Here is a 56,429-nt window from a genome sequence, read left to right on the forward strand (position 1 = left end):
CGGGGCCGTGGAGGCGCTCGGCCGCAAGGGAGCCAAGGCGGTGATCGTGATCTCCGCCGGCCTCGGCCGCGGGCCTGGATCCCTCGGCGACGAGGCGGTTCGGATCGCCTGCGCCCACGGCATGCGGCTGATCGGCCCCAACTGCATCGGCGTGCTGGCGCCGCCCGCCGGCCTCAACGCCAGCTTCGCCCAGCGCCAGGGCCGGAAGGGCGACCTCGCCCTCATCAGCCAGTCGGGCGCCATCCTGACCTCCGTGCTCGACTGGGCGGAGCGCAACGAGGTGGGCTTCTCCGGCCTCGCCTCCATCGGTGACGCCCTGGACGTGGGCTTCGCCGAACTCATCGACCACTTCGCCCTCGACCATTCCACCCGCGCCATCCTCCTCTATGTGGAGGCGGTCCGCGACGCCCGCGCCTTCATGTCGGCGGCCCGGGCGGCGGCACGCATGAAACCGGTGGTGGTGATCAAGTCCGGCCGGCACGCGGCGGGCGCCAAGGCCGCCGCCTCCCACACCGGCGCGCTCGCCGGCGTGGACGCGGTCTACGACGCGGCCTTCCGGCGCGCCGGTCTTCTGCGCGTCGACGACCTCGGCCAGCTGTTCGCGGCGGCGGAGACCCTCAGCCACGTGCCGCGCATCAACGGCCGGCGCATCGCCATCGTGACCAACGGCGGCGGCGCGGGCGTGCTGGCGGTGGATCGGCTGATCGACCTCGGCGGGTCGCTCGCCGCCCTCTCGCCGGAGACGCTGGCGGGGCTCGATGCCGTGCTGCCGGCCGGTTGGTCTGGCGGCAACCCGATCGACATCATCGGCGACGCGCCGCCGGAGCGCTATGCCGCCGCCCTGGCGGCCGTGCTGGAGGACCCGTCGAACGACGCGGTGCTGGTGATGAACTGCCCGACCGCGCTCGCGTCGTCGCGGGCGGCGGCGGTGGCGATCGTGGAGGCGGTGAAGGCCTACAAGCGCACCCACTTTCGCGGCAAGCCGGTGATCGCCGCCTGGCTCGGGGCGGACGACGGCTCCGAGGCGGTGTTCGCGGACGCCAAGATCCCGGTGTTGAACACCCCGAACCGGGCCGTCGAGGGCCTGATGCAGCTGGTTCGCCACGCCGACGCGCAAGCGGCGCTGACGGCCGCGCCGCCGGACCTCCTCGCCGGCTTCACGCCGGACCGGGCCCGCGCCCGCGCGGCCATCGACAAGGCGCTGGCGGACGGCCGCACCTGGCTGACCGCCACCGAGGTGGCCGACGTGCTGGCCGCCTACGAGATCCAGGCCGTGCCGGCGGTGGCCGCCCGCACGCCCGACGAGGCGGCGGAAAAGGCCGAGGCGCTTCTGGCCGACTACAACGCGGTGGTGGCCAAGATCGCCTCCCCGGACATCATCCACAAGTCGGACGTCGGCGGTGTGGAGCTGGAGCTGACCAGCGGCAGCGCGGTGAAGCGCGCCGTGGAACGCATCCTCGCTCGCGCCCGCGCGGCCCGGCCGGACGCCCGCATCGAGGGCGTGACGCTCCATCCCATGATCGTCGCCTCGAAGGCGGTGGAGCTCATCGCCGGCGTCGCCGACGACCCGGTGTTCGGGCCGGTGATCGTGTTCGGCCGGGGCGGCACGGCTGTGGAGGTGATCAACGACAAGGCGCTGGCCCTGCCGCCCCTCGACGTCAACCTCGCCCTCGACCTCATCGACCGCACGCGCGTCGCCCGCCAGATCGCCGGCTACCGGGACCGCAAGCCGGTGGACAAGGAGCGGCTCGCCCTCGGGCTGGTGAAGCTGTCGCTGCTCGTCTCGGAGGAGCCGCGGATCCGCGAGATCGACCTCAACCCGATCATCGCGGACGACCAGCGCGTGATCACCGTGGACGCCCGCATCTCCGTGAAGGCCGACACGGCGCCGGAGATCGCCCGGGTGGTGCCGTCCGTCGGCCACCCGCGCCTTGCGATCCGGCCCTATCCGGTGGAATGGGAACAGGTGATCACCCTGCGGGATGACGACCGGGTGGTCGTCCGGCCGATCCGGCCCGAGGACGAACGGCTCTACCCGCCCTTCTTCGCCCGGATGCACGACGAGGACATGCGCCTGCGCTTCTTCGCGAGGGTTCGGGAGCTCGGCCATGCCTTCATCGCCCGCCTGACCCAGATCGACTATGCGCGCGCCATGGCGTTCATCGCCATCGAGGAAGCGACCGGCGACATGCTGGGCGCGGTGCGCCTCCACGGCGACGCGGCGCACCAGCACGGCGAATACGCCATCGCGGTCCGCTCCGACCTGAAGGGCAAGGGGCTCGGCTGGGAGCTGATGCGGCTGATCATCCGCTTCGCCCACCAGGAGGGCTACGAGGAGATCCGGGGCGAGGTGCTGCGCGAGAACACCACCATGCTGGACATGTGCAACGCCCTCGGGTTCGACGCCCGGCCGGAGCGGGACAGCCCGGAGATCATGGCCGTGCGCCTGTCCGTGCCCGAGGCCGTCTCCCGAGACCCGGCGCTCGCCCGGCCGCCGGGGCGGTGACCGGCCCGCGCGGGCGAGGCGCCGGAGGCGGGAGCTTCAAGGGCGGGCGACCGTGACCAGGAACTCGGCGACGCCCCGGTTCAGCCGTTCGGCGCGGTCAGCGACCGAGACCGCGGCGGCGCGCATGTCGAGGACCGTCTGACACGCCGCGACCACCTGGTCGGCGGCGTCCGCCACCGCCCGCTTCGTCCTGTCGGTGCTGTAGGCGGCCGCCTCCACGGTGCTGTCGATGACCTCGGTGACGATGCCCTGCTGGTCCAGTGCGGCGCCGATCACCGAGACCCGCTCGCCGACGTCCTCGATCGTGTCCGCGATGGCGCGCACGCTCTCCAGGGTGGAGCCGGCAACACCCCGGATACCGCTCGCCTGGGCGGCGATCTCCTGGGTGGCCCGCGCGGTCTGGGCCGCGAGGGTCTTCACCTCCTCCGCCATGGCGGCGAAGCCGTCGGCCGACTCGCCGGCCTCGGCGACTTTCAGGGTGGCCTCCAGGGCAAGGACGTTGGTTCGCGCGGACAGGATCTGGACGAGGTCGACCACCTCGCCGATGCGCTCCGCCGCCCGAGCCAGCCCGGCGATGTGGTCGCCGGTCTCGCGGGTGTTCGCCGCCGCCGCGCCGATCACCGCGGCCGAATGCTCCACCTCTCCGGCGATCCCGGCGATGGAGGCGTTCAGCCGGTGCGTGGCGGCCGCCAGGACGGCGACCCGTTCGGCCGCGAGGTCGACCACGTCCGCGGAACCCACGACGATGAGGTCCGTCCGCTCCACCACGCGGTCGACGCCGTCCGCGAGTTCGGTGCAGCGGCTGAGGTCGTCCGTCATCTGGTCCATCAGGGTCGCCGAGGTCCGCCGGAAGTCCTCCAGAAGCGCGCCTACCCGTTCGTCGGCCCGAGCTTTCGCCTCGAACTCCTGGCGGGCCGCGATCTGCTGATCGAGTTCGCGGATCACCGCGGCGCAGAAGGCCGAGACCCGCTTGGCGAGATCGCCGAACTCGTCCTCCCGGTCGAGACAGGGAAGGTCGACCGGGCGTCCGCGGGCGAGCGCCTTCATGGCGGTGTTCAGCTGGCCGAGCGGCCGGGTCATCGACCGCATCACCAGGCCGCCGAGGACCATCGCGGCGAGCGTCACGACGGCTACGATCCCGACGGTCCGGGCCACGTTCCGCCTGTCCGCCGCCAGGATGTCGTCCACGTCGACGCCGGTGCCGACGATCCAGCCCCATCCGTCGAAGCGCTGCACGTAGGAGAGCTTCGGCACCGGCTGGTCGGTGCCGCTCCGGGGCCACAGGAAGCTCACGAAGCCGCCGCCCGCCTCGGCCACCGCCACCGTGTCCCGGAACACGGCCTTGCCGTTCAGATCCCGGATCCCCGACACGGGCCGGCCCTCCAGTTCCGGGCGCTCCGGATTCAGGATCATCCGGGGCTCGTGGTCGACGATCCAGACCGGCTCGTCGTCGCCGTACCGAAGGCCGCGGACGAAGGCGAGCGCGCGGTCCTGCGCTTCCGCCACCGTCAGCCGCTCCTCGTCGGCGTCGGCCTCGAAACGGGCGATGGTGGCGATCACGCTCTCGACGCGGGCGCGCAGCACGTCCTCCCGCGCCGCGGTGTGGTCCCGGCGCTCCTCCACGATCTGGAGCGTGGCGAACAGCGCCGCGACCGCGACCACGATCAGACCGAGGAGCACGAACCGCGCTCCGACTGTGACCGCCTCCATCGTGCCTCCGTGCGTGATGCGCGACCCGACGGGTGTCGGACCCGCGCGCTCTCACGACCACAATGGCATCGTACTTTTAACAATGGTTTTTAACGGTATGATGTTTTTGCGGATCACCGTGATTTGGAGATGTCGCGGACGGGGAGCGGCGCCCCCGCCGCCATCCTATTGGGCGAAACCGGAGCGGTGGGCCCAGCCGGTCATGCGCTTCTCCACCCAGGCCATCAGCGCGTAGGCGACGATGCCCTCCACCGCCAGGGTGACAAGGCCGGCGAAGACCAGTGGCACCTGGAAGTTGCTCTGGGCCGTCAGCATCATGTGCCCGACGCCGCTGTTGGCCGCCACCGTCTCGGCGATGACGGAGCCCACGAAGGCGAGCGTGATGGCGACCTTCAACGAACCGAAGAAGTAGGGCAGCGCGCGCGGGATGCCGACCTTCAGCATGATGTCCATCTTGGAGGCGCCGAGGGCCTTCAGCACGTCCTCGGTCTCCGGCTCGATGGTGGCGAGGCCGGTCGCCACGTTCACCACCACCGGGAAGAAGGAGATCAGGAAGGCCGTGATGATGGCAGGCACGGTGCCGATGCCGAACCAGAGCACCAGGATGGGCACCACCGCCACCTTCGGGATGGAGTTGAAGCCGATCATCAGCGGATAGAGGCCCGCGTAGACCGTCCGCGACCAGCCGACCAGGAGTCCGAGGGCGAGCCCGCCCACCACGGCGGCGGCGAAGCCGGCGAGCGTGGTGAAGAGCGTCTGCAGGCCGTTCTTCCAGATGGCCGGCCAGAATTCCACCATGGCGGCCACGATGGTGGTGGGTGCCGGCAGGATGAAGGGCGGCAGGCCGAGCACCAGCACGCAAGCCTCCCAGAGCACGAAGAGGCCGATGGTGTAGAGCCAGGGCGACAGCCGGATCCAGTCGATCCGGGAAACGGCGGTGGTCATGCGGCGGCCCTCGCCTCGCTGATGTGGGCGCGCAGCTCCTGCACCACGGCCATGAACTCGGGCGTGTAGGTGACGGAAAGGTCGCGCGGACGCGGGAAGCTCACGGTGCGCTCGGCGATGATGCGGCCGGGCCTTCCGCTCATCACGAAGATGCGGTCGGCGAGGAAGACCGCCTCGCGCAGATCGTGGGTGACGAGCACAACCGTGAATTTGCGCGCCTCCTGGAGGTCGCGGATCACGCACCAGAGCTCCTCGCGGGTGAAGGCGTCGAGGGCGCCGAACGGCTCGTCGAGCATCAGGAGCTCGGGCTCGTGGATCAGCGCCCGGCAGAGGCTGGCGCGCTGCTGCATGCCGCCGGACAGCTGCCAGGGAAACTTCTGGCCGAAGCCCTCGAGGCCGACGACCGACAGGAGGTCCTCCGCCTTGGCCTCGAAGATCGCCCGGTCGGCGCGGAAGCGCTGGCGGTGCGGCCGCACGATCTCCAGCGGCAGCAGCACGTTCCGAAGCGTCGTCCGCCAGGGCAGCATGGTGGGGTTCTGGAAGGCCATGCCCGCCATGGTGACGGGCTTCGTCACCCGCTCGCCGGCCACGGTGACCGTGCCCTTGAACGGGAACTGTAGGCCGGTGGCGAGCTTCATCAGCGTGGACTTGCCGCAACCGGACGGCCCCACCACGGCGGCGAACTCGCCGGGGCGGACCGTCAGCGAGCAGCCGTCGAGGGCGAGGGTTCCGGTCGCGCCGCCGTAGCGGTGCGAGACGTCCGACAGGGTGATCGGGACCGACATGGGCGGGGTGCGTCCGGCGCGTTCGAAAGGAGCGGACCGGTCCGGCGGGCGGACCGAGCGGGCCGGTCCGGTAGGCGGACCGAGCGGACCGGTCCGGCGGGCGGACCGGCAGGCGGGAGCGCTGGGGCCCGCCGATCAGGCGGGCCGCGGCGGCGAGAACAGGCGGGCGGGGCGGTCCGGACCCGCGGCGAGGCCGCGACGCGGGTCGCGCCCGGCCATCCTTCAGGGAAGCATCCGCTCTTCCTTCGGCGGCAGATAGCTGGCGTCGAACACGTCCTCCGCCTTCACGGCCGTCTTGAACTCGTAGGCGTAGCCGAGCTGCTCGATCGACTTGGCGAAGCGCGCCATGTCGACCCCGCCGAAGCCCTCGGCCATGACGGCGTCGGTCTTGATGTTGTCCGCGATGGCGAGCTTCAGGCGGGCGAGTTCCACCTCCTTCTTGGCCACGTCGTTGCGGGCGAGCACCGTCTCGACGGCCGTCTCCGGGTCCTTCACCGTGTCGATCACGCCCTTGATGGTGGCGCGCACGAAGCCCTTCACGAGCTCCGGGTTGGCCTTGGCGAACTCCGGGTTCACCAGCACGGCGTTGCCGTAGAGGTCGAGCCCGTTCTTGGACATGAGGATGACCGAGATGTCGTCCTCCGGCACCCCGGCGGCCTTCAGGTTGAGGACGACCGAGAAGGAGAAGCCGAACACCGCGTCCACGGCGCCCTGGGCCAGCATGGGCTCGCGCACCGGGAAGCCGATGCTCTCGATGGTGACGCTGGCCGGATCGATGCCGTTCACCTTGGTGAAGGCCGGCCACTGGGCGAACGCGCCGTCCGGCGGGGGAGCGCCCAGCTTCTTGCCGGCGAGATCCTTCCAGGTGCTGACGCCCTGGCTCTTGCGGCCCACGATGGCGAAGGGCGGCACGTCATACATCATCATCACGGCCTTCACGTCAAGGCCGGGGTTCTGGTCGCGGAACTTCATCAGCGAGTTGATGTCGCCGAAGCCGAACTGGTAGGCGCCGGTCGCGACGCGGGGCAGCGCCTCGGTGGACCCGGCGCCCGTGTCGATGGTCACGTCCAGGCCCTCGGCCGCGTAGTAGCCGTTCTTGAGCGCCACCAGGAAGGGAGCGGACGGCCCCTCGAACTTCCAGTCGAGGGTGAATTTCACCGGCGTGCCGGCCGCCGCCGCCGGCCAGCTCACAAGCACGGCCATCGCCGCGCCCGCCAGGCCGGCCCACATCCGCTTCACGACGCCCATCATCTGGTTTCTCTCCCGCATTCGTTCGTGCGGGGCGAAACTTACAAGTCTCGTGCCAGATGGGCCGGCGCGGAGGTTCGGCGGCGGCGGGGCGCGCATCGCGCGCCGCCCAACACCGATTGCCTGCGGTTCAGGCAACCTGCCTCAAACGACGACAGGTTCGACCGTCACGACCCGGAAGGTGTGCAACTCTCCATCCTCGTCTCGCACGGAGACATAATCCCCGATGGCGAAGCGATGGTCGCCCAATCGGTAGCCGGCCTCGTCGTCCTCGTCGCCGTCCACATCGTAGTGGAAGGCCCAGCTGCCGCCCGGACGGCGCACCAGATGGCCGATGTCCTGGTCGTCGGCGCCCCAGAAGCGGTGCACCCGGCAGCGCTCCCGCGCGGATTTCCAGGCGGCGGCGTCGAGCTTGCCGTCGGCGTCGAGCGGCGCCACGAACTCGTAGCCGTGAGCCGAGCTGCCGTCCGGGAAGCCCTTCTGTCGGGCAAGTTCCATGCGGATGCGGGTGAGGTGGCGGTGCGGGGCATTCATCGGGCCTGTCCTCCAGGATACGGCGCCTCGGCGCTCTTCTGCTCACCCCGTCCATAGGATACGCATGCGGCGATCGCCTTGATTTCAGTCAAGGGCCGCCGAATCACCTACCCTCGGGTCTTTGATGCGCAGACTGAGGACCGGTCCCATGCGCCTCCCCCTTGCAGCCCTTCTCCTTGCGGTTCCCCTCGCCGGCGGCCCGGCGTCCGCGCAGCCGCGGATCGAACTCGGCGAAGGCACGCCGTCCGGCCGGTTCCAGGTGGGGGCGGCCGAGGTCCGCATCGCCATGGAGTCCCGGCTGGTGGACGGGGTGCGCGAGTCCGTGCCCGTCCTCGCCATCACCGAGGGCGACGACAGGCTCGACATCGTGGGCCGGCCGTCCGGCTTCGGCATTCCCCAGGGCACGGCCGAGGCGGTGGACATGGACGCCTCGGCGCCCGGCCCGGAGGTGGTGTTCACCAGCTACACCGGCGGCGCCCACTGCTGCACGGCCGTGGAGGTGGCCCGCCGGGACCCGGAGGACGGCTGGAAGGCGGTCAGCCTCGGCCAGTGGGACGGCGGCGGCCCGGACCTGGTGGCGGACGCCGATGGCGACGGCTTCGGCGAACTGATGTCCGTGGACAATGCCTTCCTCTACGCCTTCGACTGCTATGCCTGCAGCGAGGCGCCCCTGAAGATCGTGGCGCTGCGGGACGGCCGCCCGGTCGACGTCACCGGCGAGCCGCGCTTCCTGCCGCTTCACCGCGAGTGGCTGGCCGACATGGAGGCGCGTCTCGCGGAGGCCGGCGGCGATCGCTCGCCCGGCTTCTGGGCCGGCTGGATCGCCACCAAGATCCGGCTCGGGGAAGGCGCCGAGGCCTGGGCCGCCTTCCGACAGGACTATGATCCCGCCGCCGACGAGGGCGTGGAGGTCTGCGCCGTGGAGGCGGAGGTCTGCCCAGACGCCGAGATCCGCACCCTGCCCTTCCCGGACGCGCTCAGGGACTTCCTGCACAAGGCCGGCTATCCGGACGCCTGAGCGCGATCAGATCCGCTTGTAGAGGATAGTGGTCGGGTCGAGCCTGTCCGTGATCGTGTCGCGGCAGAAATCCGGGATCCGGCCGGCGATCTCGTAACCGAGGCCGAGATAGAGCGGCTCCGCCCCGTCGCCCGTGCGGGTGTCGAGGGTGAGGAGCGTGCGGCCGAGCCCCTTGGCCCGCCGCTCGATCTCCGCCATCAGCCGGGTCGCGATGCCCCCGCGGCGGGCGTCCGGGTGGACCAGGAGTTTGCGCACCTCGGCCCGGTGGCGCTGGTTCGGCTTGGTGGCGTGGTCGAGCTGCACCGTCCCGACGGTCCGGCCGTCCCGTTCGGCCACGAGCAGAACCAGCCCGCCGGCGCGGAGCTCCGCCAGGATGCCGTCGCGCCAGAAGGCTTCCCCGTCCGCCGCCGTGAACGGCAGGATGAAGCCGACGCTGGCGCCGTCGTGGACGCAGGCGGTCAGGATCGCGCCTAGGTCGGCGATCCGGGCCGGAAGGTCGTCCGCCGTCAGCTCGCGGACGATGATGTTGTTGTCCCCCGTCATGACGCCTCACACGATGAAAAGATGGTAGCGGGCCCCGTCATCCGGGGGCGTTTCGAACCGGCTGGGGCCGGCGAGCTGGTAGCGCAGGCAGTCGCCCGGGCCGAGGTCGTAGGCGGCCCCGGCCACGGTGACCTGGAGCCGACCCTCCACGACGAGCAGGTGATGCTCCAGCCCTGGCCGGGGCGGCTGGTCGTAGTCGATGCGGGCGCCGGGGCCGAGAGCGCAGTCCAGCACCTCGCCGGCGAGAGTGGCGGCCGGCGGCGACACGGAGCGGCGCGTGAAGCCGACGCTCGGGTCGGTCCAGACGGTCTGCCGGTCGCGTGGCACCAGGGGGTCGAAGTCGTCCTCCACCATGCGGATCAGCCGCGACATGGGCAGGCCGTAGGCGGCGCAGAGCTTGCCGAGGGCACTCGCCGTGGGGCTCACCTCCGCATTCTCCAGCCGCGACAGGGTGGCCCGGCTGACGCCGCTGCGGCGCGCCAGGTCGTCCAGGGTCCAGCCGCGCTCGAACCGCAGCGCCTTCAGCCGCTCGGCGATCCGGCGGTCCAGATCGGCGCCGGGAGGTTCGGACGGGATGTCGAATGCGTTTCTCACATACGAGAGGTTATTTCGAATTAGAGACGTCGTCCAGTGCGGGACCGGACGGTCTGGAAGGATTCGATAGGACGTGCGCCGGATCACGCCAGAGGAGGCGCATCAACCCTGCCCGATTAACTGCAATTTCTTTCATTATACTGTTTTCTTGCATTTTGAAGGCCGCTGCCCTACCTCAGGACCGGGCCGGCCTGTCGCTGCGCCTGTCCGGCCGCGATTACGGGCCGGTTTCCTTGTCCCGAGGCCGCCCCCGGCGGCCGGCGATCTGGCGTTGAGGTGTCAGCCGATGAATGCCGCGAGCAAGCTCGACCAGTTGAAGTCGATCACCACCGTCGTCGCCGATACCGGCGACATCGAAGCGATCCGCAAGTTCCAGCCGGTGGACTGCACCACCAACCCGACGCTGGTGCTGAAGGCGGTGGCCCTGCCCGCCTACGAGGGCGTGGTGGCGGACGCCGTCCGCTGGGGTGGTTCGCTCTCCGGCAACCGGGACGGCGCCGTGAAGGCCGTGGCGGACCGGCTGGCGGTGGCCGTCGGCACCGAACTCGCCCGTCTCGTGCCGGGCCGGGTCTCCACCGAGGTGGACGCCGACCTGTCGTTCGACACTGCCGCCACCGTGGAGACGGCGCGCTCCATCATCGCGGCCTACAAGGCGAACGGCATCGACCGCGAGAAGATCCTGATCAAGATTGCCGGCACCTGGGAGGGCATCCGCGCGGCGGAAATCCTCCAGCGCGAGGGCATCGACACCAACATCACGCTGATCTTCGACAAGGCCCAGGCGATCGCCTGCGCGGACGCCAAGGCCTTCCTGATCTCGCCCTTCGTCGGCCGGATCCTGGACTGGCACGTGAAGACCGAGGGCCGCACCTTCGAGCCGGAGGAGGATCCGGGCGTCCTCTCGGTCCGCGAGATCTACCGCTACTACAAGAGCCACGGCATCGGGACCGTCGTGATGGCCGCCTCGTTCCGCTCCGTCGGCGAGGTGGAGGCGCTCGCGGGCTGCGACCGGCTGACGGTCTCGCCGGCGATCCTCGACCAGCTGGCCGCCGACACCGGTCCGCTCGCCCGCAAGCTCGACCCGGCCCATATCGGCGAAGCGCCGGCCCGCGTGGACCTGGACGAGAAGGCCTTCCGCTGGGCCATGAACCAGAACCCCATGGCGACCGAGAAGCTCGCCGAGGGCATCCGGCTGTTCGCCAAGGACCTGGAGGCGCTGCGCGCGCTCGTGGCCGGCCGCCTCGCCGGCTGACCGAAAGGACGACGAACAGGAGGGCGCCGCCCGGCGCGCGCCCTCCCCCACCGTCCCGCGGACGCGTCCAGGGCCGCGCCCGTGAACGCCCGCGAGTCACACCCGCCAAGGTCCGGACCATGCCGCGTCCCCGCCGCAGTGAAGACCTGATCGTCAGCGTCGCCCGGATGCGCTACGAGCAGCGCCTGCCGCAGACGGAGATCGCCCGCCAGCTCGATCTGTCCGAGGCGACGGTCAGCCGCTGCCTGAAGGCGGCCCTCGATCTCGGCTACGTGGAGATCCAGGTCGCCCCGAAGGCCTTCCGGGATGCCGAGGCCGAGCAGCGCCTGAAGAAGGCGTTCGGCCTCGCCCACGCGGTGGTGGTCGAAGATCGGCCCGGCCACGGCGCGGGCCTCGACGTGCTCGCCAAGGCCACCGCCCGTCTGTTGGAGGATCTTCTCGACACCGGCGACGTGCTCGGCGTTTCCGACGGCATCACCGTGGCGGCCATCGCCCAGGCCATGCGCCGGCCCGCCGCCCGCGACCTGGACGTGGTCTCCCTCGTGGGCGGCGTCGGCGCCCCGGAGGAGCCGAGCCATTCCAGCGAGGTGTGCCGGCGCGCCGCCGCCGGGCTCGGCGCCCGCGGCTGGCAGCTGCCCGTGCCGGCCATCGTGGACGACGTCGCCATCGCGACCGTCCTCCACGACACGGCAGCCGTGCGGGCGGTGTTCGACTTGATGCGCCGGGTGCGGGTGGCGCTCGTCGGCGTCGGCACCGTGTCGCGCGACGCCACCATCTTCCGCCACGGGCTGGTGGACGAATCCCTCGCCGAGACGATCCGGGCGAACGGGGCGGCGGGCACCATCTGCGCCCGCTTCTTCGGTCCCGGCGGGCAGCCGGTCGGCACCGGGTTCGACGACCGCACCCTGTCGATCTCGCTGACCGACCTCGCCCGGGTGGAGATCCGCCTCGGCGCGGCCCGCTCGCCCGGCAAGGCGCCCGCGATCCGCGCCGCCATCGAGGGCGGGCTTCTCAACGCGATCGCCACCGACGGCCCGACGGCCGAGGCGCTGCTCTCACTGGCCTGAGGGCCTCGGCGATCCGAGGCGGCGTCAGCCGCCGTGGCCCTGGTGCGCGCCGTGGTCCTCCGAGGGAGCCTTCGCGCCGATCGGGGCGACTGGCCACTCCACCGTCACCCGCCCGGCCTTCTCGAACACCAGCGTGGCCGTCACGGTCTTGCCCGCCACGAGCGGTTCCTTGAGGCCGACGAACATCACGTGGTAGCCGCCGGGCTCCAGGCGGACCTCTCCGCCGGCCGGGATCTCCAGGCCCTCGGCGAGCGGCCGCATCTTCATCACGCCCGCGTCCATGGCCATCTGGTGGATCTCGAACCGCTCAGAGAACGGCGCCTCGCCGCCGACCAGCCGGTCGGCTTCGCCGCCCGTGTTGCGGATCGTCAGGAAGCCGCCGCCGACGGACGCGCCGGCGGGCGTCGCCCGGGCCCAGGGCGTGTCGATCACGAGCGAACCGGCCCTCGTCTCGCCGGCGAGGACGGCATGGGCGAGCGCCACCACGAGCGCGAAGGCGAGGAGGAGCAGGCCGAGGCGTTCTTCCACGCCGGAGGGTTTCAGAAGACGGGACAGACGGGGGGACATGCAATCGATCCTGAACGGTAGAAACAAGAGGCCGACGGGTCGGATCATCACGCCAACGCGACGATCGGCCGGAGGAAGGCGGTCGCCCCAGGGGCGACCCTCTGAGTGTGGGATCAGGCGCCGAGCGGCGGAGCGCGCGGCAGTCCCGGCGCCCGGACCGGCGCGACGAGCGCCGCGCGCGTGGCGACGGCCGGTCGGGCCGTCCGGTCAGACAGCCAGCCAGGGCCCGTCAGCAACGGCACCGGCGGCAGGTCGGCGCAAGCCATCGCGCAGGCGACCGCGCAGGCGGCGTCGTGCCGCGGCCCGTCGCCCGGTTCCGCCGGGCCGCCCATGGAGCAGACCACAAGGCCGAGACCGCCCGGCGCCACCGGCGCGGCGAGCGCCGGCGCCAGCATCTGGACGAGGATCGCGTAGGCGAGCAGCACGACGAGCGGCCTTGCCGTCGCCTGTCTCCCCATCCGGTTGCCCATCGCTGATGCCCTTCGTTCCGCTCGGTTGGTCGCACAGGCCGAACGCCGATGACCGGCTTGCGCCGATATCATCATAGCCGCGTGCTATCAACAGAGTGCGCCGGACGGCGCTCGGGAAACATGCGGTCCGCCGCCGCAGGCCGGATCGTCGCAGCCACTTTGGGGGTTCTGGCAATCTTCTCCGCCGGGCGCATCTGGGTTCGTGCGGATGCGACGATCCGTGCGCCGCTCGCACGCGCGCCGAACCGGAGGCGTCAGCCCGGCCGATCTGAAACCAGACGGCCCTCGCCCGGGCGATCCTCGAGCGCGCCGCCGCGGTTCAGGCGAAGATGCCGGGCCGGGCCTTGGCGTGGTGCTCCTTCAGCACGGCTTCCGTGTTGTAGTCCACCTCGCGCAGGACCACGTCGTAGCTCCAGAGATCCGCCAGATGCTGCAGCACGCGGGCGGTGTCCTCCGGCTGCAGCAGCATGTTGCGCAGCACCCGGTGATGGACGACGAGCCGGCGCGTACCTTCCAGGTCCACGTCCACCACCTGGATGTCCGGCGACAGCCAGGCCGTGTCGTGCTGGCGGGCGAGCAGGCGCCGCAGTTTGCGGTAGCCACGGTCGTCGTGGATGGCGCTGACCGACAAGTGCGGCTCGTCGGGATCGTCCTCGATGTGGAACAGGCGCCACTTGCGGATCAGGGTCGGCGACAGGAACTGGGCGATGAAGCTCTCGTCGCGGTAGTTGCGCCAGATCTCCTTCAGGTTGCCCATCACGTCGCCGTTGCCGGCGAGGTCCGGGAACCAGGCCTTGTCCTCGTCGGTCGGGTCCGTGGCGATGCGCTCGATGTCGCTCATCATGTCGAAGCCGAGCGCGTAGGGGTTGATCCCGTTGTAGTAGGGATCCTCGAACACCGGCTGGCGCACCACGTTGGTGTGCGAGGTCAGGAACTCCAGGTAGCTGCCGTCGCTGATCTGCCCGCGCTCGTGCAGGATGTTCATGATGCGGTAGTGCGTATAGGTCGCGCACCCCTCGTTCATCACCTTGGTCTGCTGCTGCGGATAGAAATACTGGGCGATGTTGCGGACGATGCGCAGCACCTCGCGCTGCCACGGGGCGAGCCGCGGCGCGGTCTTCTCCAGGAAGTAGAGCAGGTTCTCCTGCGGCAGTTCCAGAAGCGCGCGGCGCTTGTCGTCGCGCATCTGCCGCGCCTTGTTGCCGTCCGACTTGCCCGGCACCGTGCGCCAGAGGTCGTCGTACATGCGCTCCTGGTTCTCCTGGCGCTCCCGCTCCCGCTTCTCCTCGCTCTTGAGGTTCATGGGCTTCTTGCGCGGGTAGCGGTGCACGCCCTGGGGCATCAGCGCGTGGGCGGCGTCCAGCACCCGCTCCACCGCGGCCTGACCGTAGCGCTCCTCGCACGACATCACGTAGGACTTGGCGAAGGTCAGATAGTCCAGGATCCCGTCCGGGTCGGTCCACTGGTTGAAGAGATAGTTGTTCTTGAAGAAGTGATTGTGCCCGAACGCCGCGTGCGCGATCACCAGCGTCTGCATCGTGGCGGTGTTCTCCTCCATGATGTAGCTGATGCACGGGTTGGAGTTGATGACGATCTCGTAGGCGAGACCCATCAGGCCCTTGCGGTAGACCGCCTCGTGCTGGGCGAAGTGCTTGCCGAAGCTCCAGTGCTTGTAGAACAGCGGCATGCCGGTGGACGCGTAGGCGTCCAGCATCTGCTCGGCCGTGATGATCTCGATCTGATTCGGGAAGGTGTCGAGCCCGAGGTCCTTGTCGGCGATCTCCGCGATGGCGTCGTGGACCCGCTGGATGGTGGAGAAGTCCCAGTCGTTGCCCTCGAACAGGAGCCGCCCGGTCTTGATCTGCACCGTCATGGCGAGGCCCCCTCCGCCGCGTCGCGCTTCTGGAACAGCTGCCGGAACACCGGATAGATGTCCTCCCGGCGCTGCACGCGGCGCATCTCGAACCGGGCGCCGGTCCGCTGGAGCGCCTCGTAGGTCCGCCACAGGGTGGTGTCGCCCTGGTGCTGCATGAATCCCATGTGGCCGCCGGGATCGCCCACCTGGAGATAGGCGAAATACTGACAGACCGGCAGGATGTCCTCGCGCAGGAGCCGCGTCGTCCGCTCCCCGTCCGACGACATGTTGTCGCCGTCCGACGCCTGGGCGGCGTAGATGTTCCAGCTCGCCGGATCGTAGCGCTCCTCGACCACCCGCTTCATCTCCACGAAGGCGGACGACACCATGGTGCCGCCGGTCTCGGTGCCGCGGAAGAAGGTCTCCTCGTCCACCTCCTTGGCCTTGTCCGTGTGGCGGATGAAGACCACGTCCACGTGCTTGTAGCGCCGCGTCAGGAACACGTGCAGCAGCATGAAGAAGCGCTTGGCGAGGTCCTTCATGTGCTCGCTCATGGAACCGGAGACGTCCATGAGGCAGAACATCACCGCCTGGGCGATGGGCTTGGGGAAGGGCTCGTAGCGCCGGTAGCGCAGGTCGAGCGGGTCGAGATACGGGATGGTGGCGCGCCGGCGGGTCTGGCTCTCCAGCTGCTTGCGCAGGGCCTCCACGGCGCCGGGCTCGGCGCCCTCCTCCTCCATGCGGCGGAGCGTCTCCTCCATCTCGGCGATCTCGTCGGCCTTCGGCCGCCGCATGGCGATGCGCCGCGACATGGAGACCTTGAGCGTGCGGGCAAGCGCCAGGTTCGCCGGCGAGCCGGACGTGGTGTAGCCGGCCCGGCGGATCCCCTCGGACTCCGTCAACGCGATGCGGCGCTTGGCGAGGTCCGGCAGTTCCAGGTCGTCGAGGAAGATGTTGAGGAACTCCTCCCGCGTCAGCACGAAGCGGAAGGCGTCCTCGCCGTCGCCCTGGCCGCCCTCGCGGCCGCTGCCCTTGCCGCCGCCGCCCTGGGGCCGCTCGATCAGGTCGCCTTCCACGTACTGCCGGTTGCCCGGCAGCACGATGTCGCGCTTGCCGCCGGACCCTGCGCGCCGCAGCGTCGGCTCGCGGATGTCGTCGACCGGGATCGAGACCTCCCCGGCCTGGTCCAGGTCTCCGATACCGCGGTCCTTCGTGCTCTCTCGCACGGCGCGCTGGACCAGTTCCTTGGCACGCCTCAGGAAGCGCTGCCGGTTCGCAAAGCTCTTCCCACCCGGGTTCAGCCGTCGATCGACGATGTGCATCCGTTGTCCCGTTCGCCGGCCACGATCAGCCGGCTTGTTTGACCCGCATGTACCATTCCACCAGCCGCCGCACCTGCCGCTCGGTATAGCCCCGCTCGACCATGCGCTCGACGAAGTCGGCGTGCTTCTTCTCGGTGTCGCTGTCCTTCTTCGATCCGAAGCTGATGACCGGCAGCAGTTCCTCCACCTGGCTGAACATGCGCCGCTCGATCACGTCCCGGATCTTCTCGTAGCTCGACCAGGACGGGTTGCGCCCCTTGTTGGCGGCCCGCCACCGGAGAGCGAACTTCACCACCTCGTTGCGGAAGTCCTTCGGGTTCGCGATGCCCGCGGGCTTCTCGATCTTGGTCAACTCCTGGTTCAGGAGCTCCCGGTCCAGCATCTGCCCGGTGTCAGGATCCTTGAAGTCCTGGTCCTCGATCCACGCATCCGCGTAGTCGATGTAGCGATCGAACAGATTCTGCCCGTAATCGTGGTAGGATTCCAGATAGGCCTTCTGGATTTCGTTGCCGATAAATTCGGCATAGCGCGGTCCGAGCTCGCCCTTGATGTATTCGAGGTAGAGCTTTTCAGTCTCCGGCGGCAGCTGTTCGCGGCGGAGCGCCTGCTCCAGCACGTACATCAGGTGCACCGGGTCGGCGGCCACCTCCACGGTGTCGTGGTTGAAGGTGGCGGCCAGCACCTTGAAGGCGAAGCGGGTGGAGATCCCGTCCATGCCCTCATCGACGCCGGCGGTGTCCTTGTATTCCATCAGGCTGCGGGCGCGGGGGTCCACCTCGCGCAGGCTCTCGCCGTCGTAGACCCGCATCTTGGAGAAGATGTTGGAGTTCTCGTGCGGCTTCAGGCGCGACAGCACCGCGAAACGGGCCAGCATCTCCAGCGTGCCCGGCGCGCAGGGCGCGGCGGCGAGCTCGGAGCCGCGGATCAGCTTCTCGTAGATGCGCTGCTCCTCCATCACCCGGAGGCAGTAGGGCACCTTGATGACGTAGATGCGGTCGATGAAGGCCTCGTTGTTCCGGTTCGTCTTGAACGACTGCCACTCCGCTTCGTTGGAGTGGGCCATGACGATGCCGGAGAACGGGATCGCGCCGATGTTCTCGGTGCCGATGTAGTTGCCTTCCTGGGTCGCCGTCAGCAGCGGATGCAGCATCTTGATCGGCGCCTTGAACATCTCGACGAACTCGAGAAGCCCCTGGTTGGCGCGGTTGAGGCCGCCGGAATAGCTGTAGGCGTCCGGGTCCGCCTGGGACAGGGTCTCCAGCTTGCGGATGTCCACCTTGCCGACGAGCGAGGAGATGTCCTGGTTGTTCTCGTCGCCCGGCTCGGTCTTGGCGATCGCCACCTGGCGCAGGCGCGACGGCGTGACCTTCACCACCTTGAAGCGCGAGATGTCGCCGTCGAACTCGTCCAGGCGCTTCAGGCACCACGGGCTCATCAGGCCGGTGAGGCGCCGGCGCGGGATGCCGTAGCGGTCCTCCAGCATGGGGCCGGCGGTCTCCGGGTCGAACAGCCCGAGCGGGCTCTCGAACACCGGGCTCACCTCGTTGCCGGCCTTCAGCACGTAGATGGGATTGGCCTCCATCAGGGCCTTCAGCCGCTCGGCGAGCGACGACTTGCCGCCGCCGACCGGGCCGAGCAGGTAGAGGATCTGCTTGCGCTCCTCCAGCCCCTGGGCGGCGTGCCGGAAGAAGGACACGATCCGCTCGATCGTCTCCTCCATGCCGTAGAACTCGGCGAAAGCCGGGTAGACCCGGATCGTCCGGTTCATGAAAATGCGGCCGAGCCGCGGGTCCCGGGAGGTGTCGACCAGCTCCGGTTCGCCGATCGCGTCCAGGATCCGTTCGGGCGCGCTGGCGTACGCTTTCGGATCGGCCTTACACAGGTCGAGGTATTCGGACAGCGTCATCTCCACGCTGCGCCGCGTCTGGTGAACCCGAGCCAAATCCGAAAACACGTCAGTCGCTGTCATGGCCGTCCCTACGTGCGGTTCATTTGAACGTATATGGAGGGTCAGCAACGGAACACGAGCGGCGAAGGTTTGGTTTCCGTCGACGCGTGAATGTTATTCCGCTCCGCCGTATCAGCATTCGAGAATGAGGTTAGGCTTCAGCCGTCGCGCCTGACAATCCCCAAAAGCGTGAACGACGCCCGCTGAACCCGGCCTGAGCGGTTCGAATTCGACCCCGCACAGGCCTGCAGGAACGATCTCAGGCCGCGTTCCCGCCGAAAAGATGGCGCGGCGGGCCGCGACGAAAAGACTATGCCGGCGAAATATGCGTGCATCATCGGAAACCTGCCGGCGCGGAACGGCCAGGAGAGCCCGGAGTGCCGCTCTGGTCAGGCCGGGCCCGCCGCCCTAAGGTTCCGCCCGTCAGCCGACCCGACCTGGAGGCGATCGCGTGCAGAATCCCGACGAGCGGCCCACCCTCGACGACGCCACCATCGCGTTCGCCGGACGCGTGTTCCAGCATGCGCGGGCCGGCGACACCGACGAGCTCGACACCCTGCTCGTCATGGGGCTGCCGCCGAATCTGCGCAACGACAAGGGCGACAGCCTCCTGATGCTGGCGAGCTACAACGGCCGGCTGGAGACCTCGGCCGCGCTTCTGCGCCACGGCGCGGACGCCAATCTGGCCAACGACCGCGGCCAGACGCCGCTGGCCGGCGCTGCCTTCAAGGGCGACGCCGCCATGGTGCGCCTCCTCCTGGAGAACGGGGCCGTGGTGGACGCCGCCGCCCCGGACGGACGCACGGCCCTGATGATCGCCGCCATGTTCAACCGCCTGGACATCGTCGAGATCCTGCTCGACGCCGGCGCCGATCCGGCGGCCGTGGACGCGGGCGGTCTGACCGCCGAGGCGGTGGCCCGCGCCATGGGGGCGACGGACACGCCGGACCGCCTCGCCGCGGCCGTGGCGTCCGGGGGCTGACGCCGGCGCCGCGTCCGGGAGCCGGGCGGCCGGGTTCGGGCGGCCGGATCTCGCCGAGGCGGGCCGGCACGGAACAGGCGCCTCCGCACCGGCGTTGACGAGGGAGCCTTCCCGGACCGGTCCTGACGGTCCCCCTCGCCCGGAGCGCGTTCATGAACAAGCTCGTCCTTTCCGGCGCCGTTGCGATCGGCGCCATTACCTCGACGCTCGCGCCGGCGTCGGCGGCCTGCATCCAGGACATCGCCCAGCTTGAATCCCGCATCATCGGACCGGCCGACGCCGCAGGCGCCAACACCGGCCCGGCCGCCGGCGCGCGCGCCGGCCAGGTCCGCGAGGGCGAGCCCGACTACGCGCGGGCGCTCGACGCCATCAACCGGGCCCGCGCCGCCAACGCGCAAGGCGACCAGTCGGGCTGCACCGACGCGCTCTCGGAAGCCCGGGCGGCCATCGGCGAGACCGAGGGCGAGGCCGGCGGCACAGGCACGGCCGGCGCCGGCGGCACCGGATCCGGCGGCACCGGGACCGAGGGAGCCGGCGGAACGGGCGCGGCCGGCACCGGCACGACCGGAACCGGCATCGGCACGACGGGCACGACCGGCGCCGGCACCTCCGGAACGGGGACGACCGGCACCGGGACGGAGACCGGCCTCGGCACCACCGGCACAGGCACGACCGGAACGGGAACGACCGGCACCAACACCGGGACGGAGACCGGCATCGGCACGACCGGCACCCCGGGCACGGGGACCACAGGCACCGGGATCGGCGCGGGCACAGGCGCTCCAGGTACGGGCACCTCCGGAACGGGCACCACGGGCACCTCCGGAACGGGCGCGAGCGGCACCACCACCGGGTCCGGCGCGACAGGGACCGGCACGGGCACGAGCCCCATGGGCACGGGTGACGCCGAGACCGGCACGGCCGGCACGGGGGCGGGCGGCACCGGCACGTCCGGCGCGGCCGGCGTCGACGCGAACACCCCGGGCACGGACACCATGGGCACCGGCAACAACGCGCCGGGCACCGATGCGATCGGGTCCGACACCAACTCGCCCGGCTCGGACACCATGGGCACCGGAACCACGTCGTCCGGCCCGGACCTGATGGCGCCGTCGGGCACGGGCACCACCGGGGCCGGCTCATCCGGCACCGGCAGCACGGGTTCGGGCTCGACCGGAAGCGGTTCGTCCGGCGCCGGGTCGTCCGGCGCGGGCTCCTCCGGGGCCGGATCGTCCGGCTCGTCGGGCGGCGGTGCGTCCGGCGGTGGCGGCGGCGGCGGTGGAGGCGGTGGCGGCGGCTGAGGTCCGCCGCGGCTCCGCCGAATGCCGGCGTGACCCCGCCCGCGCGCGGTCACGCCCGTCCTGTCGCGCGCCGCCTGGCGCGACCCTTTCGTCCGCGGCTCCAGGCTCGCCCCGACCCGGCCGACCGGCGACGTCGGGCGAGCGATCGCGCACCACCGCGGACGTGATGTCTCAGGCCGGCGGACGCGACAGCGCCGTCCACCTGGGTGACCTTAGCGACCGCTCCCGATCACCTATCCTTCAACGAAAACGTCGGTTCCCGGCCACGCTCCGGTGGTCCGCCGTCCCCCCCACCCGTCCGGGCTCGTCCTTCGGGGCGGTCCGGATCGCGCGGCCGTGCCCGGCGTGGGGCGGCCGGGGGCATGGCCTGAAAAACCTTTCTCGAGCAAAACGGGGCTCCGCCGCCTTGTCATCCCTTGTTCCTGAAAGGTACTGTTTGTCGCATGCATTCAGGCCACTCAGAGCGTCTCCGTTGAATTTCCAGCCCTTTCTTGCCGGCGGCGGCGACATGGGGGAGCGAATCCGGGCTTTCGACTGGAGCTCGACCTCGCTCGGCCACCCGTCCGGCTGGCCCGAAACCCTGAGAACGCTGATCCGTGTGATGCTGGCGTCGCGTCAGCCCATGTTCATCGCCTGGGGTCCGGAGCGCCGGATGCTCTACAACGACGGCTATGCGCCGCTTTGCGGGAACAAGCACCCCGGCGCGCTGGGACGACGGTTCGAGGAGGTCTGGGCCGACATCATCGACGACGTCGGGCCGATCATGGATGCCGCCTACGCGGGCGTTCCGACCTACATGGAGGACATCCAGTTCGTCATGCGGCGCTACGGCCGCGACGAGGAGACCCACTTCTCGTTCGGCTACACGCCCGTGCGCGACGAGGCCTCGGACACGGTCGTCGGCATGTTCTGCACCTGCCTGGAAATCACCTCGGAGGTGCTGCTCTCCCGCGAGCGCGAGCGGGAGGTGGCGCGCATGCGCGAACTGTTCGAACAGGCGCCCGCCGCCACGGCCGTCATGAGCGGGCGGGACCACGTGTTCGAGATCGCCAACGCCGCCTACATCCGCCTCGTCGGCAACCGCGACGTGATCGGCAGGCCGCTGCGCGAGGCGCTGCCGGAGATCGCCGAGCAGGGCTTCGAGACGCTGCTCGACCAGGTCTACGCCACGGGCCTCGCCTATGTGGGCAGCGACGTGCCGATCGAGTTCCGCCGCGGCGTCAACGCGCCGGTAGAGACCCGCATCCTCGACTTCGTGTTCCAGCCGATCCGGTCCGGCGGCGCGGACAAGGTCCGCGGCATCTTCGTCCAGGCGGCGGACGTGACGGAGAAGCGGGCAGCCGAGAAGATGCAGCGGCTGCTCAACCAGGAACTCAGCCACCGCATGAAGAACCAGCTCGCGGTGGTGCAGAGCATCGTCACCCAGTCGCTGCGCAACGCCTCCAGCCTGGACGAGGCGCGGGGCAAGGTCACCGGCCGGCTCGAGGTGCTCGCCCGCGCCCATGACATGCTGCTCACCGGCAAGACCGAGCGGGCCACCATCGCGGACATCGTGGCGAGCGCCATCGGCCATCACGAGGACGAGCCCGGCCTGCGGTTCGACATTGAGGGCCCGCCCATCGAGTTCGGCTCCCAGGCCGCCCTGTCGCTCGCCCTCGTGGTGCAGGAACTCTCCACCAACGCGGCCAAGTACGGCGCCCTGTCGGTGCCGGAAGGACGCGTGACGATCCGCTGGAACGAGGCCGAGCTGAACGGCGAGCGGGCGTTGGACTTCGCCTGGAAGGAAACCGGCGGCCCGCCGGTGTCGCCGCCGACCGGGCGCGGCTTCGGGTCCCGCCTGGTGCTCGGCGGCATCTCCGGGGCGGTCAGCCACCCGACGCTGGACTTCGAGCCGGACGGCCTGCGCTACCGGCTCCTGGTCTCGCTCGCGCGGGCCGCCCCGCGCTGACGGGGTTCAGGGCGTCCGCGTCAGGAAGGCCCGGACGGCCGGATCGTCCGCCAGGGCCGCCGCCCGGGCCCGCGCCTCCGCGGCGTCCAGGCCGCGGCCGAGGGCTTCCAAAAGATGGGCGCGGACGGCATGGAAGGGCTGATGGTCGGCGACCCGGCTCGCCGGCAGCCCGTCCGCGAGCGCCAACCCGTCCGACGGACGCCCCGCGGCGCCGAGCGCGGCCGCGAGCCCGAGCACGGACCCGATGGTCGGGGCGATGGCCGCCAGCTGTTCGTGCAGGTGGACGAGCGCCGCGGACAGGTCGCGCCCGGTCACACGGGCGGCCACATGGGCCGACTGGATCGCCGCCTCCAGCTGGAAGCGGCCCGGCGACCGGCTCCGCGCGGCGACCGACAACTGCTCCTCCGCCTCCACGATCATCGGCCGCGACCACCGGGCCGGGTCCTGGGCTGCCAGAGGCACGTAGGCGCCTTCCGGCGTCCGGCGCGCGCCGGATCGCGCCTCGCAGAAGAGCATGAGGGCCAGGAGCCCGCGCGCCTCCGCGTCGTCCGGCACGCCGTCCACCAGCACCCGCGCCAGCCAGATCGCCTCCTCGGTCAGCCCGTCCCGGTCGCCGCCGCCGGCGAGGACCGCCGCGTCCCAACCCGCGCCATAGGCCGCGAAGATGGCCTCGCGCACGCTGTCCGCCCGGGCGGGCCAGGCGCCCGCGTCGGGCAGGTCGAAGCGCAGGCCGGTGTCCCGGATCCGCGCCTTGGCGCGCACGAGGCGCTGGCTCATGGCGGCGGGGGCGACCAGGAAGGCCGCCGCGATGCGCCGGGCGTCGAACCCGAGCACGGTCTGGAGCATCAGGGGCGTGCGCGCCGCCGGGTCGATCGCCGGGTGCGCGCACACGAAGAGGAGGCCGAGACGGCGGTCGGCGAGCGGCGGCCCGTCGCCGTTCTCGCCGGCCCTCGCCATCAGGTCGAGCGTCGACGCAGCCTCCGCCCGCACGGCGCCGGACCGGGCGAGATCGATCAGCCGGTTGCGCGCCGCCGCCGTCAGCCAGCCGTCCGGGTTGGCCGGCACGCCCTGCCGGGGCCAGGACCGCAGGGCGGCCGCGAAGGCGTCGCCGAGGGCGTCCTCGGCGGCCGTCACGTCCCGGAACGCGCGGGCGAGGTGGGCGAGCAGGCGGCCGTAGGACAGGCGGGCCGCCCGTTCGGCCGCCCGCGCCGCCTCGTCCGCGAACGGCGCGCCATGAGCGTCCGGATGGGAGGTCATGGCGCGCTCCAACGGTCAGGCCGGCGCCGCCATGGGCGGCAGCACGGGGCGGATCTCGGTCGAGCCGTAGCGCGCCGACGGACTGCGGGCCGCCCAGGCGATGGCGGTGTCGAGGTCCGGAACGTCGACGATGAAATAGCCGCCGAGCTGTTCCTTGGTGGCCGCCACGGGCCCGTCCTGCACCAGGCGCTCGCCGTCCCTGAGGCGGACCGTCGTGGCGGCGTGGGGCGCCTGGAGGGCGTTGCCGGACACCACGACGCCGCTTTCGGCGAGCGCGCCGACGTAGGACGTCCAGGCGCCCCAGTAGTCCGTCGCCATCTCGGGCTTGGTCCGGTCCGTGAACACGGCTTCCGGCTCGTAGAAGAGGATCATGTAGTGCATCGCCAAGGGCTCCGCTTTCGCTGCGGGCGATCGTCTCACAGCCGGGCTTCCGCTCGAAGCCCCGACCTTCGACCGCCGGAACCGTCCGTCCGGTTCCGACCCATTGACGGCCGTGGGCGGGTCCTTTCGACAGGCCCCGCCGATTTTCGTCCGCCTCGGCCTCAGTTCGGCTCGAGCGCGACGTCGGTGACCGCCGCGACCGCGCCGCCGGGCTCCAGGGCGTCGCTGACCACGATGCGCAGCGAGCCGTTCTCGCTGGTGCGGATCGTCATGGCGGCTTCCGTGTCGCCGTTCACCGGCCGCGGCCAGCGCATGGCGAGCCGAACCGTGTCGCCCTCCCGCCGCCCGCTCAGCTTGGCGACGCCGGCCCTGGAGCCGGTATAGGTGCCGGTCACCTCGCCGGAGTCCGGATCGAACGTGAGGTCCGCGGCGATGGTGCGGCTGAACACCAGATAGGCGCGGCAGGTGCCCGCGATGGCCACCCGGTTGCCCGCGCGATTGCCCGTGAGGTCGCACGAGACGCGGTCCACCCCGCTCTTGGCGTTCCGCTGGACCTTGCCCTTGCCGGACCAGCTCTGATTGAACCGGTCGAGGAAGTCCGTCTCGGCGTCCGCCGCCCCGCCCAAGACCAGAGCGGCGATGATCGCCGCAGCCAACGTGCCGTATCGAGCCATGATGCGTCTCCGGGTTCCCCCGGGCCGGAAACTCCGCCCACCGGGACCGGGTTCAACCCGGATGCTCGCGGACCGGACGGCGTCCGTCAACCATCCGTGAGCGGACGCAGGATGACCGGCCCGCCGTCGGGGATCTCGGGCCCGGCCGGCACCGCCCCGCCGGGAGCTGCCTCGACCGACGGGTCGGACGGCGCCGGCCCGCGCAGCCGCTCGGCGTCGACGCCGAGCGCCGTCCGGGCCGCTGCCCGGTCCGCCGAAGGCAGCGTCACGAGGCCGGCGGCGGCGAGACGCCCGCCCTCGCCGGCCACGGCGTCCGACACCGCGTTCGTCACCAGCCGGTCGAGCCCCGCCGCCACCCCGAGGCGCGCCTTCTTGACGAGAAGCACCACCGGGTAGGCGAGCGGATAGGCCCCCGACGCGATCGAGGCCGGGTCCGCCGCGACGCCCGCGAGAGGCAGCGCCTTCAGGCGGCGGGTGGCTGCGGCGAGGTCCGCCCGGCTGAGCACGCCCACCGCGCCCGGCGTCCGGTCCATCGCCTGAAGGACGCCCTCGGTCGAGGCCGCCACGGTCGCCCGACCGTCCTCCCGGATCTCCAGGCAGGCCCGCTCCGCCCGCGGCGCGTCGTAGCCCGCCTGCACGTAGACGTCGAAGAAGCCGCTCGCCTTGCAGCCCGCCACCAGCACCGCCTGGTCGAACACGCCGCGCGCGCCATGGTCGGCCGGCGGCAGCGCCACGGCGATCTCCCGGTCCGGCAGGTCGGGGCGGACCTGCGACCAGCGGACGATCCGGTTCGGCAGCAGCTGGCCGTCGACGAGTGTGCGCGAGCCGACCGCCCGGAACCAGTCCTCCGGCGTCAGGTCCATCGTCGGCGAGGCCGCGTCCACCGCCCCGACCAGGGCGTCGCGGCCGATGCGCGCCTCGCCCACGTCGATCACGCCGGACGCCCTGCAGGCCACCTGCTCGTCGGGCGTCATGGTGCGCGTGGCGAGGGCCGCGTCGGCCGCCCCGTCGCCGGCGCCGGCGCAGAAGCGGCGGATCGCCTCCGGAGCGCCGGCGGTGTCGACCACCGGCTCGGGCGCCGGCGAACCGGGCGTCGACGGGTCCGCCGACACGCCCTCGGCGATCACGTCCGCATAGGCCCGCGCCTCGGGCACGCTGACGAGCCGCGCGCCGTCCGGGTCCTCGGCGGCGACCGCCGGGAACGAGCCGAGGAGGCCGGCGGCCAAGGCCGCGATCGTCCGGAGCCGCATCTGTCCGCTCCTCCAAGGTCCTGCCGAAGCCACGCCGCCCGGGCGAGCGCTTCGCCCGAATCGGCCCGCTGCCCGCGCCGCGCGGATGGTCGCGCCGCCGGGGCGCGCCCGCAACCCGCGCGCTCAAGCTCCGGCGAGAACGGCCCTGACCAGGAATCGGATCCGCGCGGCGATCACAGGCGCGTCCACCGCGCCGAGCTTGCCGTCGAGGCCGAGGGCCACGATGCCGTGCGCCCCGGCGAAGAGCGCGCGCGCCATCTCGATCCGCTCGGACGCGGGGCGATCGGGGAAGAGGGCCGCGAAGGGATCACGCAGGTGCCGGAAGATCGTGTCCAGCCGGTCGGTGTACCAGTCGGGCACCGCGTACCCCTCGGGCAGCCTGTGTTCGAACAGCGCGCGCCAGCGGCGGGTCTGCGCGGCGGCGAAACCCAGATAGGCCGCGCCGAGAGCCTGGAGGTGCCGCTCCGGATCGTCCGGGAAGCGGCCGCCGACCTCGGTCATCGCTTGGTCCAGAGCCTCCAGCGTGCGCACGTTGACGGCGAGGATCAGGCCGTCCAGGTCCGGGAAGACGTTGTAGATCGCCCCGACCGCGCAGCCGGCCGCCTCCGCGAGCGGGCGCGCCTTCACGGCCGCGAGGCCGCCCTCGGCGATGGCCGCCTCGGCAACCTCCACCAGCTTCTCCCGCAGGCGTTCCCGCCGGTCCGTCACGTCGCTCATGCCGCCTCGCCCGTCCTGTCCGGCCGCGTCCCGCGGCGCCCTCCCCTCCGAATTCCGGAGAAGAGACGGCGCCGCCTGAACAACGTTCAAATAGCCTCTTGAACGACGTTCAAGAGTGCGCTACACATAGCTTATGAACATCGTTCGCGGCGCGCCGTGCGCCGGTCGGTTCCGCCGCGATAGCGGAAAACGCGCGCCGTGGCGAGGGCCGACACACGACCGGTTCGAAAGGAGAGCCCACCATGACCGCCGCCACTGCCCGTGCCATCCGTCTTTATGTCGTCGCGCCTCTCGTCGCCACCGCCGGAACGGCCGCGGCCATCGCGCTGACGGTCGGGATGTGGGTTCGGCTCTACGAAGCCCTTGCGCTCGACGTGGTGCCGCACATGGCTTCCGTCGCCTACTGACCGCCAGCCATACGGCGCAGATCTGCAGGCCGCAGGCCCCGTCGTCCTCCGGCCGGTAGAAGTGGTTCGCGTCGGTGCGCGCCGACGGTTCAGCGGCCACCACGCGGCCGCGCGCCGCAGTCTCGTCGAGCCCGGTCGGGATCCTGAGCCGCGCCAGCATGCCGCCCGCCCGGAGCGCCGTCACGGACAGCACCTGGAAGCCTTCCGCCCTCAGCCGGGCGAGAGCCGCTTCGGACAGTCCGGTCGCCACCAGCTCGCCGGGCGCCGCCTCGGACGGCCGGCTGCCGGAGCCGGTGGCAGCGGCGGATCGTCTGTCCTGGCCGGCCAGGGCGTCGTCGAGCGGCCCGCCGCCGGGATCCACGGACCGGCCGACCGCTTCGCCGCCGCCGGACGCCCCTCCGCCGGACCCGGCCGCGCCGCCATTTCCGCCGCCATCACCGCCGCCTGATCCCGCCGCGCCGTCGCTACCGCCACCGGACCCGCTTCCCTTGCCCGATCCGCCGTCGCCGCCACCGGAGCCGCGCCCGCTGTTGCCGTCCTTGGCGAACGCGGCGGCCGGGGCGAGGACCCCATCGCCGAAAGACCCCACGCGCACGGGCACCGCGGCCAGCACCAGGGCGACGAGCAGCGACAGGACCAGCCTCGGACGAAACGATATCAACACGATACTCCCTTCAGCGCAGACAGGAGACGCGTCAGCGCGGCTTCTATTCCATAGGCCGTTGGACGACCCTGCATCGGCCCGACCCCCTGTCAACACCGGCGAAGCGATCCGGATGACTATCCGGCCCGTCGCGCCTGGACGGAGGGGCCGACGGCGGATGGTTCCCGGCCCGTCGGTTCGGCGTCCGGCCGTGGATGGCCGGTCCCGTCCGGGAGGCGCGTTCGACCGGGGCCGCCCGGCAGGACCGAACCAATCTCCTCCCGCCGCATGGCCGCTCCGTCGTGAACGGCGTGGCGCCGGGCCGCTTTCTCGGCTATAGGCTCGCACAACCCATGACGCGCGCCGCCGGACCCCGATCGAGAGACGGTCCCCCTTGGCCGTTCCCTTTTCCGATCCGCCCGAGAGCCCATGCCCTTTCCCGTTTCCAATCCGTCCATCGTCCGCGCCCTCGAGGACAAGGCCTACACCGAGCCGACGCCCGTGCAGGCTGCGGTGGCCGACCCGGCGCTCGCCGGGCGCGACCTTCTCGTCTCCGCCCGCACCGGGTCCGGCAAGACCGTCGCCTACGGGCTCGCCCTCGCGCCCGTGCTCCTCGGCGACGCCGAGCGGCTGCCCCCGCCGGGCGCCCCCATGGCGCTCGTGGTGGCGCCGACCCGCGAGCTCGCCCTGCAGGTCCACCGCGAGCTCACCTGGCTCTACGGCCATACGGGCGCCCGCGTGCTCTCCTCCGTCGGCGGCATGGATCCGGTGCGCGAGCGCAAGGCCCTCGCCGGCGGCGCCCACATCGTGGTCGGCACGCCCGGCCGCCTGCGCGACCACATGGAGCGCGGCGGGCTCGATGTCTCGGCCCTCAGGGCCGTCGTCCTCGACGAGGCGGACGAGATGCTGAACCTCGGCTTCCGGGAGGACCTGGAGTTCATCCTGGAGGCGACGCCGGCGGAGCGGCAGACGCTTCTCTTCTCCGCCACCCTGCCGGCCGACATCGTCCGCCTCGCCCGCCAGTTCCAGCGGAACGCGGAGCGCATCGACGTCACCGCCGGGGCGGACAGCCACGCCGACATCGAACACCGGGCCGTGCGGATCGCGCCGAACGAGATCGAGCGGGCGGTCGTCAACGTGCTGCGCTGGTTCGAGGCGCGCGGCGCCATCGTGTTCTGCACCACGCGCGAGTCGGTCCGCCGCCTGCACGGGGCGCTGCAGGAGCGCGGCTTCCAGGTGGTGGCCCTTTCCGGCGAGATGGCCCAGGGCGAGCGCAACCAGGCGCTCACCGCCATGCGGGACGGCCGGGCGCGGGTGTGCGTCGCCACCGACGTGGCGGCCCGCGGCATCGACCTGCCGGACCTCGGCCTCGTGATCCACGCCGAACTGCCCCACGACCCGGAGGTGCTCACCCACCGGTCCGGCCGCACCGGGCGCGCCGGCCGCAAGGGCACGTCGGTCATGCTGGTGCCCCACACCCGCCGGCGCAAGGCGGAAGGCCTCCTCGCCGCGGCGGGGGTGACCGCCCAGTGGTCCGGCCCGCCGTCCGCGGAGGAGATCCGCCGGCTCGATCAGGAGCGGCTCCTGTCCGACCCGATCCTCACGGAGGAGCCGACCGACGAGGACCTCGCCCTCGCGCGCCAGCTCGTCGGCGAGAAGAGCGCCGAGGAGATCGCCGCCGCCCTCATCCGCCTGCACCGGTCGCAGCTCCCCGCTCCCGAGGAGTTGATCGACGGCGGCCGCAAGCCCGAGCGCCAGCCCTATGTGGGCGACACGCCCGGCCGACCCACGGACACCGTCTGGTTCCGCCTCGGCCTCGGCTGGAAGGAGAACGCGGATGTGCGCTGGGTGCTGCCGCTGATCTGTCGGGTCGCCAAGATCCCCAAGCGCGAGGTGGGGGCGATCCGCATCGGCGAGCGCGAGACGCTGTTCGAGGTCACCCAGGCGGCCGCCGGCCAGGTGGCCTTCGCGGCCGCGAACCCGGGCGAGGAGGAGGTCCGCATCAGCCTCGCCGAACCGGGCACGGCCATGCCGGAACGCCGCCGCTTCGTCCACGGGTCGCCCCGGCCGAAGGCCAAGGGCAAGCCCGGCGCCAAGCCGTTCAAGAAACCCCACCGCGGCAAGAAGGCCTGAGGCGGGCGGCGCTCGCCCTACCGTCGTCAAGGCCGGCCAGGCCGGCGACCGCCGGCCGTCCGGGCCGGCCGCGTCCGCGCGGGCGCGCCCGCTTCGCGCGGCCGCCCTTTTCCGGACACATCCCCTATCCTACATCTCCGCCTCGATCCTTTCGCCTTTTCGATCCGAGGTATCCGTTCATGACGATTATCGTCGCCGTGCTGCGCTGGCTCGCCGTCGGGTTCGTCATCCTCTATCTCCTTCCCATCGCGGTCTCGGCGGCGCTCTACTACGCGGGCGAACGCCCGGCCGACTGGCGGTCCGCCGACCGGTCGAGCGCCGGCCTCCTGCCGACGCCGCCGCCGGACGCGGCGGTGGTGCGCATCTTCTCCGCCCGCACGGTCCGCTGGCGCGGCATCTTCGCCACCCATGCGTGGATCGTCGTGAAGGACAGGGGCGAGGCCACCTACGAGCGTTGGGACTATACGGCCTGGGGCGATCCCATCCGGCGCAACGGCTTCGTGGCCGACGGGCGCTGGTTCGGCAGCGTGCCGGACCTGGTGTTCTCCATGGACGGCGAGGCGGCGGAGAGAATGATCCCGAAGATCCGCGCCGCCATCGAGAGCTACCGCCACGCGGAGCGCGGCAGCTATCGCGCCTGGCCGGGCCCGAACTCGAACACCTTCGTGGCGGCCGTCATGGAGGCGGTGCCGGAGATCCGCGCCACCCTGCCGCCCACCGCCGTCGGCAAGGATTATCCTCACGACGATCGCTGGGTCGGGCTCAGCCCGTCCGGCACCGGCATCCGGTTCACCCTTGGCGGCTATGCGGGCGTCACGCTCGGCTGGGTGGAGGGCCTGGAGCTCAACATCCTGGGCGCCATCGCGGGCATCGACCTGGCCCGCCCCGGCCTGAAGATCCCGGGCCTCGGCCGGATCGGCTTCTGACGGCGAACGCGGGACCGGCAGGCGCCGGCCTCCATGGTCGGCCGAGGCGGCGAGCGTTCGCCTCGCCGGCTTTCGGGGCGGTCGGAGGCACGGCGCGGTTCCGCGCGCATCATCCATCTTGGGCATGCCGGCATCTTATGAGCGGCGCACACTTCCTCCGCACCAAGCTCAACTTGGGGAGGAAAAAAATGAAGCGGACTGTCCTCATGGCGGCGCTCTCGGCCGCTCTCCTGGCGTTTCCCATCGAGGCCTTCGCCCAGTCGGACGAAGCCGTGAAGCAGGCCTATGCGGCCTGGGACGAGGCGTTCAACCGGCAGGACGCGCAAGGCATCGCGGCCACCTACGACGCCGAGGCGGTCCTGCTGCCGCCGAGCCACGAGGTGATCGAAGGCTCCGACAAGGTCCAGACCTTCTTCGAAGGCGTCCTGAAGGCGGGCACCACGGACCACAAGCTGGAACTCGTGGAGGTGATGGACCGGGGCGACACCGTGGTGGCGGCCGCCCGCTGGTCGGCCAAGGGCAAGAACGCCGAAGGCAAGGCCGAGGATTGGGGCGGCCTCGCCACCCACGTCTTCAAGAAGGACGGCGACGACCTGAAGCTGATCCTGCACTCGTTCAACTGATCCGCCGCGACCGCCGGGCGGGCCGTCGCACCCGAACGACCCGCCCGTCCGCCCTGGGGAACGACCGCCGCCCGTCAGGGGGTGAGGTAGGTCTTCAGGATGGAGGCGCCGATCGTATACTTCGGGTCCACCATGTTGCCGAGCCGCACGCGGCCGACCTGGGTCAGCAGCATGTAGGCCTCCAGTTCGTCGAAGCCGTAGTCCCGGGCCATCCAGCGGGTGAGCTCCCGGTAGGCGATGCGGGCGGCGTCCTCCAGGGGGCGTCCGGATCCGATCGTCATGATGAACCGGTCGTTCTCCAGGCGCGGCCACTTGAACGACCAGCCCTTGATGAGATCCAGATGCACCGTCGTGACGGTCGGATGCTCGATGGCGACGCCGCAGAGCTCGCCGTCGCCCTGGACCGCATGGCAGTCGCCCAGATAGACGTAGCCACCCGGCGTGTTGACCGGGAAGTACAGGATGGCTCCCGGCCCGACGTCCGGCAGGTCCATGTTGCCGCCGTAGTAGTCCGGCTGCAGCGACGTGATCGCCTCGATCTCCGGCGACACCCCGAGCGTGCCGATGAACGGCTCGTAGGGCAGCGTGATCCGGTCGCTCCACTTCACGCCCTTCACCGGGTCGACCTCGACCTTGCGCACCAGTTCCGGCAGGGGCGGATTGAGCATGGCCGTGACGTCCGTGCCGACGAGGCCGCCGAACTCCGGGATGAGGCAGGTGGTGCCGGACGGCTGCTCGCCGCGCGGGCGGATCTCCTTGATCCGGATCGCGATCACGTCGCCCTTCTCCGCCCCCTCCACGCGGATCGGACCGTTCTGCGGGTTGAGGTAGGGGAAGTTCAGCTTTTCCGACGGCTTGTCCGCCTCGGTCCGGATCTTGCCCTCGAAGGCGTCGTGGGTCTCCACGGAGATCACCGCGCCGGGCTCGACCGTGAGCACCGGCTTGGCGAACGGGCCGTACACGTAGTGATACGTGCCCTGGCTCGCCTCGGTGATCTCGTGGGTCGAGCGCTCCTCCCCCTTGGCGACACCGCGCCGGGCCATGATGGACGTCTCCAGCCAGTCCATGGATCAGGTCTCCTCTCCGTGCGCCGCGTCGCGCCGGCGATAGGATCGCGCGCCTATCGCGCGGGGGCAAGCTCGTGCCGCGTCGCGCCGGCGATAGGATCGCGCGGGGGCTAGCTCGCGCCGCGCGGGACGGCACGCGCGTTCGGCGGCGGACGGGCCCGAGGGCGCCGCCTTGCGGAAACCACCATGTCCACTACACTCGCCCCCTGTCGTCGGACGCGGAGGGCTCCGCCGATCCGGACCCGGACCTGCCCGTCCGGCGGGAGACCCCGTCCTTCATCCGAACGCGGTCGGTCCCCGCGCGCATTCGTCCCGACGCAATTCGTCCCACCGAACGGAGGCTGAACATGGATCTGGGCTTGAAGGGGCTGAACGCCGTGGTCACCGGCGGCACCAAGGGCATCGGGCGCGCGATCGCCGAGACGCTCGCCCGGGAGGGCGCCAACGTGGCCATCTGCGCGCGGAGCGCCGCCGACGTGGAGGCGACCGTGGCCGTGCTGTCCGGCCACGGCGTGACCGCGTCGGGCGCCGCGGTGGACGTCTCCGACGGTCCCGCGCTCGCCGCCTGGGTGGCCTCCTCCGCCGAAGCCCTCGGCGGCATCGACATCGCCGTCGCCAACGTCAGCGCGCTCGCCATCGGCCAGGACGAGGAGGCCTGGAAGAAGGAATTCGAGACCGACATGATGGGCACGGTCCGCCTCGTCAATGCCGCCATGCCTTGGCTGGAGAAGAGCCGCGCGCCGGCCATCGTGACGATCTCCAGCGTCTCCGGCCGCGAGATCGACTTCGCCGCCGGCCCCTACGGCACCTTCAAGGCGGCCATCATCCACTACACCCAGGGGCTCGCCTTCCAGCTGGCCGGCAGGGGCATCCGGGCCAACAGCGTCTCGCCGGGCAACACCTATTTCGAGGGCGGCGTGTGGCAGTCCATCGAGACCGGCAACCCGGAGCTGTTCAAGACCGCGCTCGCCCTCAACCCCACCGGCCGCATGGGCACGCCCCAGGAGATGGCGAACGCCGTCGCCTTTCTGGCGAGCCCGGCGGCGAGCTTCATCACCGGCACGAACCTCGTCGTGGACGGCGCCCTCACCCGCGGCGTCCAGTTCTGACACCGACGGCGTCCCGGCCTGTCCAGGCGCCGGAACCCCGGCGCCCGGGAGCCCGTTGATCGCGAGCTTTCCGCCCGTCCCGCGATCGAGGTGCCTCATGGCTGGATCCGCTCGGCCACGTCTTCCGGAACCGTCACGCCTGCCGGCCGCCGGGACGCCCGCGTGACGACGGGCGAAACGTTCCGGGCCGCGCTCTCCACCTTCGGCGACGGGCCGGTTCTCATCGTCAGCCACAACGACGCGGACGGCCTCTCCGCGGCGGCGGTCCTGTCGCGCGGGCTCGGCCGGGCCGGGCGGCCGGCGCAGATCCGCATTCTCGGCCGCGGCGAGACGCCCTGGTCGGACCCGATCCGCGCCGAACTCATGGGCCGGACCATCGGCGGGCTCGTAGTGGCCGACCTCGGCGTCCGGTCCGGACCGATCCGACCGGGCGTACCGACCGTCGTGATCGACCACCACGTGCCGCGCGGCATGCCGGACGATGCGGTGGTGATCTCGGGCCACGGCGTCGTCCCGGAGCCCACGTCGAGCACGCTCGCCCACCGGGCGGTCGCGGCGCTCGCCCCGGCGGAGGATCTGGTCTGGCTGGCGGGCCTCGGCATCGCCGGCGACATGGCCGACAAGGCGGGCCTGCCGGAGTGGGACGACGCCCGCAAGCGCTTCGGCGCGACCGCCCTGCGCGCCGCCGCCACCCTGGTCAACCAGCCGCGCCGGTCGAGCCGGGGCGACGTCACGCCGGCGCTCGACCTCCTGCTCACCGCCGACGGCCCGAAGGAGATCGTCTCCGGAGACCGGCCGGAGACCCGGGCGCTGATCGCCGCGCGCGACGAGGTCCGGGCGGAGCTGGAGCGCGCCCGCCGGGTCGCGCCGAAGCTGGCGGGCGACGTGGCGCTGATCCTGTTCTCCTCGGGCTGCCAGGTGCACCCGCTGGTCGCGCAGGCCTGGGCCGGGCGGCTGAAGGACCGCATCGTTCTCGCCGCCAACGCGGGCTTCCGGCCCGGCTGGGTGCACTTCGCCGCCCGCACGGCGCTCGACGTGGACCTGGTGGCCTTCCTGGCGGAGCGGGCGCCGCCCGGAGCGGACGAGTCCTACGGCAGCGGCCACCGCAAGGCGACCGGCGGCGCCCTGCGGATCGCCGACTGGAACCACTTCGTCGCCGCCCTCGGGTTCGGGGCCGCCATGACCATCGGCGAGTGACCCGCGCCGGGCGCGGCCGGCAACAGGAGCACCGGTCGGCGCGGCGCGCGGTCCCGGGCGGGCGGTTTCTCGAACAAACGGCCCGTCCGGCCGTTCGACCGACGAACGGCAGCAGAGAGGTGACCAATGGCCAGACGTTCTTCGTCCTACACGCTCATCGGCCTGGCGGTGATCGCCATCGTGGTGATCGGCTTCGTCCTGATGATGGTGGGCGCCCAGAACACCGAGTCCCTCGACGAAGGGAACCGGCGGCCCGACGGACCGGCGGTCCAGGAGCAGGCGCCGGACCTTCCGAACACGGGCGTGCCCGCGACCACGGGCGAGGGCGGCGCCGGCGGCGAAGGCGGCGGCGTGCCTCCGGTGACCGGACCGGGTGGCGCCGCCACCGACGGCGGCTGATCGAACGAGCCGGGCGGAGTCCGGGCGCCAGAGCGCTTGCCGACCTGACGGTCTCGTCAGGTCGGCAAGACATCGCTCCAGATCATTACCTTGGAGAGCGCCCGGGCGCCTCCCGGCTGCTTGATGGTCGAAGTCGGTCGACGTCGTCGGAGAGCGGCGGAAGGCCGCCCTCCCGTCAGCCGGCGAGGCCGGCTCCGGATGCCGCGGGCTTCTCCGCGCGCGGGATGAACCGGCCGACCTTGGCGGCGCTGCCGGCGCGGCTGACGATCACCGCCAACGACCCGTCGTCCTCGGTCACGACCGTGCAGAGACCGGACCGGAGCACCGCCTGACCGGCATGGACGGCCGCCTTGATGGCGCCCTCGCGCGTGGCGGACTCGCCGGCATGGCAGGGGCCGAGGAAATAGGCCCACCCGCGGCCGTGCGGGCGGATGGTGTAGCGCAGCCCCGCCATCACTGCGTCTTCCGGTGTTCGGTCGGAGCGGGGATCGCCTTGCGCTCGGCGGCGATCAGGGTCTCGGCGCGAGCGGCCTCCCGGTTCGTCGGGAGCGAAGTTTTGTTTTTCTCCTCCGGACGACACGAGACGACGAATTCCTTGTTGTCGGAGTAGTAGAATACGCGTTGCATTCTGCACCTCGATGTCGTTTCACCCGGACGAGAAGCTTCGCGTTCCACGTCCTGGAAGACAATGGGAAGCTTCATCGTAGTCGTGACCGATTCGTTGCCGGCCACTGCTCCACAGGGGAACGTCGGGCCGTGGCCATCCAACTGTCCTTGAGGCAAATATGTTCCACTTTTCAATCAGCTAACCTATGTTAGCCAGCCTTCGGGCGCGGCTTTTACTCCGCAGGACCGCCGATCGGACGGGCTCGACCGGGCGGTCGCCGGGCCTCTCGGCGTTCGCCGCGCCTGCAGTTCCGCCAGCTCTGGAACATACGCCGGAGGACATGGTTAACGCGCGGTCTGCCACGCCCGGGGTTCAGCATGGACGCACTATCGCGAACGGAGGCTCGCCCTCCGGCGACACCCGCCACTGCGGCGCACCGCCTCGTGGCCACGCGGGTGGCTTTCCTGATGTTCCTCGCCTGCCTGCCCGTGGCGCTCACGGCCTATCCGCCCATCTTCGACTATCCGAACCACGTGTCCCGGGCCCACGTGCTCGCCACCATGGACGGCGGCTCGGTGTTCGCGGACTGGTTCGAACGGGCGAGCTACCTGATCCCGAACGTCAGCACGGATCTCGCCCTGGTCGGCCTCACTCACCTCGTCGGCGCGGAGGCGGCCGGGCGCGTGGTCCTCCTCGTCATCGTCAGCGCCACCCTTTCGGGCGCGCTCGCCCTCGGCCGCACTGTCACGGGGCGGCTGGAGCCCTGGCCCGCCTTCGTGGCCATCTTCCTCTACAACGAGATGCTCCACTGGGGCTTTCTCAACTACCTGCTCGGGCTCGCCGGCCTTCTCTGGGGCGTCACGGCGTGGGTCTGGCTCGGTCGCCGGTCGCGCGCCCTTCAGCTCCTGACGGCCGCGGTGCTGGCCATGCTGCTGCTGTTCTGCCACCTAGTGGCGTTCGGCCTGTTCGCCGTCGCCGTCGCCGCCTACGAGATCACCGACATCGCGCTCGACCCGGCGATGAAGCCGCTCGAGGCGGCGCGGCGCCGGGTGGCGAAGCGGCTCGCCCTGTCGGCGTCCGTGTTCCTGCCGGCGCTCGCGCATCATGTGGCGCTGAACGCGGGCGGCCTGCCGGCGGCGCCGCTCTTCAACTACCATCCGTTCGAGAAGATCTCGCCCTTCACGCGGCTCCTGTCGTCGGGCGCCCCGGTGACCGACGCCGCCGTGCTGATCGCCACCCTCGCCGTGCTCGGCGTCCTGTGGCGGCGCGGGACCATCCGCGTCGAGCCCCGGCTCGGCGCCATCGCGGCGGCCTTCGCGGCGTGCCTCCTGGTGCTGCCCTATTCGCTGATGCATTCCTTCTTCGTCGATAACCGGATCGCGACGGCGGTGGCCTTCCTGGCGCTCGCCGGCATCCAGACCCGGGGCGGCCCGGCGGCCGACCGTGTCGGCTGGGCGGCCGTGTTCGTCCTCGCCAGCGCGCGGACCGCGCTCGTGGTCCTGACCTGGACGGCGGCGGATCGCGAGATCAAGGACATGATCGCCGGCCTCGACCAGCTGCCGACCGGCGGCCTGGTGATCTCGGCGACGGCCGCCCCGTTCGAGTACGGGACCGGGTGGTTCTACACCCGAACGATCAATCCTCCCCACGAACACACCGCGTCCTGGGCCACCGTCCGCCGCGACGCGATCGTGCCGGCCATGTTCGCCAAGGCCGGCCAGAACCCGGTGGTGTTCTCGCCGCCTTCGGCGATGCTGAAGGCCATCTCGCTCGGGCCGATCCACCGGACGTCCTCGTCCGCCGGCCAACGGGCGCTGCTGTTCCGGGCCGCGAAGGTCAGGGCCGAGCTGGACCAGGCCGGCCTGCCGGGGCAGTCGCTGTACGTCGCCGCGTTCGGGACGACGTGCAAGGAGTGGCCGTCGGGCCTGCCGCTTCGTCCGGCAGTCTGCGGCGGCGCGTATTCGATCGTCGAGGTGACGCGGCCCCGCCAGGGGCGGTCGCCGGTCCAGCCCTGACCCAGCCCCGGTCGGCGGACCAACAGCCCCCAAGAGCCATGCGATCCAAAGTCCTCACCAGCGCCCTCCTGTGCGTCGTCGCCACCGCGCTCCCGGCTCCGTCGGCCGCCGACACCGTCCTGCTCGACCAGCGGTCGGTGGGCAAGGTCTGCCAGGTTGTCGGCGAGTTCGACCGGGAACGGGCGGCGCCCACCCTCAACCAGACCGAGACGCGCGCCCGCTTCTGGGGCACCGACCTCGGCGCCTCGTTCGAACACGAGGGCCGGCTCGTCGTGGCGTTCGGCGACACCCACCCGAGCCACGGCATGATCAGGCCGCGAGACGCGGACTCCATCGCGTTCAGCGACACCCGGCACGGGGAGGACTGTCTCCAGCTGGAGTTCGTCAGAGATCAGGACGGCGGCTTCCGGCCGATCACCATCCCGGGCATCTACGCGGGCGCGTTCGCCGTGCCGAGCGGCGGGTTCAGCCTGAACGGGCGCATGTACCTGCTGGCGACCAGCGACGTGCCCGGGCGCGGGCCGTCCAACCGGTCGGTGTTCGCCCGGTCCGACGACGACGGCTGGACCTTCCGCCGCCTGTTCGACCTGTCGCAGGAGCGCTTCGTCCACGTCTCGCCGGTGCTGGTGAAGGGGGGCGCCGTCAAGGACGCGCCGGACCCGGCGGCGCCCGGCGTCTTCTATTTCGGCACGTCGGAGTTCCGCCGCAGCAGCCCCTTCCTCGCCTGGACGCCGCAGGCGGCCGTGGAGGATCCGCAGGCTCTGCGCTACTTCGCCGGGGTCGACCCGGCCACGGGTGCGCCGCGCTGGTCGGAGAACGAGGCCGACAGCGCGCCTCTGTTCGAACAGCCGTGCATGGGCGAGTTCTCGGCCGGCTGGAACGCGCATCTTTCCAAGTGGCTGCTGCTCTACACCTGCGGCGGCCCGCGCGCCCGGACGGAGATCCGCACCGCCGAAAGCCCTTGGGGCCCCTGGTCGAGCCCGCAGGCGCTGTTCGACCCCAACCTCGACCGGGAGGGCTGCGGCTTCGTCAACCGGCCCACTCCGCCGATCATCGCGGCCGGCATCGGCCCGGCCTGCCCCATCGTGTCGGACCCGCACACGCCGGGCGTCCTCGGCGAGTCCTACGGCCCCTACCTGATTGACCGGCTCACCCGCTCCGACTACCCGTTCACGTCGACGATCTACTTCCTGATGTCCACCTGGAATCCATACACGGTGGTGCTGATGCGCGCGACGCTCGTTCAGGTTGACGAGACGCCCACCGGCGCCCTGCCGGCCGCCGGCGGCTCGCAGGCGAGGTAAATCAGCCATGAACAAAACAGCGGTGCCGGCGGTTCATGCCTTCGATCTTCTCGAGCGAGTGGGCAACGGGTGAGCGCCAGCGACGTCATCATCGGAACCCGCGTCACCCGACACCGTCCCTTCCGATCCGGGCTCAGCGACCGGTCGGTGGTTCTGTCGGCGGCGGCGGCAGCCCTTCTCGTGGCCCTCCTCCCCCTGGCGGCGGCCGACATGCTGCCGCTGTTCGACTATCCGAACCATCTGGCGCGCATCGACGCCATGAACCGGTTCGCCGAAACCCAGCGGCTGCAGGACCACTACCGGTTCGACAGCCTGCTGATCCCGAACGTCCTGTCCGACATCATCCTGATGGTGCTCGCCAAGGCGATCGGCGCGGAGGCGGCCGGCCGCATCCTGGTGTCGGCGATCTTCGGCCTCACCTTCGGCGGCATCGTGGTGCTGAACCGGGTCGCCTTCGGGCGGCTCGGCCCCTTCGGCCTGCTGGCCGCCATCTTCCTCACCAACGAGATGATGTTCTGGGGCTTTCTGAACTACATGCTCGGCCTGGCGATCCTGCCCTGGGGCCTCGCCGCCTGGCTGGCGCTCGACCGGCGGCCGGCGTGGCAGCGGCTGGCGGCCGGGGCGGCCTTCAGCCTCGTCATCTTCTTCGCCCACCTCGTCGCCTTCGGGCTGTTCGCCATCGCGATCGCGGTGGTGGAACTGGTACGGGCCTGGCGGCACCGCTTCGACACCTTCGCCGCGGTGGTGGGGCGGCTTATCGCGTCGGCGCTCCAATTCGCCCCGACCATCGCGCTCTATCTGGCGATCAGCCCGTCGAGCGGGCTGCCGCTCGACCCGCGGTTCGACTTCAGCACTTGGGGCAAGTTCTCGCCGTTCAGCCGGGTGTTGTCGTCCGGCAACCCGGAGATGGACACGCCCGTCCTCCTCTGCGTGCTCGGCCTCGTGGCCGTCGGCCTCCTGTCCCGGCGGCTGCGGATCGATCTCGGGCTCGGCCTCGTGGCGCTCGTCTTCGCCGGCCTCGTGCTGGTCCTGCCCTATTCGGCGCTCGGGTCCTTCTTCCTGGACGCCCGGGTGGTGATCGCGGCCGCCTTCATGGCCATCGCGTCCCTCGGGCCGACCTGGCGCCTGGGCCGCACCGGCAGCCTGCTGGCAAGCGCCGCCATCCTGGTCCTCCTCGGCGCCCGCACCGTCGTGTTGGTGGACGACTGGGCCCAGCAGGGCGAGCGGCTGCGCGAGATCCGCGAGGCCTTCGAGGCCGTGCCGGACAACGCCCTGGTGGTGGGCGCGACCGGCCACCATTTCGAACTCGGCGACTGGACCGCGACCCGCCGCGCGAAGCCCGCGCACGAACACACGGCGGGCTACGCCGCGCTCGATCGGGGCGCCCTGGTGCCGAACCTGTTCGCCCGGGCGGGCCAGAACCCGCTGGTGTTCGCGCCCACCGAGCCGGGGCTCCGCTCGCTCGACCGCAATCCCATCCCGCGCCTGTTCCGGCCCGAGGACTACGACTGGGTGGCCGGCACGGCGCGGGCCGCGGCGGAGGAGGCGGCGGCGGCCGGCAGGCCCTTCTCGGGCGCCTACGTGATCGCCTTCTACCGCACCTGCGCGGAGTGGCCGACCGGGCTTCAGGTCCGGCCCGTCGAATGCGGCAGCGACTATTCCCTCGTCGAAGTGACCTCGCCGGACGCCGCGGTCCGGAAGGCGGCCCGGTGATGCGCGCGCTGCCGGTCCTGCTTCGCGCCGCCGCGACCGGCGGCGTCGCCCTCGTCTTCCTCGGCGTGATCGCCTGGAGCCTCGGCCATGCGCTGCCGACGCCCACCCTGTGGGACTTCGGCTCCTTCGTGGCGTCCGGACGGGCGGCGGCCGAGGGGCTCGACCCCTACGGCCTCTATCCGCTCACGTTCCGGGTGGTGATGGACGGGTTCGAGATCTGGAACCCGAACCTCAACCCGCCGGCGGCGCTGCCGCTCTTCCACCTTCTCTCCTTCCTCGACCCGCACGAGGCCTTTCGCATCTGGTGGAGCCTGTCGGCGGTCAGCTACGCGATCACCGTGGCGCTCCTCGCCCACCGCTTCTCGAACCGCCGCTGGGTCGTGCCGGTGCTCTTCGCGGCGGCGCTCGCGGGCTTCTGGGACACCCTCGTGCTCGGGCAGATCTACACGCCGCTGGTGCTCGCCGGCGTCGCCGGCTGGCTGCTCCTCGACAGGAACCGGCCGATCGCCGCCGGCATCGCCATCGGCATCGTCGTCGCCGTGAAGCCGAACTTCCTGGTCTGGCCGGTGCTCCTCTTCCTCGCCGGACACACGCGGGCGCCGATTGCGGCCGCCGCCACGGCGGCCGTGCTGGCCGTCATCCCGGTGGCGCTCTACGGGCCCGAGGTCTATCTGCAGTGGGCCAACCTGGTGGCCGGCGACGGGGCGCGCGCGGCCTTCCTGTCGAACGCCTCCATGGCGGGCATCCTCCACCGCATCGGGGCCGGCCCCTTCGCCCTCGTGCCGGGAGTGGTGCTGCTGGGAATGCTGGCCTTCTGGGTGCTCCGACAGCGGCCGACGGTGTTCCAGGCGTCCGCCGTCGGGCTCGCCGCGTCGATCGCGGCCTCGCCGCTCGCCTGGGTCCACTACACGCTCTTCCTGCTGCCGGTCTTCTTCGCCGGCCCGGCCTCCGCCCCCATGATCGTCGCCGGGCTGCTCCTCGTCATCCCCGTGCCGCTGATCCTGGAGCTTTCCACCACGCCGCCGATCGTCCAGGCGACGGTCGGATCGGTCTATGGCTGGGCCACGCTCCTGGTATTGTGGACGAGTCTCGGCGCGATCCGGGCGGAGAGCCCGGTCCACGCCGGCCGGACCGCGTCGAGCGTCGCGGCCGAATAGACGCGCCCACCGGTCCGCCGCGACGGCGATTCCTGAACGAGGACGAAATGCGACCACCCCAACCGAGCGAGCGCCATCCCGCATGAGCAGTCTGCACCAGGCGGAGCGCATACCGCCCGCCCCGAAGGTCATCTTCCTGCGCTACGTGGCGTTCGCCGTCGTCGCCGGCCTCGCCAACCTCGGCACCCAGGAGCTCGCCTTCCAGGCGCTTGGCCGATCCCAGCTGATCATCCCCATCCTGGCGGGCACGGCCGTGGGCTTCATCGTCAAGTACGCCCTCGACAAGCGCTGGATCTTCGAGGACCAGTTCGAGGGCCACTCCGCCGAGGCGCGCAAGATCTTCGTCTACGGCCTCTTCAGCGTCGCCACCACGGCGCTCTTCTGGGGCACCGAGCTGGCCGCCTGGACGATCTGGCGAACGCCCGAGGCCAAGTATGCAGGAGCCGTCATAGGACTCGCCCTCGGCAACTGGATCAAGTATCGCCTGGACAAGCACTTCGTGTTCAAGCGAGGACGCGCGTGACCCGGCTGACCGGATGGGGCCGCTACCCCGACCTGGAGACCGAACTCGTCGAGCCGCGGCGGCTCGGGGAGGTGCGCGGCGCGTTCGCCGAGGCCGACGGCGTGATCGCCCGTGGCAACGGCCGCGCCTATGGGGACGCGGCCATCGGCGTGCGCCGGACCGTGTCGATCCGCCAGCTGGACCGGATGCGGTCGTTCGATCCCGAGACCGGGCGGATCACCGTGGAAGCCGGAACCCTCCTCGGCGACGTCATCGCGGCGGTTCTGCCGCGCGGCCATTTCCCGATGGTGGTGCCGGGCACCCGCCACGTCAGCGTCGGCGGCGCCATCGCGGCGGACATCCACGGCAAGAACCATCACCGCGACGGCGGCTTCGGCGCCAGCGTCGAGCGGATGACGCTCCTCCTGCCGGACGGGTCCACCGTGGAGACCTCGCCCACCCTGGAGCCGGGGCTCTTCCGGGCGACCGTCGGCGGCATGGGGCTGACCGGCGCCATCCTGGAGGCGACCATCCGCCTCAAGCCGGTCGAGAGCGGCTGGATCCGCCAGCGCACCCTCCCGGCCGCGGACCTTTCCTCCGTCATGCGGGCGCTCGACGCGGGCGACGAGGCCACCTATTCGGTCGCCTGGATCGACACCCTCGCCAGCGGCCGGAACCTCGGCCGCTCGCTCGTCTTCCTGGGCGAGCACGCCCGCGCGGACGAGCTCGGCCCGAAGGAGGCCGAGCGCTACCCGGCCCTGGCCGGCCCGCGTCTCAGCGTGCCGCTCGACTTTCCGTCCTTCACCCTCAACCGGCTGAGCGTCGGCGTCTTCAACCGGATCTACCACCGGGTCAACGCCCGGCGGGAAGGCGCTCCCTTCACGGTGCCGGCGGGACCCTACTTTTTCCCGCTCGACGGCGTCGGCGCCTGGAACCGGATCTACGGCCGGCGCGGCTTCGTCCAGCACCAGTGCGTCCTGCCGCCGGAGACCGCCGAGAGCGCCCTCGGGGAGATCCTGGAAAGGGTCGCCCGGCGGGGCAGCTCCTCCTTCCTGGCCGTCCTGAAGAAGCTCGGGCCCTCCTGGGGCATGCTGTCCTTCCCGAAGCCCGGCTTCACGCTCGCCCTCGACTTCCCGGTCACCGACGACCTCGCCTCCTTCCTGGCCGGCCTGGACGAGATCGTCGTCGAGGCCGGCGGCAGGCTCTATCTCGCCAAGGACAGCCAGCAGTCGCGGGCGACCTTCGAGGCCGGCTATCCGGACCTCGACGGCTTCCGGTCGATCCGCCGACGGCTCGATCCCGACCGGCGGCTCCGCTCCCATCTCGCCGACCGACTCGGCCTTTGAGGACTCCACCCATGCCAGACCAGCGCAGCGTTCTCATCCTCGGCGGCGGTTCCGACATCGGCCGCGCCGCCGGTCTCGCCTTCGCCGCCAAGGGCTGGACCGTGCGCCTCGCCGGGCGCGACCTGCAGGGCCTGACCCGCGAGGCCGACGACATCCGCACCCGCACGGGCGCCACGGTCTCCGTCCACCGGTTCGACGCCCTCGACACCCCGTCCTTCGACGGCTTCCTGGACGGCCTTCCGGCCCTGCCGGACGCGGTGGTGTCCGCCGTCGGCGTGCTCGGCGACCAGGGGGCTGCCGAGCGCGACGTCGCGGAGGCGACGCGGATCATGCGCTCCAACTTCGAGGGACCGGCGCTGATTCTCGGCCTCGTCGCCAACCGGTTCGAGGCGCGCGGCAGCGGCACCATCGTGGGCATCTCGTCCGTGGCCGGCGACCGGGGCCGGGCGACGAACTACATCTACGGCTCCGCCAAGGCGGCGTTCACGGCCTTCCTGTCGGGTCTGCGCAACCGCCTCGCCCGCAAGGGCGTCCACGTGGTCACCGTCAAGCCGGGCTTCGTGCGCACCCGCATGACCGCCGGCATGGCCCTCCCCGGCCTCCTCACCGTCGATCCGGACGTGGTCGGGAACGCCATCTACGCGGCCGTGGAGAAGCGGACCGACGTGGTCTACGTGGCGCGGGCCTGGCAGCCGGTGATGTTCGCCATCCGGTCGATCCCGGAGCGCCTGTTCAAGACCATGAAGATCTGACCCGGCACCAGCCGACCGGGATCATCAGCCGACCGGGGTCGTCCGAACGCCACGAACGGATCCGGACAGGTCCGTGCGGCTCCAGCCGTCTCGGCGCATTGCCTTCTTCCGCCCTGCCCCGCTCCCGCCTCCGGTCCGAACGGCGGCGGGGCGGGAGCGGCGCGTGTCCGCGCGCCGGTCCCGCCCCGCGGGGAGCGCCGTCCGTCGCGCCCTCAGAAGTAGATGAGATAGGTGAAGACGAAGAACCAGCAGGCCATGCAGCCGATCAGGAAGGTGTCGCTCAGCACCACCACCGTGGGCGCGCCGGAGCGTTCCTCCACCAGCGAGATCTGCAGGTAGCGCAGGATGCCCGCCACCACGAACGGCATGGTGAGGTAGAGCTGGTCGGTCTGAAGCCGCTCGGCGACTTCCGTGTCGGTCGCGTACATCATGTAGGCGACCAGGAGCGCCCCGAGCACGAGCGACGTGACCGCGTCCAGGAACGGCTTGGTATAGCCGTTCAGCGCCGGGCGATGGGCCGAGCCGAGCGACTTGGTGAGGTCGTCGCGCCGCTTGGCGAGCGCCAGGAACAGCGCGATCAGGCCCGTGCACATCAGGATCCAGACGCTGACGTCGACCCCGATCAGCGTCGCGCCGGCGCCCACCCGGAGCACGAAGCCGAAGGTGATCGTCAGGACGTCGATGATGGAGATGTTCTTCAGCGCGAAGCAGTAGGCCACGTTGACCAGGAAATAGAGGCCGACCAGCGCGCCGAACGACGGGTCCAGCGTGAAGGCGAGCGCAAGGCCGAGTGCCAGCACCACCACGAAGGCGGTCAAACCCGCCACCGGCGTCACCTGCCCGCTCGCGAGGGGCCGGAAGCGCTTCTTCGGATGCAGGCGGTCGGACTCGCGGTCGACGAGGTCGTTGAGCACGTAGACCGCGCTCGCCACGAAGCAGAAGCTGAGGATGCCGAGGGCCACGAGCCCGACGGCCTCCAGCGACATGACATGGGGATTGAAGAAGAGCGGAGCGGCCACGAACGCGTTCTTCACCCACTGGTGCGGCCGCAGCAGCCTGATCAGCGGAAGCCCCGCCTCCAGCCAGCCGAGGCGGCCGGCGCGTGCGCCGGCCGCGTAAGTGTAACGCTCGTCGGACTGGCTGGTCATCGTCGAGAACTCCAGGTGCCTGGGACTTCGGGGAAGTGAACCTCGTCGCCCAATGGCGCCTTCGGCCGTTAATCGATGGCGTTAACCGTAGGTGCGGGAGCATTGTTCCCGTCAATCGCACCAACTAGTCGGCCGATTTTGCGCCGAGCTTCCGCTCCAGATCGCGGATAAGCTGCTCCGCCTCGCGGATCGACAGCGCGCATGCCTGCGCGCGGCCGGTGGCCGCGGCCATGCGCGCCCGCACGAATGCGGCGTCGATGTCGGACAGGGTCTGCTCGTCGGCGCTCGACAGCGGCTGACCGCTCTTGCCGATGGTGTCGTGCAGCATCCGGTAGGCGGCGGCGAACTCGTCGAGCGTGTCCGGACAGGCGCTCGCCGCCTGCGGCCAGCCCAGGACGAGCGCGAGCAGGACGACCGCTACAGGTCTCTTCATCGGGCGCCGCCTCCGTCTTGTCGCCGTGGCCGCCTGCAAGAACGGCCCGGTTTGGACGGCGCGATCCTTCGGCCGTCCCCTACCGAACGGCCGCACGGGCCCGGTTGGTTCCCGCATCTCTTTGACGGTTGGTGGTTTTCAAGCCGGCGTGCGCAGCGGACCGCCCCGGGGCGACCGGGACGGATCGCTTCCTCTCGGCAAAAAAAGCGAAGGCCGGCGCCCCCTTCGGAGCGCCGGCCGGTTCGAGCCCGATCAAGCCCTTGGGCCGGTCGTGCGGCCGGTCAGGCCGCGTCGTCCACCTCCACCCGGTCCGACCGCCGGCGCACCGCCAGGGCGACGAGACCCTGGATCAGCGTGGTGGCGATCGGGTCGGCGCCCGGGGCGTCCCGGAACAGCCGGAAGGTGGAGGCCACGAAGTGGCCGTTGCCGTAGCCGCGCTCGATGGTGAGCGCGACCGGCTTGTGCACCCAGCCGACCACCAGCCCGGCGTGGACGCGGGCCTGGAAGTCGATGAGATTGCAGCCGGAGATCACGTGGGTCGGGATCACCCGGTCGAAGCTCTCGTCGATGAGCGGGCCGCCCGGCAACGCCTCGAACGGGCCGGTGCGCCGCTGCCAGGCGAAGGACGACGCCCAGTCGCCACCCCAGTGGGTGCCGTCGCGGTTCTGCACGCGCACGTTCTGCCAGTGCGGGAACAGCGGCTCCAGCGCCATGTCGGCTTCCGGCAGCAGCAGCATGGAGCCGCCGGACCGCACGTGCCGGCGGATCGCCTCGTCGTGGCTGCGCGCCACCACGAGGTCCGCATCCTCCAGCCGGTCCGCCATGCTGAAGCCGAGGGCCGACAGGTGCGCGGCGATGTCCGCGTCCGGGGACCAGAGCCGCGCCGACACGGTCGCCTTGGCGCGCGCCGGGTGCAGGGACAGGTCCACGCTGTTGGAGGCGAGCTCCCGCCCGTCGGCCGCCACGAGACGGAGCGTGAGCGGGCGCATCTCGGCCGTGGCGACGCGCGGGGCGATCACCTCGATGGCGCCGAGGTCCGCCACGCTGCCCGGCGCCACCGCCGGCACCTCGATTCGGTGGACGTCGGACACGCCGAACTCCAGGCGCGCGCCCTCCAGGGTGCCGCTTCCGCCGTGGGCGATGGCGCAGGCGATCCGGACGGTCTCGCCGCCCCAGTAGGACGTGCGCTCCCACTTGGGCACGATCACCGTGTCCGCGTTGATGGTGCGGAACAGGTCGTGGAACACGCGCCGGTTCCGGCGCATGTCCAGGAGGCCGTTCGATTCCCAGTGGCAGTCGGTCAGCTCGGTGATGACGTAGCCGGCGAGTTCGGGCCGCCGGCGCATCGCCTCGATCTCATACTTCATGGCGCGGAACTGCTGCCACTGCGCCGCCTCGATGAACGAGCGGAGCGAGCCGAAGAAGCGGTCGAGGCTCCAGTCGGAGAAGCGGTTCTCCACCCCGTGCGGGTACATGATGCCGTCGCCCCAGTCGTGGCCGGTCTCGAACCACCAGGGTTCGCGCCCGTCCGCGTCGACGAGGTCCTTCGGGTCGGGCAGGCCCCAGTTGCCGAACTCCGAGCAGATCACCGGCTCCTCGCCGGTGATCTCCGCGTCGCCCTCCGGGCTGAAGAGGAAGGCCTCCCGGTTGGCGAGCCGGTCCACGAAGGCGTCCCAGTTGGCCCGGTGGTCGGGGATGTTGGCGTAGTAGTGGTAGTCGGCGATGTCCGTCTTCACGTGGAAGCTCGGCGCCAGCGGCGAGTTGTCCACCACCAGTCGGGTCGGGTCGTAGGACTTGAGCCACGCGAAGGTGCGCTTCAGCCAGGCGCGATGGTCCGCGTCATGGACGAGGTCCACGCCCCAGTTCTCGTTGATGATCGTCCAGATGACGATCGACGGATGGTTGCCGTCCCGGTCCACGATGCCCTTGAGGAGGGCCTCCTTGCGGGCGCGGGAGCGCTCGGTGGAGAGCCCCCCGTTGGGAAGCTCCGTCCACACCAGCATGCCCAGCCGGTCCGCCACCTCGTAGTAGCGCGGATCGGCCGCCTTGATGTGGATGCGCAGGCAGTTGAGGCCGAGTTCCTTGGCCTTGCGGAACTGGTCCTCCAGGAACTCCACCGACGGCACCGTGCAGATGGTGTCCGGATAGTAGTCCTGGTCGAGCGCGGCGCGCAGATAGAGCGGCTCGCCGTTGAGGAAGAAGCGCCCGCCCCGGGTCTCGATGGTGCGGAAGCCGAAGCTCTCCGCCGCGCCGTCCACCTTGGCGCCGTCGCGCAGCACCGTCAGCACCAGCCGGTAGAGGTCCGGCCGGTCGGGCGACCAGGGCTTCACGGCGTCCACCGTGAAGGCGAGGTCCGCCTCATCGCTGTCCGCCCGCACCGTCACCACGGTGGCGGCCACCGGCGCCCCGTCCGGGCCCAGCACCACGGCGTCGATCTCCGTGTCCGCCGAGAGCGGCGCGGCGAAGAAGACGCGCGCCGAGACCGCGCCGGTCGCAAGGTCCGGGCGGATGCGCAGACGCGTCACGTGGTCGGCGGGGCGGCACTCCAGGTGCACGGACTGCCAGATGCCGGAGAGCGGCCCGTACCAGCTCTGCTTGCCGAACGGGATCTCGGCGAGCGGCGTGTCGGGGAATTCCAGCGGGTTGTCGGTCGGGCTCTCCACCCGCACCTTGATCTCGTTCTCGCCCTCGAACACGTGCTCGGTCACGTCGAAGGCGAAGGGCAGGAAGCCGCCCTGGTTGGAGCCGACCGGCGTGCCGTTCACCCACACCTTGGTGTTGTGGAACACCGCCCCGAACACCAGGCGCACACGGTCGTGCTTCCAGCCGGCCGGCAGGGTGATCATGCGCCGGTAGATGCCGACGCCCGCCCGCATCCGCAGATCGGCGAACTGCGCCTGCCAGGGCGACGGCACCGTGATGGAGCGGACCTCCATCGGCCCCGGAACGCGGTCGTCAGAAACGTGGAGGAACTCCCAGGTACCGTCGAGGGAGATACGCGAATGTGTCATGTCGGCCCGTGCGGGATCGCCCCGCCCCCTTGGACACCCTCTTCCGCGGAGTCCCTGGTCGCGCCGCGCGGACGGTTCTGGTCCGTCGACGGTCGGGAAGGCAGCGGAAGCTTAGGCTTTAGGATCTAAACGGCGTCACTGATGATCCCGATTCGCGGCTGAACGGTGACGCGCTGCGTTCATGGCTCCCTGAAGTACAGAGGAGCCTGAAGAAGATCCATATGAGATCTATGGCCAAGCTTCAGACCCAGCTTAATTTCGGCTGGTTTTGCTTGGCCGTGGTGCGCCGCTACAACACCAGCCGGTGCTTCGCCAGATAGCGCCCGAGCGCGCTCTCCCGGGCGGGCATCACCCGCGCCCGCTCGGACCGGAGCACCACGCGGCCGTCGGCCAGGCGCGACGCTCCGTCGTCGTCCAGCGTCACTCCGACGCGGCCCATGGTGCGCCGGACCACGTCGTCCCAGTCGTCCTCGTCGTCGTTCACCAGATGCCAGAGGCCGTCGGCGCCATCGACCAGGAGGTCGAGCGCCGCGTGCACGAGATCGGGCAGGTAGCTGAAGCAGCCGGTCGTCAAAGGGATGAGCGCCGGCGCGGAGGCGCCGTGGAGGGCCGCGTCGAGCACCGGGGCTCCGTCCAGGTGTCCGGGCGCCGTCGTGCCGGCGTCGGTCAGCACCGGCCCCGTCCGCACCACCAGCCCTTCCGGATGGGCCGAGAGGGCGCGCCGCTCCAGGTCGGCCAGCTGGTGTCCCGTCTCGCAGCCGGGCGCCACCGGATCGGATTCCACGTAGGGCCGCCCGAGCGAGCCGTCGAACACCTTCTCGGAGGAGAACAGCAGGTAGGGGATGCGCCGCGTCCGGCAGAGGTCCGCCAGGCGCTCGCCGCTGACGCCCTGCCGGGCGGCGAGCGGCGGTCGGATGTCCACCACCGCCCACGCCCGACCCGCCTCGATCTCGCCCGCGAGGTCGTCGCGGCCGACGCTCCAGGCATGGTCGAGGCCGCGGATCTCGCAGATCTCCGCGATGCCCCGCCCGACCGCCGACCGGCCGCTGCCGACCAGCAGCAGCCGCCTCGTCTCCGCCGCCCGCGGCGCCGGCGTTCCGTCCGGGCGGACATGGGCGTAGAAGCGGCTCGCCCGCCGCCACCAGCCCTCCCCGGTCAGGGTGGCGTGGTCTTCCCGTTCGCGACCGGTCAGCCGTCGCACGTGGCGGGCGATGGCGGTCGGCCTCGGCGGGTCGTGGCGCACGTCGAAGGCGCCGGGTTCGTAGTGGCCGTTGCGCCGCGTCAGGAGCGAACTCCAGTCCACGACGCCGAACAGGGCCCAGACCGTGATCGCCCGCACGTCCGCGCCCTCGGCCTTCAGCGCCACGGCGCCCGCGTGGCAGTCCCTCAGCCAGCGGATCTGCTCCTCCCGGCTGCAGCCGTGATGGGCCTCGGTGATCGCCACCGGTCCGCGGTAGCGCTCCCAGAGATCGCGGAGGCGGGCCTTCGGGCCGACGTCGTCGTCCGGCAGACCCGCCCGCACGGCCTCCACGTCCGCATAGGCCGTCCGGCCGTTGCCGCCGTGGAAATGCGCCGGGTAGAGGTCCAGCCGGTCGTCCAGGAAGCGCTCGCTGGTGAGATAGTGGTTCATGCCGAACACGTCCGGGCGGCCGTCGCCGTCCCGGAACACCGCGAGATCCCGCTCGGTGACGCCGGCCGCCCCGAGATCGCGGAAGAGCGGATGGCCGGGGCCGACCCGCCCGCACAGGAGATCGAACGAGAGGAACCGGCGCTCGTTCTCGAACTCGGCCTGGAACGCCAGGTCCGGCACGCCCGGACGGGCGAACACCTTGCCGAGGTCCTCCGTCTGGACCAGCCGCGCCGCCGGGTTCACGGCCCGGATCGCCCGCATGGACAGGATCACCGCCCGGCACTGGTTGAACACCGCCTTCAGGAACAGGCCGTGGTCCCGCCCATGGGGATACCAGTGGCCGTAGAGGGCGCTGAAGCGCGCGGTCGTCAGAGGCTCGTTGACGGGCGTGTAGTCGGTGATGTCGGGATACCGCCGCGCCACCGCGTCCGCATGCCGGGCGAGCTTGTCGCCGAACGCCGGATCGAGAAGATCGGTGCCGGCCGGCCCGCTGCCGTGGTGCACCAGTCCGAGGATTGGCCGCACCCCGAGCGCCTGGAGCCGGTCGATCCGGGCGTCGTGCCAGTCCCAGCCGCGGTGGTGCGGGTGGCGGGGGTCGAGGCTTTCCCACAGCACCGGATAGCGGACGGCGGTGATGCCCAAGTCCGCGATCCGGTCCAGGTCGTCCGGACGGTCCTGGTGCCCGGTCTCGAACACCTGGTCGCGCCAGTCGTCGCCGATCCGGGCGATGGTGGCCTCCACCCCGCCCCAGATCTCGATACCCCCGTCGGTGGGGCGCCCGTCCTGGGCGCCGCCTCCCGCCACCACGTCACTCCGCCGCCGTGCGGACGGGCCTGGGAATGGCCTCGTCGATCCGCCGGAAGGTGGCGAGCGCCTGCCCGACCACCTGGTCCATGTTGTAGTAACGGTAGGTGGCGAGCCGGCCCACGAACCAGACGTTCTCCTCCGCGTCCGCGAGCGCCTCGTAGCGCTTGTAGAGCGCGGCGTTCTCCGGGCGCGGCACCGGATAGTAGGGGTCGCCCGTGTCGCTCGGGAACTCGTAGGTGAGCGACGTCTTCGGGTGGGTCTGGCCGGTCAGGTGCTTGTATTCGGTCACCCGGGTGTAGGCTTCGGTCTGCGGATAGTTCACCACCGCCACCGGCTGGTGCCACTCCTCGTCCCGGGTCACGTGCTCGAACTGGAGAGACCGGTACGGCAGCTTGCCGTACCGGAAGTCGAAATACTCGTCGACCGGGCCGGTGAAGACCAGCCGGCGGAAGTCGATGGTGTCGCGCACCTCACGGAAGTCCACGCCGAGGCGGATCTCGATGTTCGGGTGGTCCAGCATGCGCTGGAACATGGCCGTGAAGCCGTCGCGCGGCATCGCCTGGAACGTGTCCGCGAAGTAGCGGTCGTCCTCGTTGGCCCGCGTCGGCACGCGGGCGGTGACCGACTTGTCGAGCTCGGACGGATCGACGCCCCACTGCTTGCGCGTATAGCCGCGGAAGAACTTCTCGTAGAGGTCCCGTCCCACCCGGGCGAGCACCACGTCCGCGGAGGTGCGGATCTCCTCCACCGGCTCGGCCCGCGCCTGGAGGAAGGCCTCGACCTCCTCCTCGGTGGAAAGCGACAGGCCGTAGAGCTTGTTGATGGTGGTGCGGTTGATCGGGATCGGCAGCAGCTGGCCGTCCACCATCGCCAGCACCCGGTGCTCGTAGGGGCGCCAGGCGGTGAATTCGGAGAGATAGTCGAAGATCATCTCCGAGTTGGTGTGGAAGATGTGCGGGCCGTACTGGTGGATCAGGATGCCCGCGGCGTCCGGCGTGTCGAACGCGTTGCCCGCCACGTGCGGGCGGCGGTCGATGACGAGCACGCGGTCTCCGCGCACCCGCGCCAGGCGCTCCGCCATGACGCTGCCGGCGAAGCCGGCTCCGACGACGAGCCAGTCATACACCGAGGGGCACTCCCGTCTTCAGGTCCGCGGGCGCTTCCGTGCCGTCGAGCGGCAGGGCGCCGGTGGAGAGCATGATGCGGTTCATGTCGGCGAAGGTCCGGTCCCAGGACATGTCCGCCAGGAAGGCGTCCACCCGGGCCCGCCAGTCCGGCTTCGGCCCGGCGAGCAGGCGCTCGATGGAGGCCACCACCTCGTCGGCCGTCCCGGCGATCTCGACGAGGCCCCGGTCGCCGTAGGGCGTGACCACGTCGCGGATCGGGGTGGACACCACCGGCAGGCCGGCCGCCAGGAATTCGGGGGTCTTCGTGGGGCTGATGAACCGGGTCGCCTCGTTCATCGCGAAGGGCATGAAGCCCACGTCCCAATGGGCGAGATAGGACGGCAGGTCGTCGTATCGCTTGCCGCCCAGCCAGTGGATGTTCTCCGCCCGGGGCAGGTCCGCCGGGTCGATCTTCACCACGGGGCCGAGGAAGACGAACTGCCAGTCGGGCCGGGCGGCGGCGGTCGCCGCCACGAGATCCACGTCCATGCGCTCGTCGACCACGCCGAAGAATCCCATGCGCGGCCGGGCGATGCCCGCCTGGTCGGCCGGGTCGGGCGCGCCGGTCCTGCGGGCGACGGCGAAGTGCTTCGCGTCGATGCTGCTCGGAAAGGCGTGCACGTTGGCGTGCTTGTTCTTCTTGGCCTCGAACAGGCTGCGCCCGCCGGTGAACACCACGTCCGCCCGGGTCATCAGCAGCTTCTCCAGCCGCTGCAACTCCGTCGGGGCGCCTCGGAAGGCGGCAAGCTCGTCCATGCAGTCGTAGACGCAGAGGTCGCAATCCGCGTCCGCGCTGAAGAGAAGCGCCATCGGAGTGTAGTACCAGAAGATCGAGGGCGCGCCGCGATGGGCCGCCTGCACCTTCTTGAGGGCTTGGCGCTGGGTCTCCAGCGCCAGCCGCTCCGGACAGTTCGGCGGCAGCACCGGCACCACGACGGTGACGCCGCTCGCGTCCACCTTGAAGTTCACCCGGGGAGCCCGGATCGAGGCGTCATATTGAGGCTCCTCGATAAAGTACACTGCGTACTTCTTCGCGGCCCGGGTCAATAGATGCTGTGGTCGTTGGAAGACGAAATCCCATCTTAGATGCGAAAAACAAACAAGTACGGCTTGTCTCAGACGGGACGACCGCTGCATTGCTGCCTCCGGTGGGGCAATAGGGTGATGCTCCAACCGGCAAAACCGCCGTGTGTTCCCGACTTTGTGAAGAAGCTTGCAAAACCGCGCCGCAAGCGGCCGCCACAGAGACCCCAGCCAGCCCGTCGGACAGGCGGCCGCCGGGCCGCCCACCCCGACGGCCCGGCCCGCGTCCGGAGCGTCTCTCGCCCTCAGTCGCCGACCTTCAGGATCACCTTGCCTCGGCCGTGGCCGGAGTCCAGGCGCTCGTGCGCCTTGCCCACGTCCTCAAGCGGCAGCACCTCGTCCACGATCACCCTCGCCTGGCCGCGCTCGAACAGCGGCGCCATCTCGCGCAGCCGCGCGCCTTCGCGGGTCAGGAAGGTGCCGTGGAGGGTCTGGTTCTTCGTGTAGAGGGCGCTGAGGTCACCGGTCGGCGGCAGGATGGTGGCGATCCGCCCGAACGGCCGGGTCACGACGGTGCTCAGGCCCACGTTGCCGCCGGCCGTGTCGAAGGCTGCGTCCACGCCCGGCCCGCCGGCCTCCGTCAGGATGCGGTCGGCGACGTCGCCGTCGCGATAGTCCAGTGCCACGTCGGCGCCGAGGTCGCGCAGGACCTGGTGGTTGCCGGCGCTCGCCGTCGCGATCACCCGGGCGCCCGCGGCCTTGGCGAACTGGATCGCGAAGGAGCCGACGCCCCCCGCCCCGCCGTGGATCAGCACCGTCTCGCCCGGCCGCACGGCCAGCCGGCGCACGATCGCCTCCCAGGCCGTCCCGCCCGCGAGCGGGATGCCGGCCGCCTCCTCGTGACTGAGCGACTTGGGCTTGCGGGCCACGATCGCGGCGGACGCGACCGTGTATTCGGCATAGCTGCCGAGCCGGTTGCCGAAGATCTCCGGCGTGTAGAACACCTCGTCGCCGGAGCGGAACCCGGAGACCCCCGGCCCCACCGCCTCGACGACGCCGGAGACGTCGTAGCCGAGCACCGCCGGCAGCGGGATCTGCGCCCACGTGCCCGCCTGCCGGATCTTGGCGTCGACCGGATTGGTCCCGGACGCGACGACCCGGACGAGCACCTCGCCCGGCCCGGGGACGGGACGATCCATCTCCTGCCGCTCGAAGACGTCCGGCCCGCCGAACCGTGTGATCACCATAGCGCGCATGCTGTCTGGTCTCCGTTCATGGTGCGGTCTAAGTGGGACGGGGCCGGACGCCGATCAAGCGACACCGACCTTCACACCCGCCGGCGTCCGCGGCACTGTCGCCGTCCGCCGGCCCGCCCGGCGCGGCGACGCCGGGCCGATCCGCCCCGAATGCCGGGGCGGACGGACGGAACACGTTTTCAGGAGCAAGCAGTATGGCGAAGGCGATCCACACCATGGTCCGGGTGCTCGACGAGGCGCGCTCGGTCGATTTCTACGGCCGCGCCTTCGGGCTGGCGGTCTCGGACCGGCTGGACTTCCCCGACTTCACGCTCGTCTACATGCGCAGCCCGGAGGCGGACTTCGAGGTCGAGCTCACCATCAACAAGGGCCGCACGGACGCCTACGACCTCGGCAACGGCTACGGCCATCTCGCCTTCGTGGTGAACGACCTCGACGCCGAGCACGCCCGCTTCACGGAAGCCGGCTTCAGGATCCGCCCCATCGTGGAGTTCAAGACCGATGCCGGCCTGATCGCGCGCTTCTTCTTCGTGGAGGACCCGGACGGCTACAAGATCGAGGTCCTGCAGAAGCTCGGCCGCTTCCGCTGATCCCGTCAGGGCTCCCGGTCCGGCCGCCTGCTCGCCCGAGCCGTTCAAAAAACGCGCAGCCGCGCGTGAAAACCGAGAGGCGCGTCCGGTCTTGCCGACGGTAGACTTCCCCGGCGGACGGCGGGGCGCCTGCCTCTGGAGGACGACATGGATCTCGGGTTGAACGGCAAGGTCGCGGTCATCACCGGCGGCAGCGTGGGGATCGGCCTCGCCGTGGCCGAGGGCCTGGCAGCCGAGGGCGCCCACCTGGTGCTCGCCGCCCGGCAGGAGGACCGGCTCGCCGCCGAGGCGAGCCGGATCGCCGACCGGTACGGCGTCCGGGCGGTGCCGGTCGCCTGCGACGTCGCGACGGCGGACGGGACGGCGGCCATCGTGACCGCCGCGGAGGACGCCTTCGGCGGCGCCGACATCCTGATCAACAACGCCGGCACGGGCTCCAACGAGACGATCATGGAAGCCCCCGACGAGAAGTGGCAGCACTATTTCGACCTGCACGTGATGGCGGCCGTCCGGCTCGCCCGCGGTCTCGTGCCCGGCATGCGCCGGCGCGGCGGCGGCGTGATCCTTCACAACGCGTCGATCTGCGCCGTC

50 protein-coding genes (2 of these 50 running past the window's edge) are annotated in these 56,429 nt (G+C 71.1%); 23 read left to right on the forward strand and 27 right to left on the reverse strand.

The features are described from left to right. On the forward strand, positions 1-2,506 hold the 3' portion of the coding sequence (locus HND91_RS07800) for a bifunctional acetate--CoA ligase family protein/GNAT family N-acetyltransferase (RefSeq protein WP_181705983.1). 251 nt of this gene lie to the left of the window's left edge; only the last 2,506 of its 2,757 coding nucleotides appear in the window; its start codon lies beyond the left edge, outside the window; its stop codon occupies positions 2,504-2,506. Between the two features lie 36 nt (positions 2,507-2,542). Here the strand turns inward: HND91_RS07800 and HND91_RS07805 are convergent, their stop codons facing one another. From HND91_RS07805 to HND91_RS07825, 5 genes are all read right to left on the reverse strand, one after another. Next, positions 2,543-4,216, reverse strand: a complete 1,674-nt coding sequence (locus HND91_RS07805; protein ID WP_181705984.1) for a cache domain-containing protein — start codon at positions 4,214-4,216, stop codon at positions 2,543-2,545. A gap of 165 nt (positions 4,217-4,381) precedes the next feature. After that, complete coding sequence (locus HND91_RS07810; RefSeq protein ID WP_181705985.1) at positions 4,382-5,161, reverse strand: ABC transporter permease; 780 nt, start codon at positions 5,159-5,161, stop codon at positions 4,382-4,384. Continuing rightward, positions 5,158-5,946, reverse strand: a complete 789-nt coding sequence (locus tag HND91_RS07815; RefSeq protein ID WP_181705986.1) for an ABC transporter ATP-binding protein — start codon at positions 5,944-5,946, stop codon at positions 5,158-5,160. The genes HND91_RS07810 and HND91_RS07815 overlap by 4 nt, the downstream gene beginning before the upstream one ends. Before the next feature lie 222 nt (positions 5,947-6,168). Further along, on the reverse strand, positions 6,169-7,197 hold the full coding sequence (locus HND91_RS07820; protein WP_425485425.1) for an ABC transporter substrate-binding protein: 1,029 nt from the start codon (positions 7,195-7,197) through the stop codon (positions 6,169-6,171). 141 nt (positions 7,198-7,338) lie between these two features. After that, positions 7,339-7,728 carry a hypothetical protein gene (locus HND91_RS07825; RefSeq protein ID WP_181705987.1) on the reverse strand — a complete coding sequence of 130 codons (390 nt, stop codon included), beginning with the start codon at positions 7,726-7,728 and terminating at the stop codon, positions 7,339-7,341. A gap of 148 nt (positions 7,729-7,876) precedes the next feature. Between HND91_RS07825 and HND91_RS07830 the strand changes: the two genes are divergently transcribed. After that, positions 7,877-8,746, forward strand: a complete 870-nt coding sequence (locus HND91_RS07830) for a hypothetical protein (protein ID WP_181705988.1) — start codon at positions 7,877-7,879, stop codon at positions 8,744-8,746. Between the two features lie 6 nt (positions 8,747-8,752). Here HND91_RS07830 and HND91_RS07835 read toward each other — a convergent pair whose 3' ends face one another. Both HND91_RS07835 and HND91_RS07840 read right to left on the reverse strand, forming a co-directional pair. Then, complete coding sequence (locus HND91_RS07835) at positions 8,753-9,289, reverse strand: GNAT family N-acetyltransferase (RefSeq protein WP_181705989.1); 537 nt, start codon at positions 9,287-9,289, stop codon at positions 8,753-8,755. Between the two features lie 6 nt (positions 9,290-9,295). Further along, positions 9,296-9,883, reverse strand: a complete 588-nt coding sequence (locus HND91_RS07840; protein ID WP_343057202.1) for a helix-turn-helix domain-containing protein — start codon at positions 9,881-9,883, stop codon at positions 9,296-9,298. A 286-nt stretch (positions 9,884-10,169) separates the two neighbouring features. Between HND91_RS07840 and tal the strand changes: the two genes are divergently transcribed. Beyond that, positions 10,170-11,135: a transaldolase gene (tal, locus tag HND91_RS07845; protein ID WP_181705990.1), complete on the forward strand. Its 966-nt coding sequence runs from the start codon at positions 10,170-10,172 to the stop codon at positions 11,133-11,135. Positions 11,136-11,254: 119 nt separating this feature from the next. After that, positions 11,255-12,202: a sugar-binding transcriptional regulator gene (locus HND91_RS07850; RefSeq protein ID WP_181705991.1), complete on the forward strand. Its 948-nt coding sequence runs from the start codon at positions 11,255-11,257 to the stop codon at positions 12,200-12,202. Positions 12,203-12,226: 24 nt separating this feature from the next. Here the strand turns inward: HND91_RS07850 and HND91_RS07855 are convergent, their stop codons facing one another. The 5 genes from HND91_RS07855 to HND91_RS07875 form a co-directional block, all read right to left on the reverse strand. Next, the gene (locus HND91_RS07855; RefSeq protein ID WP_181705992.1) at positions 12,227-12,769 is read right to left on the reverse strand and encodes a copper chaperone PCu(A)C; all 543 of its coding nucleotides are present in this window, start codon (positions 12,767-12,769) and stop codon (positions 12,227-12,229) included. A 113-nt stretch (positions 12,770-12,882) separates the two neighbouring features. Then, a complete protein-coding gene (locus tag HND91_RS07860; RefSeq protein ID WP_181705993.1) occupies positions 12,883-13,227 on the reverse strand; it encodes a DUF2946 family protein in 345 nt (114 codons plus the stop codon). Between the two features lie 331 nt (positions 13,228-13,558). Continuing rightward, complete coding sequence (locus HND91_RS07865; RefSeq protein WP_181705994.1) at positions 13,559-15,112, reverse strand: SpoVR family protein; 1,554 nt, start codon at positions 15,110-15,112, stop codon at positions 13,559-13,561. Then, positions 15,109-16,416, reverse strand: coding sequence for a YeaH/YhbH family protein (locus HND91_RS07870; RefSeq protein ID WP_181705995.1), 1,308 nt, complete (start codon positions 16,414-16,416; stop codon positions 15,109-15,111). Before HND91_RS07870 ends, HND91_RS07865 begins: the two co-directional genes overlap by 4 nt. Positions 16,417-16,441: 25 nt before the next feature. Further along, a complete protein-coding gene (locus HND91_RS07875) occupies positions 16,442-18,385 on the reverse strand; it encodes a PrkA family serine protein kinase (RefSeq protein WP_181705996.1) in 1,944 nt (647 codons plus the stop codon). A 430-nt stretch (positions 18,386-18,815) separates the two neighbouring features. On the opposite strand from HND91_RS07875, the gene HND91_RS07880 reads away from it, so the two are divergent. From HND91_RS07880 to HND91_RS07890, 3 genes are all read left to right on the forward strand, one after another. Further along, on the forward strand, positions 18,816-19,346 hold the full coding sequence (locus HND91_RS07880; RefSeq protein WP_181705997.1) for an ankyrin repeat domain-containing protein: 531 nt from the start codon (positions 18,816-18,818) through the stop codon (positions 19,344-19,346). Positions 19,347-19,498: 152 nt separating this feature from the next. Continuing rightward, complete coding sequence (locus tag HND91_RS07885; RefSeq protein WP_181705998.1) at positions 19,499-20,647, forward strand: hypothetical protein; 1,149 nt, start codon at positions 19,499-19,501, stop codon at positions 20,645-20,647. A gap of 508 nt (positions 20,648-21,155) precedes the next feature. Then, positions 21,156-22,595, forward strand: coding sequence for a sensor histidine kinase (locus HND91_RS07890; protein WP_181705999.1), 1,440 nt, complete (start codon positions 21,156-21,158; stop codon positions 22,593-22,595). 6 nt (positions 22,596-22,601) lie between these two features. On the opposite strand, the gene HND91_RS07895 is transcribed toward HND91_RS07890, so the two are convergent. From HND91_RS07895 to HND91_RS07915, 5 genes are all read right to left on the reverse strand, one after another. Continuing rightward, positions 22,602-23,852, reverse strand: coding sequence for an RNA polymerase sigma factor (locus tag HND91_RS07895; protein WP_181706000.1), 1,251 nt, complete (start codon positions 23,850-23,852; stop codon positions 22,602-22,604). A 15-nt stretch (positions 23,853-23,867) separates the two neighbouring features. Further along, positions 23,868-24,233 carry a YciI family protein gene (locus tag HND91_RS07900; RefSeq protein ID WP_181706001.1) on the reverse strand — a complete coding sequence of 122 codons (366 nt, stop codon included), beginning with the start codon at positions 24,231-24,233 and terminating at the stop codon, positions 23,868-23,870. Between the two features lie 161 nt (positions 24,234-24,394). Beyond that, positions 24,395-24,907 (reverse strand): hypothetical protein, encoded by a 513-nt coding sequence (locus HND91_RS07905; RefSeq protein WP_181706002.1) that lies wholly within the window; start codon positions 24,905-24,907, stop codon positions 24,395-24,397. Between the two features lie 86 nt (positions 24,908-24,993). Continuing rightward, the gene (locus tag HND91_RS07910) at positions 24,994-26,157 is read right to left on the reverse strand and encodes a PstS family phosphate ABC transporter substrate-binding protein (RefSeq protein ID WP_181706003.1); all 1,164 of its coding nucleotides are present in this window, start codon (positions 26,155-26,157) and stop codon (positions 24,994-24,996) included. A 123-nt stretch (positions 26,158-26,280) separates the two neighbouring features. Beyond that, a complete protein-coding gene (locus tag HND91_RS07915) occupies positions 26,281-26,874 on the reverse strand; it encodes a TetR/AcrR family transcriptional regulator (protein WP_181706004.1) in 594 nt (197 codons plus the stop codon). A gap of 242 nt (positions 26,875-27,116) precedes the next feature. Between HND91_RS07915 and HND91_RS07920 the strand changes: the two genes are divergently transcribed. From HND91_RS07920 to HND91_RS07935, 4 genes are all read left to right on the forward strand, one after another. Then, positions 27,117-27,281 carry a hypothetical protein gene (locus HND91_RS07920; protein ID WP_181706005.1) on the forward strand — a complete coding sequence of 55 codons (165 nt, stop codon included), beginning with the start codon at positions 27,117-27,119 and terminating at the stop codon, positions 27,279-27,281. A 1,072-nt stretch (positions 27,282-28,353) separates the two neighbouring features. Beyond that, positions 28,354-30,057, forward strand: coding sequence for a DEAD/DEAH box helicase (locus tag HND91_RS07925; protein ID WP_181706006.1), 1,704 nt, complete (start codon positions 28,354-28,356; stop codon positions 30,055-30,057). A gap of 179 nt (positions 30,058-30,236) precedes the next feature. Continuing rightward, positions 30,237-30,983 carry a DUF3750 domain-containing protein gene (locus tag HND91_RS07930; protein WP_181706007.1) on the forward strand — a complete coding sequence of 249 codons (747 nt, stop codon included), beginning with the start codon at positions 30,237-30,239 and terminating at the stop codon, positions 30,981-30,983. Positions 30,984-31,171: 188 nt separating this feature from the next. Beyond that, positions 31,172-31,606, forward strand: a complete 435-nt coding sequence (locus tag HND91_RS07935) for a YybH family protein (protein WP_246329349.1) — start codon at positions 31,172-31,174, stop codon at positions 31,604-31,606. Between the two features lie 74 nt (positions 31,607-31,680). Here the strand turns inward: HND91_RS07935 and HND91_RS07940 are convergent, their stop codons facing one another. Next, positions 31,681-32,673 (reverse strand): acetamidase/formamidase family protein, encoded by a 993-nt coding sequence (locus HND91_RS07940; RefSeq protein ID WP_181706008.1) that lies wholly within the window; start codon positions 32,671-32,673, stop codon positions 31,681-31,683. 347 nt (positions 32,674-33,020) lie between these two features. Here HND91_RS07940 and HND91_RS07945 point away from each other — a divergent pair, with 347 nt between their 5' ends. The 3 genes from HND91_RS07945 to HND91_RS07955 all read left to right on the forward strand — a co-directional run bounded on the left by HND91_RS07945 (position 33,021) and on the right by HND91_RS07955 (position 35,378). Further along, positions 33,021-33,782 (forward strand): SDR family NAD(P)-dependent oxidoreductase, encoded by a 762-nt coding sequence (locus HND91_RS07945; protein WP_181706009.1) that lies wholly within the window; start codon positions 33,021-33,023, stop codon positions 33,780-33,782. Positions 33,783-33,944: 162 nt separating this feature from the next. Continuing rightward, entirely contained in the window at positions 33,945-34,979 is a 1,035-nt protein-coding gene (locus HND91_RS07950) for a single-stranded-DNA-specific exonuclease RecJ (protein ID WP_181706010.1), read from the forward strand. 126 nt (positions 34,980-35,105) lie between these two features. After that, the gene (locus HND91_RS07955) at positions 35,106-35,378 is read left to right on the forward strand and encodes a hypothetical protein (RefSeq protein ID WP_181706011.1); all 273 of its coding nucleotides are present in this window, start codon (positions 35,106-35,108) and stop codon (positions 35,376-35,378) included. A 175-nt stretch (positions 35,379-35,553) separates the two neighbouring features. Here HND91_RS07955 and HND91_RS07960 read toward each other — a convergent pair whose 3' ends face one another. Together HND91_RS07960 and HND91_RS07965 are read right to left on the reverse strand one after the other, a co-directional pair. After that, positions 35,554-35,832 (reverse strand): hypothetical protein, encoded by a 279-nt coding sequence (locus HND91_RS07960; RefSeq protein ID WP_181706012.1) that lies wholly within the window; start codon positions 35,830-35,832, stop codon positions 35,554-35,556. Further along, a complete protein-coding gene (locus HND91_RS07965; protein ID WP_181706013.1) occupies positions 35,832-36,080 on the reverse strand; it encodes a hypothetical protein in 249 nt (82 codons plus the stop codon). Before HND91_RS07965 ends, HND91_RS07960 begins: the two co-directional genes overlap by 1 nt. A gap of 348 nt (positions 36,081-36,428) precedes the next feature. On the opposite strand from HND91_RS07965, the gene HND91_RS07970 reads away from it, so the two are divergent. The 7 genes from HND91_RS07970 to HND91_RS08000 all read left to right on the forward strand — a co-directional run bounded on the left by HND91_RS07970 (position 36,429) and on the right by HND91_RS08000 (position 44,774). Beyond that, positions 36,429-38,000, forward strand: a complete 1,572-nt coding sequence (locus HND91_RS07970; protein WP_181706014.1) for a hypothetical protein — start codon at positions 36,429-36,431, stop codon at positions 37,998-38,000. Between the two features lie 38 nt (positions 38,001-38,038). Then, the gene (locus HND91_RS07975) at positions 38,039-39,304 is read left to right on the forward strand and encodes a DUF4185 domain-containing protein (RefSeq protein WP_181706015.1); all 1,266 of its coding nucleotides are present in this window, start codon (positions 38,039-38,041) and stop codon (positions 39,302-39,304) included. 69 nt (positions 39,305-39,373) lie between these two features. Continuing rightward, positions 39,374-41,017, forward strand: a complete 1,644-nt coding sequence (locus tag HND91_RS07980; RefSeq protein ID WP_181706016.1) for a hypothetical protein — start codon at positions 39,374-39,376, stop codon at positions 41,015-41,017. Further along, positions 41,017-42,174: a glycosyltransferase family 87 protein gene (locus HND91_RS07985; protein WP_181706017.1), complete on the forward strand. Its 1,158-nt coding sequence runs from the start codon at positions 41,017-41,019 to the stop codon at positions 42,172-42,174. The genes HND91_RS07980 and HND91_RS07985 overlap by 1 nt, the downstream gene beginning before the upstream one ends. Positions 42,175-42,256: 82 nt before the next feature. Then, entirely contained in the window at positions 42,257-42,697 is a 441-nt protein-coding gene (locus HND91_RS07990) for a GtrA family protein (RefSeq protein WP_181706018.1), read from the forward strand. Next, the gene (locus HND91_RS07995; protein ID WP_181706019.1) at positions 42,694-44,022 is read left to right on the forward strand and encodes an FAD-binding protein; all 1,329 of its coding nucleotides are present in this window, start codon (positions 42,694-42,696) and stop codon (positions 44,020-44,022) included. The genes HND91_RS07990 and HND91_RS07995 overlap by 4 nt, the downstream gene beginning before the upstream one ends. Before the next feature lie 11 nt (positions 44,023-44,033). Continuing rightward, positions 44,034-44,774 (forward strand): SDR family oxidoreductase, encoded by a 741-nt coding sequence (locus HND91_RS08000; protein WP_181706020.1) that lies wholly within the window; start codon positions 44,034-44,036, stop codon positions 44,772-44,774. Between the two features lie 212 nt (positions 44,775-44,986). On the opposite strand, the gene HND91_RS08005 is transcribed toward HND91_RS08000, so the two are convergent. From HND91_RS08005 to HND91_RS08035, 7 genes are all read right to left on the reverse strand, one after another. After that, a complete protein-coding gene (locus HND91_RS08005) occupies positions 44,987-45,922 on the reverse strand; it encodes a decaprenyl-phosphate phosphoribosyltransferase (protein WP_181706021.1) in 936 nt (311 codons plus the stop codon). A gap of 124 nt (positions 45,923-46,046) precedes the next feature. After that, positions 46,047-46,355, reverse strand: a complete 309-nt coding sequence (locus HND91_RS08010) for a hypothetical protein (RefSeq protein WP_181706022.1) — start codon at positions 46,353-46,355, stop codon at positions 46,047-46,049. A 281-nt stretch (positions 46,356-46,636) separates the two neighbouring features. Continuing rightward, positions 46,637-49,366, reverse strand: a complete 2,730-nt coding sequence (locus HND91_RS08015; RefSeq protein ID WP_181706023.1) for a glycoside hydrolase family 2 protein — start codon at positions 49,364-49,366, stop codon at positions 46,637-46,639. 289 nt (positions 49,367-49,655) lie between these two features. After that, a complete protein-coding gene (locus HND91_RS23205) occupies positions 49,656-51,800 on the reverse strand; it encodes a family 1 glycosylhydrolase (protein ID WP_343057209.1) in 2,145 nt (714 codons plus the stop codon). A 4-nt stretch (positions 51,801-51,804) separates the two neighbouring features. Then, positions 51,805-52,929 (reverse strand): UDP-galactopyranose mutase, encoded by a 1,125-nt coding sequence (glf, locus tag HND91_RS08025; protein ID WP_181706024.1) that lies wholly within the window; start codon positions 52,927-52,929, stop codon positions 51,805-51,807. Next, entirely contained in the window at positions 52,922-53,989 is a 1,068-nt protein-coding gene (locus tag HND91_RS08030; RefSeq protein ID WP_343057210.1) for a glycosyltransferase, read from the reverse strand. Before HND91_RS08030 ends, glf begins: the two co-directional genes overlap by 8 nt. A gap of 308 nt (positions 53,990-54,297) precedes the next feature. Then, entirely contained in the window at positions 54,298-55,248 is a 951-nt protein-coding gene (locus HND91_RS08035; protein ID WP_181706026.1) for a zinc-dependent alcohol dehydrogenase family protein, read from the reverse strand. A 194-nt stretch (positions 55,249-55,442) separates the two neighbouring features. Here HND91_RS08035 and HND91_RS08040 point away from each other — a divergent pair, with 194 nt between their 5' ends. Together HND91_RS08040 and HND91_RS08045 are read left to right on the forward strand one after the other, a co-directional pair. Further along, positions 55,443-55,838 carry a VOC family protein gene (locus HND91_RS08040; protein WP_181706027.1) on the forward strand — a complete coding sequence of 132 codons (396 nt, stop codon included), beginning with the start codon at positions 55,443-55,445 and terminating at the stop codon, positions 55,836-55,838. Between the two features lie 147 nt (positions 55,839-55,985). Continuing rightward, a protein-coding gene (locus tag HND91_RS08045; protein ID WP_181706028.1) for an SDR family NAD(P)-dependent oxidoreductase crosses the window boundary here: on the forward strand, positions 55,986-56,429 show its 5' portion. 348 nt of this gene lie beyond the right edge of the window; 444 of the gene's 792 nt are visible here — the first part of the coding sequence; it begins with the start codon at positions 55,986-55,988; the stop codon falls past the right edge of the window.

Origin of the sequence: Chthonobacter rhizosphaerae (assembly GCF_013839525.1) — a bacterium.
GTDB classification, from domain to species: domain Bacteria; phylum Pseudomonadota; class Alphaproteobacteria; order Rhizobiales; family Pleomorphomonadaceae; genus Chthonobacter; species Chthonobacter rhizosphaerae.

Excerpts from the sequence above, each read along its gene's own strand:
- HND91_RS07905 (WP_181706002.1), bottom strand. The coding sequence starts at position 24,907 with ATGGCTCGATACGGCACGTTGGCTGCGGCGATCATCGCCGCTCTGGTC.
- HND91_RS07930 (WP_181706007.1), top strand. The coding sequence starts at position 30,237 with ATGACGATTATCGTCGCCGTGCTGCGCTGGCTCGCCGTCGGGTTCGTC.
- HND91_RS07830 (WP_181705988.1), top strand. The coding sequence starts at position 7,877 with ATGCGCCTCCCCCTTGCAGCCCTTCTCCTTGCGGTTCCCCTCGCCGGC.
- HND91_RS07890 (WP_181705999.1), top strand. The coding sequence starts at position 21,156 with ATGGGGGAGCGAATCCGGGCTTTCGACTGGAGCTCGACCTCGCTCGGC.
- HND91_RS08005 (WP_181706021.1), bottom strand. The coding sequence starts at position 45,922 with ATGACCAGCCAGTCCGACGAGCGTTACACTTACGCGGCCGGCGCACGC.
- HND91_RS07935 (WP_246329349.1), top strand. The coding sequence starts at position 31,172 with ATGAAGCGGACTGTCCTCATGGCGGCGCTCTCGGCCGCTCTCCTGGCG.
- HND91_RS07925 (WP_181706006.1), top strand. The coding sequence starts at position 28,354 with ATGCCCTTTCCCGTTTCCAATCCGTCCATCGTCCGCGCCCTCGAGGAC.
- HND91_RS07865 (WP_181705994.1), bottom strand. The coding sequence starts at position 15,112 with ATGACGGTGCAGATCAAGACCGGGCGGCTCCTGTTCGAGGGCAACGAC.
- HND91_RS07885 (WP_181705998.1), top strand. The coding sequence starts at position 19,499 with ATGAACAAGCTCGTCCTTTCCGGCGCCGTTGCGATCGGCGCCATTACC.
- HND91_RS07945 (WP_181706009.1), top strand. The coding sequence starts at position 33,021 with ATGGATCTGGGCTTGAAGGGGCTGAACGCCGTGGTCACCGGCGGCACC.
- HND91_RS08000 (WP_181706020.1), top strand. The coding sequence starts at position 44,034 with ATGCCAGACCAGCGCAGCGTTCTCATCCTCGGCGGCGGTTCCGACATC.
- HND91_RS07870 (WP_181705995.1), bottom strand. The coding sequence starts at position 16,416 with ATGCACATCGTCGATCGACGGCTGAACCCGGGTGGGAAGAGCTTTGCG.
- HND91_RS07895 (WP_181706000.1), bottom strand. The coding sequence starts at position 23,852 with ATGACCTCCCATCCGGACGCTCATGGCGCGCCGTTCGCGGACGAGGCG.
- HND91_RS07940 (WP_181706008.1), bottom strand. The coding sequence starts at position 32,673 with ATGGACTGGCTGGAGACGTCCATCATGGCCCGGCGCGGTGTCGCCAAG.
- HND91_RS08035 (WP_181706026.1), bottom strand. The coding sequence starts at position 55,248 with ATGCGCGCTATGGTGATCACACGGTTCGGCGGGCCGGACGTCTTCGAG.
- HND91_RS07855 (WP_181705992.1), bottom strand. The coding sequence starts at position 12,769 with ATGTCCCCCCGTCTGTCCCGTCTTCTGAAACCCTCCGGCGTGGAAGAA.
- HND91_RS07860 (WP_181705993.1), bottom strand. The coding sequence starts at position 13,227 with ATGGGGAGACAGGCGACGGCAAGGCCGCTCGTCGTGCTGCTCGCCTAC.
- HND91_RS07920 (WP_181706005.1), top strand. The coding sequence starts at position 27,117 with ATGACCGCCGCCACTGCCCGTGCCATCCGTCTTTATGTCGTCGCGCCT.
- HND91_RS08040 (WP_181706027.1), top strand. The coding sequence starts at position 55,443 with ATGGCGAAGGCGATCCACACCATGGTCCGGGTGCTCGACGAGGCGCGC.
- HND91_RS07875 (WP_181705996.1), bottom strand. The coding sequence starts at position 18,385 with ATGACAGCGACTGACGTGTTTTCGGATTTGGCTCGGGTTCACCAGACG.
- HND91_RS07810 (WP_181705985.1), bottom strand. The coding sequence starts at position 5,161 with ATGACCACCGCCGTTTCCCGGATCGACTGGATCCGGCTGTCGCCCTGG.
- HND91_RS07965 (WP_181706013.1), bottom strand. The coding sequence starts at position 36,080 with ATGAAGCTTCCCATTGTCTTCCAGGACGTGGAACGCGAAGCTTCTCGT.
- HND91_RS08015 (WP_181706023.1), bottom strand. The coding sequence starts at position 49,366 with ATGACACATTCGCGTATCTCCCTCGACGGTACCTGGGAGTTCCTCCAC.
- tal (WP_181705990.1), top strand. The coding sequence starts at position 10,170 with ATGAATGCCGCGAGCAAGCTCGACCAGTTGAAGTCGATCACCACCGTC.
- HND91_RS07850 (WP_181705991.1), top strand. The coding sequence starts at position 11,255 with ATGCCGCGTCCCCGCCGCAGTGAAGACCTGATCGTCAGCGTCGCCCGG.
- HND91_RS07955 (WP_181706011.1), top strand. The coding sequence starts at position 35,106 with ATGGCCAGACGTTCTTCGTCCTACACGCTCATCGGCCTGGCGGTGATC.
- HND91_RS08010 (WP_181706022.1), bottom strand. The coding sequence starts at position 46,355 with ATGAAGAGACCTGTAGCGGTCGTCCTGCTCGCGCTCGTCCTGGGCTGG.
- HND91_RS07835 (WP_181705989.1), bottom strand. The coding sequence starts at position 9,289 with ATGACGGGGGACAACAACATCATCGTCCGCGAGCTGACGGCGGACGAC.
- HND91_RS07910 (WP_181706003.1), bottom strand. The coding sequence starts at position 26,157 with ATGCGGCTCCGGACGATCGCGGCCTTGGCCGCCGGCCTCCTCGGCTCG.
- HND91_RS07900 (WP_181706001.1), bottom strand. The coding sequence starts at position 24,233 with ATGCACTACATGATCCTCTTCTACGAGCCGGAAGCCGTGTTCACGGAC.
- HND91_RS07915 (WP_181706004.1), bottom strand. The coding sequence starts at position 26,874 with ATGAGCGACGTGACGGACCGGCGGGAACGCCTGCGGGAGAAGCTGGTG.
- HND91_RS07960 (WP_181706012.1), bottom strand. The coding sequence starts at position 35,832 with ATGGCGGGGCTGCGCTACACCATCCGCCCGCACGGCCGCGGGTGGGCC.
- HND91_RS07820 (WP_425485425.1), bottom strand. The coding sequence starts at position 7,197 with ATGATGGGCGTCGTGAAGCGGATGTGGGCCGGCCTGGCGGGCGCGGCG.
- HND91_RS07985 (WP_181706017.1), top strand. The coding sequence starts at position 41,017 with ATGCGCGCGCTGCCGGTCCTGCTTCGCGCCGCCGCGACCGGCGGCGTC.
- HND91_RS07975 (WP_181706015.1), top strand. The coding sequence starts at position 38,039 with ATGCGATCCAAAGTCCTCACCAGCGCCCTCCTGTGCGTCGTCGCCACC.
- HND91_RS07815 (WP_181705986.1), bottom strand. The coding sequence starts at position 5,946 with ATGTCGGTCCCGATCACCCTGTCGGACGTCTCGCACCGCTACGGCGGC.
- HND91_RS07825 (WP_181705987.1), bottom strand. The coding sequence starts at position 7,728 with ATGAATGCCCCGCACCGCCACCTCACCCGCATCCGCATGGAACTTGCC.
- HND91_RS07990 (WP_181706018.1), top strand. The coding sequence starts at position 42,257 with ATGAGCAGTCTGCACCAGGCGGAGCGCATACCGCCCGCCCCGAAGGTC.
- HND91_RS07805 (WP_181705984.1), bottom strand. The coding sequence starts at position 4,216 with ATGGAGGCGGTCACAGTCGGAGCGCGGTTCGTGCTCCTCGGTCTGATC.